The 57671-nt window shown below is 74.1% G+C and carries 46 protein-coding genes and 1 pseudogene (2 of these 47 running past the window's edge); 13 read left to right on the plus strand and 34 right to left on the minus strand.

The genetic code is table 11. The features are described 5' to 3' along the window. Both KPL59_RS02035 and KPL59_RS02040 read right to left on the minus strand, forming a co-directional pair. Nucleotides 1–6071: the 5' portion of a type I polyketide synthase gene (locus tag KPL59_RS02035; RefSeq protein WP_226359728.1), read on the minus strand. It extends 451 nt beyond the left edge of the window; only the first 6071 of its 6522 coding nucleotides appear in the window; the start codon lies at nt 6069–6071; its stop codon lies off the left edge, out of view. After that, nucleotides 6068–10237: a non-ribosomal peptide synthetase gene (locus KPL59_RS02040; RefSeq protein ID WP_226359729.1), complete on the minus strand. Its 4170-nt coding sequence runs from the start codon at nt 10235–10237 to the stop codon at nt 6068–6070. The genes KPL59_RS02035 and KPL59_RS02040 overlap by 4 nt, the downstream gene beginning before the upstream one ends. Nucleotides 10238–10368: 131 nt before the next feature. Here KPL59_RS02040 and KPL59_RS02045 point away from each other — a divergent pair, with 131 nt between their 5' ends. Both KPL59_RS02045 and KPL59_RS02050 read left to right on the plus strand, forming a co-directional pair. Then, nucleotides 10369–12333 carry a phosphopantetheine-binding protein gene (locus tag KPL59_RS02045; protein ID WP_226359730.1) on the plus strand — a complete coding sequence of 655 codons (1965 nt, stop codon included), beginning with the start codon at nt 10369–10371 and terminating at the stop codon, nt 12331–12333. Next, a complete protein-coding gene (locus KPL59_RS02050; RefSeq protein ID WP_226359731.1) occupies nt 12333–13361 on the plus strand; it encodes a saccharopine dehydrogenase NADP-binding domain-containing protein in 1029 nt (342 codons plus the stop codon). Before KPL59_RS02045 ends, KPL59_RS02050 begins: the two co-directional genes overlap by 1 nt. Nucleotides 13362–13401: 40 nt before the next feature. Here KPL59_RS02050 and KPL59_RS02055 read toward each other — a convergent pair whose 3' ends face one another. From KPL59_RS02055 to KPL59_RS36665, 3 genes are read right to left on the minus strand one after another with little or no spacing between them, the layout of a single operon-like run. Then, on the minus strand, nt 13402–14340 hold the full coding sequence (locus KPL59_RS02055) for an NAD(P)/FAD-dependent oxidoreductase (RefSeq protein ID WP_226359732.1): 939 nt from the start codon (nt 14338–14340) through the stop codon (nt 13402–13404). Continuing rightward, nucleotides 14337–15353, minus strand: a complete 1017-nt coding sequence (locus KPL59_RS02060; RefSeq protein WP_226359733.1) for an LLM class flavin-dependent oxidoreductase — start codon at nt 15351–15353, stop codon at nt 14337–14339. The genes KPL59_RS02055 and KPL59_RS02060 overlap by 4 nt, the downstream gene beginning before the upstream one ends. 29 nt (nt 15354–15382) lie before the next feature. Then, nucleotides 15383–16561: a LuxR family transcriptional regulator gene (locus KPL59_RS36665; RefSeq protein ID WP_226359734.1), complete on the minus strand. Its 1179-nt coding sequence runs from the start codon at nt 16559–16561 to the stop codon at nt 15383–15385. A gap of 231 nt (nt 16562–16792) precedes the next feature. Here KPL59_RS36665 and KPL59_RS02070 point away from each other — a divergent pair, with 231 nt between their 5' ends. After that, nucleotides 16793–17557 (plus strand): transposase, encoded by a 765-nt coding sequence (locus tag KPL59_RS02070; protein WP_226359735.1) that lies wholly within the window; start codon nt 16793–16795, stop codon nt 17555–17557. Nucleotides 17558–18595: 1038 nt separating this feature from the next. Here KPL59_RS02070 and KPL59_RS02075 read toward each other — a convergent pair. From KPL59_RS02075 to benA, 5 genes and pseudogenes are all read right to left on the minus strand, one after another. After that, nucleotides 18596–18979 (minus strand): annotated as a pseudogene (locus KPL59_RS02075) (ATP-binding protein); the annotation flags it as partial. A gap of 25 nt (nt 18980–19004) precedes the next feature. Next, nucleotides 19005–19121 carry an SDR family oxidoreductase gene (locus tag KPL59_RS35385; RefSeq protein WP_255676128.1) on the minus strand — a complete coding sequence of 39 codons (117 nt, stop codon included), beginning with the start codon at nt 19119–19121 and terminating at the stop codon, nt 19005–19007. Beyond that, nucleotides 19121–21802 (minus strand): benzoate 1,2-dioxygenase electron transfer component BenC, encoded by a 2682-nt coding sequence (gene benC, locus KPL59_RS02085; protein ID WP_255676129.1) that lies wholly within the window; start codon nt 21800–21802, stop codon nt 19121–19123. Before benC ends, KPL59_RS35385 begins: the two co-directional genes overlap by 1 nt. A 14-nt stretch (nt 21803–21816) precedes the next feature. Then, nucleotides 21817–22359, minus strand: coding sequence for a benzoate 1,2-dioxygenase small subunit (benB, locus tag KPL59_RS02090; RefSeq protein WP_226359736.1), 543 nt, complete (start codon nt 22357–22359; stop codon nt 21817–21819). Next, nucleotides 22356–23804 (minus strand): benzoate 1,2-dioxygenase large subunit, encoded by a 1449-nt coding sequence (benA, locus tag KPL59_RS02095; protein ID WP_226359737.1) that lies wholly within the window; start codon nt 23802–23804, stop codon nt 22356–22358. The genes benB and benA overlap by 4 nt, the downstream gene beginning before the upstream one ends. Before the next feature lie 225 nt (nt 23805–24029). On the opposite strand from benA, the gene KPL59_RS02100 reads away from it, so the two are divergent. After that, entirely contained in the window at nt 24030–25184 is a 1155-nt protein-coding gene (locus tag KPL59_RS02100; protein WP_020623487.1) for an acyl-CoA dehydrogenase family protein, read from the plus strand. A 12-nt stretch (nt 25185–25196) separates the two neighbouring features. On the opposite strand, the gene KPL59_RS02105 is transcribed toward KPL59_RS02100, so the two are convergent. After that, complete coding sequence (locus KPL59_RS02105) at nt 25197–26108, minus strand: LysR family transcriptional regulator (RefSeq protein ID WP_020623488.1); 912 nt, start codon at nt 26106–26108, stop codon at nt 25197–25199. A gap of 261 nt (nt 26109–26369) precedes the next feature. Here KPL59_RS02105 and KPL59_RS02110 point away from each other — a divergent pair, with 261 nt between their 5' ends. Continuing rightward, nucleotides 26370–27461, plus strand: coding sequence for a PrpF domain-containing protein (locus KPL59_RS02110; protein ID WP_226359738.1), 1092 nt, complete (start codon nt 26370–26372; stop codon nt 27459–27461). A 73-nt stretch (nt 27462–27534) separates the two neighbouring features. Next, the gene (locus tag KPL59_RS02115; RefSeq protein ID WP_226359739.1) at nt 27535–28830 is read left to right on the plus strand and encodes an SLC13 family permease; all 1296 of its coding nucleotides are present in this window, start codon (nt 27535–27537) and stop codon (nt 28828–28830) included. Nucleotides 28831–29010: 180 nt separating this feature from the next. On the opposite strand, the gene KPL59_RS02120 is transcribed toward KPL59_RS02115, so the two are convergent. The 8 genes from KPL59_RS02120 to KPL59_RS02155 all read right to left on the minus strand — a co-directional run bounded on the left by KPL59_RS02120 (nt 29011) and on the right by KPL59_RS02155 (nt 35906). Continuing rightward, complete coding sequence (locus KPL59_RS02120; RefSeq protein WP_226359740.1) at nt 29011–29754, minus strand: nitrile hydratase subunit alpha; 744 nt, start codon at nt 29752–29754, stop codon at nt 29011–29013. Next, complete coding sequence (locus tag KPL59_RS02125) at nt 29754–30605, minus strand: hypothetical protein (protein ID WP_226359741.1); 852 nt, start codon at nt 30603–30605, stop codon at nt 29754–29756. The genes KPL59_RS02120 and KPL59_RS02125 overlap by 1 nt, the downstream gene beginning before the upstream one ends. A gap of 53 nt (nt 30606–30658) precedes the next feature. Continuing rightward, nucleotides 30659–31069, minus strand: coding sequence for a nitrile hydratase accessory protein (locus KPL59_RS02130; RefSeq protein ID WP_020625487.1), 411 nt, complete (start codon nt 31067–31069; stop codon nt 30659–30661). Further along, on the minus strand, nt 31066–31698 hold the full coding sequence (nthA, locus tag KPL59_RS02135) for a nitrile hydratase subunit alpha (protein ID WP_020625488.1): 633 nt from the start codon (nt 31696–31698) through the stop codon (nt 31066–31068). The genes KPL59_RS02130 and nthA overlap by 4 nt, the downstream gene beginning before the upstream one ends. A gap of 3 nt (nt 31699–31701) precedes the next feature. After that, on the minus strand, nt 31702–32406 hold the full coding sequence (gene nthB / locus KPL59_RS02140; RefSeq protein WP_020625489.1) for a nitrile hydratase subunit beta: 705 nt from the start codon (nt 32404–32406) through the stop codon (nt 31702–31704). Next, nucleotides 32403–33947, minus strand: coding sequence for an amidase (locus KPL59_RS02145; RefSeq protein ID WP_226359742.1), 1545 nt, complete (start codon nt 33945–33947; stop codon nt 32403–32405). Before KPL59_RS02145 ends, nthB begins: the two co-directional genes overlap by 4 nt. Nucleotides 33948–34072: 125 nt before the next feature. Further along, nucleotides 34073–35503, minus strand: coding sequence for a substrate-binding protein (locus tag KPL59_RS02150; RefSeq protein ID WP_226351678.1), 1431 nt, complete (start codon nt 35501–35503; stop codon nt 34073–34075). Between the two features lie 28 nt (nt 35504–35531). Beyond that, on the minus strand, nt 35532–35906 hold the full coding sequence (locus KPL59_RS02155; RefSeq protein WP_060712640.1) for a helix-turn-helix transcriptional regulator: 375 nt from the start codon (nt 35904–35906) through the stop codon (nt 35532–35534). A gap of 52 nt (nt 35907–35958) precedes the next feature. Here KPL59_RS02155 and KPL59_RS02160 point away from each other — a divergent pair, with 52 nt between their 5' ends. Both KPL59_RS02160 and KPL59_RS02165 read left to right on the plus strand, forming a co-directional pair. Beyond that, nucleotides 35959–36177, plus strand: coding sequence for a hypothetical protein (locus KPL59_RS02160; RefSeq protein ID WP_226359743.1), 219 nt, complete (start codon nt 35959–35961; stop codon nt 36175–36177). A gap of 140 nt (nt 36178–36317) precedes the next feature. Next, nucleotides 36318–37925 carry a cytosine permease gene (locus tag KPL59_RS02165; RefSeq protein ID WP_226359744.1) on the plus strand — a complete coding sequence of 536 codons (1608 nt, stop codon included), beginning with the start codon at nt 36318–36320 and terminating at the stop codon, nt 37923–37925. A gap of 91 nt (nt 37926–38016) precedes the next feature. On the opposite strand, the gene KPL59_RS02170 is transcribed toward KPL59_RS02165, so the two are convergent. From KPL59_RS02170 to KPL59_RS02205, 8 genes are all read right to left on the minus strand, one after another. Continuing rightward, on the minus strand, nt 38017–39663 hold the full coding sequence (locus KPL59_RS02170; RefSeq protein ID WP_226359745.1) for a CdaR family transcriptional regulator: 1647 nt from the start codon (nt 39661–39663) through the stop codon (nt 38017–38019). An 18-nt stretch (nt 39664–39681) separates the two neighbouring features. Beyond that, nucleotides 39682–40941, minus strand: coding sequence for a M20 family metallopeptidase (locus KPL59_RS02175; RefSeq protein ID WP_226359746.1), 1260 nt, complete (start codon nt 40939–40941; stop codon nt 39682–39684). Continuing rightward, a complete protein-coding gene (locus tag KPL59_RS02180; protein ID WP_226359747.1) occupies nt 40938–41852 on the minus strand; it encodes a DUF1028 domain-containing protein in 915 nt (304 codons plus the stop codon). Before KPL59_RS02180 ends, KPL59_RS02175 begins: the two co-directional genes overlap by 4 nt. Continuing rightward, complete coding sequence (locus KPL59_RS02185) at nt 41849–42169, minus strand: alpha/beta fold hydrolase (RefSeq protein ID WP_374111586.1); 321 nt, start codon at nt 42167–42169, stop codon at nt 41849–41851. Before KPL59_RS02185 ends, KPL59_RS02180 begins: the two co-directional genes overlap by 4 nt. Further along, entirely contained in the window at nt 42081–42698 is a 618-nt protein-coding gene (locus KPL59_RS02190; protein WP_226359749.1) for an alpha/beta fold hydrolase, read from the minus strand. Before KPL59_RS02190 ends, KPL59_RS02185 begins: the two co-directional genes overlap by 89 nt. A 41-nt stretch (nt 42699–42739) precedes the next feature. Further along, the gene (locus KPL59_RS02195; RefSeq protein WP_226351686.1) at nt 42740–43216 is read right to left on the minus strand and encodes a nuclear transport factor 2 family protein; all 477 of its coding nucleotides are present in this window, start codon (nt 43214–43216) and stop codon (nt 42740–42742) included. A gap of 62 nt (nt 43217–43278) precedes the next feature. Next, complete coding sequence (fgd, locus tag KPL59_RS02200) at nt 43279–44283, minus strand: glucose-6-phosphate dehydrogenase (coenzyme-F420) (protein WP_226359750.1); 1005 nt, start codon at nt 44281–44283, stop codon at nt 43279–43281. 6 nt (nt 44284–44289) lie between these two features. Then, the gene (locus KPL59_RS02205; protein WP_226351688.1) at nt 44290–45279 is read right to left on the minus strand and encodes an LLM class flavin-dependent oxidoreductase; all 990 of its coding nucleotides are present in this window, start codon (nt 45277–45279) and stop codon (nt 44290–44292) included. Between the two features lie 223 nt (nt 45280–45502). Here KPL59_RS02205 and KPL59_RS02210 point away from each other — a divergent pair, with 223 nt between their 5' ends. The 3 genes from KPL59_RS02210 to KPL59_RS02220 all read left to right on the plus strand — a co-directional run bounded on the left by KPL59_RS02210 (nt 45503) and on the right by KPL59_RS02220 (nt 49343). Next, nucleotides 45503–47887 (plus strand): xanthine dehydrogenase family protein molybdopterin-binding subunit, encoded by a 2385-nt coding sequence (locus KPL59_RS02210; RefSeq protein WP_226359751.1) that lies wholly within the window; start codon nt 45503–45505, stop codon nt 47885–47887. Continuing rightward, nucleotides 47884–48765 carry a xanthine dehydrogenase family protein subunit M gene (locus KPL59_RS02215; protein ID WP_226359752.1) on the plus strand — a complete coding sequence of 294 codons (882 nt, stop codon included), beginning with the start codon at nt 47884–47886 and terminating at the stop codon, nt 48763–48765. Before KPL59_RS02210 ends, KPL59_RS02215 begins: the two co-directional genes overlap by 4 nt. An 89-nt stretch (nt 48766–48854) precedes the next feature. Then, complete coding sequence (locus tag KPL59_RS02220; protein ID WP_226351762.1) at nt 48855–49343, plus strand: (2Fe-2S)-binding protein; 489 nt, start codon at nt 48855–48857, stop codon at nt 49341–49343. Between the two features lie 19 nt (nt 49344–49362). Here KPL59_RS02220 and KPL59_RS02225 read toward each other — a convergent pair whose 3' ends face one another. Both KPL59_RS02225 and KPL59_RS02230 read right to left on the minus strand, forming a co-directional pair. Then, nucleotides 49363–50334, minus strand: a complete 972-nt coding sequence (locus KPL59_RS02225; RefSeq protein ID WP_226351691.1) for a DUF3048 domain-containing protein — start codon at nt 50332–50334, stop codon at nt 49363–49365. A gap of 31 nt (nt 50335–50365) precedes the next feature. Continuing rightward, on the minus strand, nt 50366–51178 hold the full coding sequence (locus KPL59_RS02230) for an IclR family transcriptional regulator (protein ID WP_226359753.1): 813 nt from the start codon (nt 51176–51178) through the stop codon (nt 50366–50368). Nucleotides 51179–51229: 51 nt separating this feature from the next. On the opposite strand from KPL59_RS02230, the gene KPL59_RS02235 reads away from it, so the two are divergent. Both KPL59_RS02235 and KPL59_RS02240 read left to right on the plus strand, forming a co-directional pair. Continuing rightward, nucleotides 51230–51673, plus strand: a complete 444-nt coding sequence (locus KPL59_RS02235) for a nuclear transport factor 2 family protein (RefSeq protein ID WP_226351693.1) — start codon at nt 51230–51232, stop codon at nt 51671–51673. Nucleotides 51674–52360: 687 nt separating this feature from the next. Then, nucleotides 52361–53125 carry a transposase gene (locus tag KPL59_RS02240; protein WP_226359754.1) on the plus strand — a complete coding sequence of 255 codons (765 nt, stop codon included), beginning with the start codon at nt 52361–52363 and terminating at the stop codon, nt 53123–53125. Here KPL59_RS02240 and KPL59_RS02245 read toward each other — a convergent pair. The 5 genes from KPL59_RS02245 to KPL59_RS02265 form a co-directional block, all read right to left on the minus strand. Beyond that, nucleotides 53118–53309, minus strand: a complete 192-nt coding sequence (locus KPL59_RS02245) for a hypothetical protein (RefSeq protein WP_226359755.1) — start codon at nt 53307–53309, stop codon at nt 53118–53120. The genes KPL59_RS02240 and KPL59_RS02245 overlap by 8 nt on opposite strands. Before the next feature lie 166 nt (nt 53310–53475). Further along, complete coding sequence (locus tag KPL59_RS02250) at nt 53476–54447, minus strand: isocyanide synthase family protein (protein ID WP_226359756.1); 972 nt, start codon at nt 54445–54447, stop codon at nt 53476–53478. Between the two features lie 58 nt (nt 54448–54505). Beyond that, a complete protein-coding gene (locus KPL59_RS02255) occupies nt 54506–55753 on the minus strand; it encodes a cytochrome P450 (protein ID WP_226359757.1) in 1248 nt (415 codons plus the stop codon). Nucleotides 55754–55763: 10 nt separating this feature from the next. Further along, the gene (gene asnB, locus KPL59_RS02260) at nt 55764–57605 is read right to left on the minus strand and encodes an asparagine synthase (glutamine-hydrolyzing) (protein WP_226351496.1); all 1842 of its coding nucleotides are present in this window, start codon (nt 57603–57605) and stop codon (nt 55764–55766) included. Then, nucleotides 57605–57671, minus strand: the 3' portion of a protein-coding gene (locus KPL59_RS02265) for an MFS transporter (protein WP_226351497.1). Its footprint extends 1307 nt past the window's final position; only the last 67 of its 1374 coding nucleotides appear in the window; the start codon falls outside the window, past its right edge; its stop codon occupies nt 57605–57607. Before KPL59_RS02265 ends, asnB begins: the two co-directional genes overlap by 1 nt.

Consider the following 57671-nt stretch of genomic DNA (forward strand, 5'->3'; position numbering starts at 1 on the left):
GCTCCGAGGTATGCCTCCAGCGCCCGCAGGTGCCGGACGGCGACGGCCCGGTCGAGCTCCGCCCCGGTGCCGGGGACCGGCCGGATGTGCGCCGGGTCGTTGGAGTCGACCATGACCAGGAGTGGGACGGACTCCCCCGCCGCCGTCAGCTGGACGGCCATCTCCTGGGCGAGCGTGCCGCCCATCGACCAGCCGCCCAGCAGCCACGGCCCGCGCCGCCCGGCCGCACGCAGCGCCGCCAGGTGGGCGGCCGCGAGGGCGGGCACCGTCTCCGGGGCGCCGTGGTGCGGCGCCGGGAGCGACAGGTGGGGGTCGGCGACGGCGAGCACGTCGAACCGGCGGTCGATCATCCGGGAGAGCTCGACGTAGCAGAGCACGTCCCCACCCGAGGGGTGGACCAGCACGAGCGCGGGCCGGTCCGGGTCGTCCCCGCCACGCAGCGGGATCACCGCGTCGGCTGCGGCCACGGACACCGCCGCCCGCGGGGCCGGGGCCGGGGCCGGGGTCGCCAGGGGGTCCTGGGCGGGGCCGGGCGGCGCCGGGGCCGGGGCCGGGGTCGGGGTCGGGTTCTGCGTCGGGACAGGTCCCCAGGCCGCCGGGTCGGTGGCCAACCGGCGGACCCGCTCGGCGTGCCGGGCGGTGACGGCGTCCAGCTCGTCGTCGGGCAGCACGCCCTCCGGGCCGTCCCACTGCAGCCGCAGCTCACCCGCGACCTCGACGACCTGGTGGTCCAGCCACACCTGCGGGGTGGAGGACAGTGCCGCGACCTGCTCGCCGAGCCACTCCAGGGACCGGCCGTCGTCGAGGCCGAGGGCGCTGGTGAACACCACGGGCACGCGGTGCACCGCACCGGTGCGGGCGGACCGTTCGGCCAGCACGTCGAGCGCGGAGGCCGCACGGTGGTCGAGCTCGTCGAACAGCCGGGCCTGGGTGGCCGCGGCACGCTCGGCGAACTCCGGCCGTGGTGTCTCCGGCGTGCTGTGCAGGACCAGCGAGGTGAAGTCCCCGACGACGCCCTCGGTGCCCGGCGGGCGGTCGAGCAGCGTGAGCAGCACACCGAACCCGTCCGCCCCCGCCCACTCGGCCAGCACGTCGGTGAACGCGGTGAGCAGCACGGCGGTCGGGGTGACGCGGTGGCGGGCGGCGTGGGCGCACAGCGCCGCGTGGTCCTCCGGGGTGATCCGGTGGACCCGGCGGCGGAACCGCGGCGGCCGTCCCTGAGCCGACGCCGGCGCGCGGACCGGGAGCGCGGGCGGGCCGGGGACGGGGCGTTCGCGCCACCACTCGGCGGCGGCGCGGCCCTCCGGCCCGGCGGCGCGTGCGGCCAGCGCCGCGGTGCAGGCCGCCGGGTGGGTGCGCGGCGGCGGGGGCAGCGACGGCGTCGCCTGGGGGTCGGCGGCGTCGGCGTAGGCGGCCTGCCACTCGTTCTCGACGATCCACCAGGACGCGGCGTCGCACACCAGCACGTCGACGCCGATCAGGACCCGTACCCGGCCCGCGGGGAGCTGGGCCGCCTGGATCGTCACCAGCGGCCAGCGGTCCGGCGGCCCGGGCCGGGTGGAGATCCGCTCGCGCAGCGACGCGAGCCGCGACTCGCGTCGCTCCGGGTCGGCGCCGGCGAGGTCGTGCACCCGGATCCGGTAGTGCGGGACGTCGTCGAGGACGCGGAACCGGCCATCGGCGGTGGCGACGGCGCGCAGCATCGGGTGCCGGGCGACGACGACGTTCCAGGCCGTCTCCAGCCGGGGCAGGTCGAGGTCGTCGGCGTCGTACTCCAGGTAGAAGTAGCAGGGCACGCCGCCGTCGTCGTAGCCGCCGTCGCGGCCGACCAGGTAGGCGTGCTGGACCCGGGTCATCGGGAACGTCCCGTCGGCGGCGACGCCGTCGTGTGCCGTCGCGACCGGGCCCGGCACCGCCGGGCCGGCCGCTCCCCCGCCCAGCAGGGCGGCCAGCCCGGCGACGGTCGGTGCGGCGAGCAGGTCGCGCAGGGCGAGCGCGACGCCGTGGCGCTCGCGCAGGACCGCGAGCATCCGTGTCGCGAGCAGCGAGTGCCCGCCGAGCGCGAAGAAGTCGGCCTGCGGGTCGGTGACCGGGGTGCCGAACAGCTCGCCCCACAGTGCCGCGATCTCGCCCTCGACACCGTCGAGGGCGGTGCCCGCGGCCGCGGTGGCGGTGCGCGGGCGCCCGGCCGCAGTGCCGATGCGCGGACGCCCGGCCGCGGCGATCCGCGGGGCCAGGGCTGAGGCGGTCACCGCGAGCTCGTCGACGACGGGCAGGGCGAGCAGCCGGTCGAACGCGTCGCCACCGGTGGCCGCGTCGAGCGCGGCCGACGCGGTCGCGCCCGTCCCGACGCTCCAGCCGTCCCAGTGCACGGCCTGCCATCCCGGCCCGGTGACGGCCGCGAGCGCGGCGTTGGCCGCGGCGTAGGCGCCGGTGCCGACACCGCCGAGCAGCGTCGCGACCGAGGACATCAGCAGCACCCGGGCCGGGCGCCGGTCGGCGGGGAGCTCCGCGACGGCCCGGCGCAGGGCCAGGGCCCCGCCGAGCTTGGCGTCGAGGTGGGCACGGACCCGGTTCGCGTCGAGCTCGCGGAGCGGGTCCAGCTCGGCACCGGCGAGCACCCCGGCCGCGTGGACGACGACCGACAGCGGCCCGTCGGCGGCGAGCTCGGTGAGCAGGGCGGTCGTCGCGGCCGGGTCGGTGGCGTCGACGGCGCGGGTGCCGTCCCGTCCGGTGCGGGAGGTGACGACCACCCGGTGTCCGGCTGCGGCGAGGCGCCGGGCGAGAACCTGCCCGACCGCGCCCGCGCCGCCGACGACGACCGCCGTCCCCGGTGCGGGGGCGGCCGCGGTGTCCGGTTCGGCGTCCCAGCCGCGCAGCGCCTGCCGCCAGCGGGTGCCGCCGCGCCAGGCGGTCGCCGCACCGGTGCCCCCGGCGGCGAGGGCGGCGGCCTCGGCCAGGACCAGCTCGGCCTCGCGGCCGGCCCCCGGGCCCGCCGCGGGGTCGCTGCCGGGATCGGCGCCGGGTTCGGCAACGGGGTCGGCACCGAGGTCGGTGGTGGCCCAGGCCAGGCCGGGGCGTTCCTGCCCGAGGACCCGGGGCAGCGCGCGCAGCGCGGCCGAGGCGGGGTCCGCCGGACCGTCGGCGGCGATCCGGGCGCCACTGCGGGTCACCAGCAGCAGCCGCGGTGCGTCGTCATCGGGCAGGTCGGCGGTGTGTGCCCCGAAGTCGAGGACGGCCGTCGCGGGCTCCGCGCCCGGGGCCGGGCCGACGACGATGACGTCCGGTCCGGGATCGACTCGCTCCCGCAGGGCGTCGGCGAGCGGGCCGTCGCCGAGCACGGTCCATCCGCCGTCCGGGCGTCCGGTCACCGGGGCGACCGGCTCCCAGGTGAGGATCTGCACCGGCTCGTCGGCGGCGGTGCCGGTGGCCGGCTCGGGCGGGTCGATCCAGTGCCGGGCACGGGTGAAGGCGTAGCCGGGCAGGACGACGCGCCGTCGCCCCGGTCCGGCCGGGGCGCCCGGGTCGACCGGGACGCCGTGGGCCCACAGCCGTCCCAGCGCGGCGCGGGCCGCGGCGGTGTCGTCGCTCCCGGAGCCGCCGGTCCCGGTGTCCTCGGTCCCGGTGTCGTCCGTCCCGGAGTCGCCGGCCCCGGTGTCACGAGGCACGGCGTCGAGCAGCGGCACGGTCGCGACGACCCCGGCCGCCCCGGCGGCGAGCCGGGACAGCGCGGTCCCCGGCCCCACCTCGACGACGACGGCGGGCCCCTCCCCGACGGCGGCCGCCAGGGCATCGGCGAACCGCACCGGGCGGCGCAGCTGCCCGGCCCAGTGCGCCGCGGTGCCCAGCTCGGCGCCGGCGAGCCGGCCGGTGACGGTGCTGGCGACCGGGATCTGCGGGGCGCCACCGGTCAGTCCGGCGAGCGCCACCTCCAGTCCGGCCTGCTCGGCGTCCATCGCCCGGGAGTGCATGGCGGCCGACACCGCGAGCGGGGCGTGGCCGACGCCGTCGGCGGCGAGGGCAGCGGCGAACGCGGCCACGTCGGCGGCGGGACCGGACACCACGCAGGCCGATGGCCCGTTGACCACGGCGAGGTCCAGCGCGCGGGGCAGCCGGGCCGTGAGCTCGTCCTCGGACAGGCCGACGGCGAGCATCGCTCCGCCCCCCGCGGCGCGGGACGCGGCGAGGCAGCGGGCCGCGACGAGTCGTGCGGCGTCGGGCAGTGCGAACGCACCGCCCACCGTGGCGGCGACGCACTCGCCGAGACTGTGCCCGACCAGCGCGTCCGGGTGGGCGCCCCAGCTCTGCAGCAGGCGGGCGGCGCCGACCGCGACAGCGAAGAGCGCGGGCAGCCCGAACGCGGGGTCGGCGACCCGGGCGGCGGGCCCGTCGGGGTCCAGCGCCTCGGTGACGTCGGCGCCCAGGTGCGGGGTGAGCACCGCGGCGACCTCGTCGAAAGCGGCGGCGAAGACCGGCTCGTCGCGGTGCAGCCCGGCCGCCATCCCCGGCCGTGGGCTGCCGGCACCGGGGAAGGCGAACACGAGGCGGGGGGTGCCGGCGTGGACCGGTGCGGCCGCGGCCAGTGCGGCGGGCCCGACGCCGGTGACCCGGTGGGGCAGCGCGACCCGCCCCCGGGCGAGGGTGTGCGCGGCGTCGGCGGCACCCGTCCCGGGCGATCCGCCGGTCAGGGCGGTGGCGACCCGCGCGGCGGTCGCCCGGGCGGCCTCGGCGGTCGCGGCGGACACGCACAGCAGCTGCGGCCGGGGGTCGTCGACGGCCTGCGCCCGGTGCGGGGCCGGGCCGAGGACGACGTGGGCGTTGGTGCCGCCGATGCCGAACGAGCTGACCCCGGCGTGCCCGGGGCCGGTCCACGGTGCGGAGACCGCGGGGAGCCGGAACCGGGACCCGTCCAGGCGCAGCGCGGGGTTCGCCGGTTCCGCGTGCAGCGTGGCGGGGACCGTCCGGTGTGCCACCGCCAGCACGGCCTTGATCAGCGACGCGACGCCCGCCGCGGAGTTGGTGTGGCCGATGTTGCCCTTCACCGAGCCGAGCAGGCACGGCTCACCGGCGTCGCCGAGCACCCGGCGCAGCGCGGTGACCTCGACCGGGTCCCCGAGCGGCGTCGCGGTGCCGGGCGCCTCGACCAGGCCGATGTCCGCGGGTTCGAGTCCGGCGACGTCGAGCGCCTCGGCGACGACCCGGGCCTGGCCGCGTACCGACGGTGCGGTGAACCCGGCCTTGTCGGCGCCGTCGTTGTTGACCGCGGTGCCGTGCACGACGGCGTGGACCACGTCGCCGGAGGCGAGCGCGTCGGACAGCCTGCGCAGCACCACGACTCCGACGCCCTGGGTGTAGACGATCCCGCTGCCCGCGGCGCCGAAGGGACGCACGTGCCCGTCGGCGGAGAAGATCCCGCCGGGCACGTGCACGTAGCCGCGGCCCTGCGGCACGATCAGCGACACCCCACCGGCGAGCGCGGTGTCGGTCTCCCCGCTCAGCAGCGACTGCACGGCCAGGTGCACCGCGACCAGCGAGGTCGAGCAGCTCGTGGACACCGCCACGGCCGGCCCCGACAGACCCAGCCGGAAGGCCGTCTGCAACGGCAGGTAGTCCGGCTGGGTCGCCATGGCGGTGGCGAGGCTCCCGAGCGGGTCCGGGCCCGCGCCGGTGGGGTCCCACCGGTCGGCGAGGTTGGAGGCCAGGTAGCTCGACTGCATCGACCCGGCGAACACCCCGACCGCACCGGCGTCCCGGGTGCCGCCGTGACCGGCGTGGTCCAGGGCGTGCCAGGCGGTCTGGAGGAACAGGCGCTGCTGGGGGTCGAGCAGGTCAGCCTCGGCCCCGGTCAGCCCGAACGGGGCCGGGTCGAAGCGGTCCTGGTCGGTGAGGAGTCCGGCGACGGGGACGTAGCCGGGCCGCTCGCGCAGGGCGCGCGGCACGCCGGCCGGGTCGACCCGGGTGAGGCCCTCACGGCCGTCGGCGAGCAGCTGCCAGAAGGCGTCGAGGTCGTCGGCGCCGGGGAACCGGCACGCCATGCCGACCACGGCGACGGGCTCGTGCGTGCCGCTCATCCGGCCACCGCCACGGCCCGGGCGCGGGCGGCGCGGCGTGCGGCGGCGCGGCCGTCACCGGGCGGCGGGGCCGGTGGGTCCGCCACCGGTGGGGGCCCGGCGACCTCGGCCGGCGCGGGCGCCGTCGGCGCCGTCGCGGTCAGGTGCCGGGCGAGGTCGCGGACGGTGGGGTGGGCGAACAGGTCGACGACGGTGAGCTGCGGGTCCAGCTCGACGAGCCGCCGGTGGGCCAGGACCAGGGTCAGCGAGGACGCACCGAGCTGGAAGAACGGGGTGGTCACCTCGACCGGTCCGCCGAGCAGGTCGCTGAACACCCGCGCGACGGTCCGCTCGACGAGCGGGTCCGGGGGTCCGGCCGCCGGGGGCGCGAGGACCGCTGCCTGGGTCGCCGGGGCCTGGGTCGCCGGGACCGGGGTCACCGCGGCCGGACCCTGGGTCGCCGGCCCCTCGGTCGCCGGGGCCTGGGTCGCCGGTCCCTCCGTCGCCGGGACCGGGGCGGCGGGCGATGTGGGCGACGTCGTCACGACGAGCTCGACGAGCCCCTCGGCGGATGTCCGCTCGGCGACGGTCGCGCCCCGGGTGCGCAGCTCCGCGCGCAGCCGCTGCACCCACGGGGCGGCGACGGCGAGCGCGTCGACGGGACCGATGCCGTCGCAGCCGACGGTGAGCCGCAGCTCGATCCCCTGCGGCGGCACCGTGGCCCATCCGGCGGCGGCGGGTTCCCGCCCACCGACCGCGACGGTCACGTCCGCCCCTGTCCCGGCCGACTCGATTCCGGTCGACGACGCTGCCGCCGACGACGCTGCGGGCGACGTAGCCGCGGCCGACGTAGCCGCGGGCGACAAGGCTGCGGAGGCGGGGGCGGGCACCGGAGCCGTGGGGGCCGCGACCGAGGCCCCGACGGGAGCCGCGGCCGAGGCGGCCGGGGCCGCCGTGGACCCCGGACCGGACGTCCTGGACCGGTTCGCGAACGGGTTCGGCAGGGCGCCGTGGTCGACCTTGCCGTTGGCGGTGATCGGCAGCTCCGCCAGCACGACGAAGCGGTTCGGCACCATGTAGGGCGGCAGCGCCGCGCGCAGCGCGGCCGCGAGTTCGCCGTCGCCGGGCGGGGTCGCCGGGTCGGCGGGCACCACGAACGCGACGAGCCGGGGCCGGTTGTCCGGGCCGCGGACCGCCTGGGCGACGGCGTGGCGGACCGCGGGCAGCCGGTCCAGGGTCGCCTCCAGCTCCCCCAGCTCGATCCGGTGACCACGGATCTTCACCTGCCGGTCGGTGCGGCCCAGGAACTCGATGGTGCCGTCCGGGCGCCACCGCCCGAGGTCACCGGTCCGGTAGAGGCGGGTCCCGGTGGTCGGGTGCACCGCGAAGCGGGCGGCGGTCTGGTCGGGGTCGCCGACATAGCCCTCGGCGAGCCCGTCGCCGCCGATGAACAGCTCCCCGGGCCGGCCCACGGGGCAGGGCCGGCCGTCGTCAGGGTCGAGGACGTGGAAGCTCTGGCCGCCCAGCGCACGGCCGTAGGGGATGCTCGGCCAGGCCGGGTCGACCTCGTCGACCAGGTAGGAGATCGACCAGATCGACGCCTCGGTGGCGCCGCCGAGACCGACCACCCGTGCCTGCGGTGCGAGCGCGCGCAGCCGGTCGGGCAGGGTCACCGGGATCCAGTCGGCGGACAGGAACACCTGGCGCAGCGACGCCAGCGCGCGCCGCGTCGCCGCCGGCTCGATCTCGGCGTACTCGACGAGCATCTCCAGCAGTGCGGGCGCGGCGTTCCACACGGTCACGCGGTGGGCCGCCATCAGCTCCAGCCAGTGACCGGGGTCGCGCTGCCGGTCGGCGTCGGGCAGCACCACCCCGCCGCCGACACCGAGCACCGAGAAGACGTCGTAGACCGACAGGTCGAAGCTGAACGCCGACAGGGCCAGCACCCGGTCGTCCGCGCGCAGCGGGTAGCGGAACTCCAGGTCGTCGAGGGTGGTGCGGGCGGCGCGATGGGCGATCCCGACGCCCTTCGGGGTGCCGGTCGACCCGGAGGTGAAGATCGCGTAGGCGAGGTCCCCGGGGTCGGCGCGACGCGGGGTCGCGGCGTCGCCGACGAGGACGCCGTCGGCGTCGAGGACGTGCGTCCGCACCCCGTCGGGCCAGGTGGTCTCGTCCCCGGGGGCGACGAGTGCGTGCCGCAGGCCGGACCGGGCGCAGACCGAGGCGATCCGTGCGGTGGGCCACGACGGTTCGACCGGGACGTAGCCCGCACCGCTCGCGAGGACCCCGAGCAGGGCGGTGACCTGCGCGATCCCCTTGTCCACACAGACCGCGACCAGGTCGCCCGGCCCGGCCCCCAGACCGGCGAGCGCGGCGCCGGTGCGGTCCGCGCGGGCGGCGAGCACGTCGGCGGCCACGCAGCCACGGGCGTCGAGCAGCGCGGGGCGGCCCGGCCGTACGGCGGCGCGCCAGGGGTCGTCGAGGAGCGGGCCGCACTCGGCGAACGGGTTCGGCCCGACCGGCTCGGCCGGAGCCGTCGACGGGTCGTGCCCCAGGGTGGGGTCGGTCCACGCCCCCGGCTCGTCGGCCAGCCGGCACAGCAGCCTGTGGTGGGCGTCGCGCAGCCCGGGCACGAACCCGGCGGGCAGGGTGTCCGCGCGCAGGTCCCAGTGCACCCGGAGCACGCCGCCCGCGTCGTGGACGATGTGGTCGAGCAGCACCTGCGGGGTCTGCGAGATCCCGAAGACCTCCTCCCCCAACCAGTCCGTGGCCGCGGGGCCGTCCCCGGTGAGCCCCAGTCCGCTGGTGAACACCACCGGGTGCGCGGGGGCGGGCAGGCCGGTGCGCGGGTCGCGCGGCCCGGCGGTGCCCGCGGTGACCTCGACGCCGGGCACCGAGCGGTGCTCCAGGTCGGCCCAGAACCGCCGGTTGACGCGCCCGGCGAAGGCGGCGAAGTCGTCGCGGCCACGCAGGTCGGGCGGTTCGACGGCGACCAGGACGGTGCTGGTGAAGTCGCCGACCACCCGGTCCAGCCCCGGGGTGTCGTCGCCGGCGGCGACGTCGTCACGGTCGAACAGGGTGGTGTTGAGGGCGAAGGGCTCCTCGGCGCCGAAGCGGTGGAGCACGAACGCGAACGCGGCGAGCAGCGCGCCGGTCGGGCTGAGCCCGTGCCGGGCCGCGGCGGCACGCAGCCTGCCCCACGTGTCGGCGTCGAGGACGGCGGTGTGCCGGGTCATCCGGGGGGCCGGGTCACCGGGCGGGTCGGTCCACGGCAGTCCCGTCCACGGCAGGGTGGGTCCGGCGGGCAGCGGTGCGCGGTCCGCCCAGTAGGCGCGGTCGCGGTCGCGGCGCTCCCGCTCGGCGGGGTCGGTGCTCGTCCGCGCGGTGAGGGCGGCGAAGGTCGTCGGGAGCGGCGGCAGCGCGACGCCCGGGTCGGCGACGACCTCGCCCCACTCCCGCATCAGCACCATCCAGCTCGTGAGGTCGAGGGCGAGCACGTCGATGCCGATGTGCAGGCGGGTGCGCCCGTCCGGGAGCAGTGCGGCCCGCAGGTCGTGCAGCGGCCACGTCCCCGGCGGCCGCACCTGGTGCGAGCACTCCTCGCGCAGGGCGCCCAGCCGGGCGTCGGGGTCGGGGTCGGCGCGCAGGTCGGTCGTGGCGATCCGCGTCGCGGGCACCTCGGGGAGCACGCGCTGACGGCCGTCGTCCCCGACGACCATCCGCAGCATCGGGTGCCGGCGCACGAGCACGTCCCAGGCGGCCGCGAGCCGGTCGAGGTCGGCGAGCGGGTCGCCGTCGGGCACCCGGTCGAACTCCTGGTACCAGAACGTCGCGACCCCGCCGAGCGGGAACGCCGGGTCCCGGCCGACCAGGTAGGCGCTCTGCACGGCGGTCAGCGGGAACGGGGTGCCGTCCGGCAGCGACGTCGGTGCGGCCGCGGTCGGTGGGCCCGCCGCCGGCACCGGCTCCCCCGCGGGGGTCTCGGCCACCGTGCGTGCGGTCGCACCGCCGAGGAAGTCCGGCAGCGGCAGGCTCAGCCCGGTCTCCTCGCGCAGCCGCCGGCGCAGCCGGACGGCGGTGAAGGAGTCGAGCCCGAGCTCGGTCAGCGGCACGTCCGGTGGAAGTCGGTCGGACCGGTCCAGCACCTCCCCGAGGCAGGCGAGGACGTCGTCGAGCCGGACCGTCATGCGGTTGTCCCTTCCGGGTGTGCGGGAGTTCGGGCGGGTGGCGCGCATGACCCGAGTGGGTGACGAGCTCGGCGCCGCAGCGACTCTCGCTTTATTGAGTCTGATTGTCAATATCGTCTACCGTCATCCGCATGACTGCCCCACCGACCGCCGACCCCCTCGCCGAGATCACGACCGAGATCACGACCGTCTGGTCCGAGCTGCTCGACCTCCCGCCCGCCGAGATCCCCCACGACGTGGGGTTCCTCGTGCTGGGCGGTGACTCGGTGCTGGCGGTGCGCATGTCGGCGCTGATCCGGGCGCGCCTCGGTGTCGCGCTCGGCCTGGCCGAGGTCCGGGTCGACACCACCCTCGGCGAGATCGCCGCACTCGTCGCCGATCGGGTGAGTGATCCGTCGTCCGGGTCACTGCCGTCGATCACCCACCGTCGCGCCGACCCGCACGCCCCGTTCCCGCTGCTGCCGCTGCAGCAGGGCTACTTCGTCGGCCAGCAGGACGGCTGGGAGCTGTCCTACGCCTCGGCGCACTACTACGTCGACTACCCCCTCGACGGCATCGACGGCGACGAGGCGGCGGAGGCACTCGCCGACGCCCTGGAGCGGCTGGCCCGGCGCCAGCCCGGCCTGCGCGCCCGGGTCGACGCCGACGGCCGCCAGTACGTGCTGCCCGTCGAGGCACCCGGGGCGGTGCCGACCCCGACCGTGCTGGACCTGCGCGACGCCGCACCGGAGGAGATCGAGACCCGGCTCGCCGCACTGCGGGACCTGATGAACGTCAGCGGGCCCGACCCGACCTGCGGCCCCGGCCTGGACGTCCGGCTGACGCTGCTGCCCGGCGACGCCGGTCTGCTGCACGGCGCGTTCAGCCTGCTGCTGTTCGACGGCTGGTCGGCCGGGGTCCTCACCCGCGAGCTGCTGGCGCTGGCCCAGGACTGGAACGCGGTGCTCGCCCCCCTGGAGATCGACCCCGGCGACTACGTCGAGGCGGTCGGGGCACTGCGCGGAACCCGCGGCCGCAACGCCGACCGCGACTGGTGGTGGGAGCGGATCGACGCGCTGCCGGCCCCGCCCGCGCTGCCGCTGGCCGTGGACCCGCAGGAGATCACCCCCACGGTGATGCAGCACCGCGAGTTCCGGCTCGACCCGGCCCGCTGGGCGGCGCTGCGCGCGGCCTGCCGCGACCAGCAGGTCACCCCGGCGACGGCGCTGCTCACGGCGTTCTCCGTCGTGCTGGCCCGCTGGGCGGGACACCGGCGGATGCTGCTCAACTCGCTGCAGACCGGACGCCTGCCGCTGCACCCCGACGTGCACCGCATGATCGGCGGCTTCGCCACCACCATGCTGCTGCCGGTGGTCCCGGAGACGGGGACGTCGTTCGCCGAGCTGGCCCGGACCGTGCAGCGGACCTTCGCCGAGCACGCCGCGCACATGCTCGTCCCGGGCGTCGAGGTGGCCCGGGAGGTCGGGCGCCGACGCGGCACCCACCGCCCGGTGGCACCGGTGGTGTTCCAGTCCACGATCGGGATGGACGCCGCCATGGGCAGCCCGCTGCCGACCGAGGCCGGTCCACTGGGCCGGGTGCGCGCCGGGGACTACACCCACCACCTGCGCACCCCGCAGGTGGCGCTGGAGACCCGCTGCTTCGAGATCGACGAGCAGCTCGTCCTGGTGTTCTCCCTGGTCGCGGAGCTGTTCGCCGACGACGAGGTGACGGCCGCGTTCGCCGAGCTGGTCGAGCTCGCGACGGCGCTGGCCGACGGACCCGGCTGGGACGCCGTGCCGGAGCTGCCCGAGGCGCTCGACCCGGTCCCCGGGGAAGGGCTGCGCATCGGCGCGCTGCCCGGAACCGGTCGCACGCACGCCCCCGGACCGCCCGCGGACGGCGCGGAGCAGGTGGTGGCCGAGGTGTTCGAGGACTTCCTGGAGGTCCCGGTCCTGGATCGCACCGTGCACTTCTTCACCGCGGGCGGCGACTCTCTGCTCGCGATCCGGGTGCTGGCCCGGCTCGCCACCGAGCTCGACAACCCGGTGCCGGTGCGGGACTTCCTCGCCGACCCGACGGTCGCCGGGGTCGCGGCGGCCGGGCGGGGGGCCTGATGGCCGAGGACCCCCGTCCGCTGGTCGCCGTGCTGGGCGCCTCCGGTGCGACCGGGCGGACCGCGGCGCAGCGACTGGCCGCGACGGGCCGGGTGCGGCTGCGGCTCGGGGCCCGCGACGCCGGCGCGCTCGCCGCACCGGCGGCCGCGCTCGGGGCCGAGGCGGTCGGCGTCGACGCGGGCGAGGCCGGGGCCCTGGCCGGGTTCTGCGCCGGCGCGGCCGTCGTCGTGCAGTGCGCGGGACCGTCGCTGCGGATGACCCCGGACGTGGTCCGGGCCGCGCTCGCCGCGGGCGCCCACGTCGTCGACCCGGCCGGTGACCTGGACCCGTTCCCGACCGGTGACCGCTCGGTCGTACTGGGTGCGGGTGTGGTGCCCGGGCTGTCGGGACTGCTCCCGCGCCTGCTCCCGCCGGGGGCCCGGCGGCTGGACCTGTACGCCGGTGGCGCCGACCGGCTGACCCCGGCCGCGGCGGCGGACGTGCTGTTGTCGGTCCCGCCCCGCTACGGCCTGCCCCGGGCGCTGTGGCGCGACGGCGGCCCCGTCGAGGCCGCGCTGACGGTCCAGCCCGCCGTGACGCTGCCGGGCTTCGACGGCCCGGTGCACGCCGTGCCGCTGCTCACCGCCGAGGCGCAGCGGCTGGCCACCGACACCGGTGCGGCGCAGCTGCGGTCCTACTCGGTGTTCCCGGGGCCGGGGCTGCCGGACACCCTCGCCCTGGCCTGGGCGTCGGGGGACCCGCTGGCGCACGTCGACGCCGTCATCGCCGCCGCCGACGCCGACGTCGCCGCGCACGGCGTGGCCATCACGCTGCTCGCCTCGGCGCGCTACGCCGACGGCGCCCGTCGGACGCTGCTGCGGTCCACCGACTCGCTCGCCCTGACCGGCGCGTTCACCGCGCTCGCCGTCACCGACGTGCTGGCGGGCCGGGTCGCGCCCGGGGTCGGCCGGGCCGCCGAGGTGCTCGACCCGGCGACGACGGCCGCCCGGCTGTCCACCGACCCGTCGGTGGACGAGCTGCGGTACTGACCCGGGTGCCCCGGGCACGCGCCCGGGGCACCCGGTGGGCTCACCCCTGACCGGGGGCGACCGGCAGACCGGTCCGGAACAGCTCCTGCTCCAACCACACCGCAGCGGCGACGCCGTTCCCGGCACCCACGCTCACCAGCGTCACGCCGTCGGGCAGCCCGGCCTGCCGGGCCGCGTCGCCGGCGGCGGAGACCCCCGGGACCGAGGTCCGGCCGCACTCGTCGACGGCGATCGCGCCGTCGTCGAGCACCCTGGCCCCGAGGCTCGCGGCCAGCACGTTGCCGGGGCGGGTCGGGGCGCGGTGGTAGATGCCGTCGCGGGCGAGGGTGGTGCCGTCGGCGAAGCGCAGCTGGAGTGCGCCCAGGTCTCCGTCGATCGCCGTGATCGGGGACTCCACGACCCGCACCCCGCGCGCCTCCAGGTTGCCAGCGACCCAGCCGGGCAGCTCGGCGGGTCCGTGGGTGGCGAGTACGACGTCGTCGCTGAAGCGGTCCCGCACGTACGCGGCCAGCATCCCGGCCAGGCCGTTGCCGATCACCACGAGCGCCATGCCGGTGGTCTCGTAGCCGTGGCAGAACGGGCAGTGGAACACCGAGCTGCCCCACCGCTGCGCCAGCCCTGGCACGTCGAGCGGCTCGTCGACCTGGCCGCCGGCCAGCAGCAGCCGCCGCGCCCGCACCTCGGTGCCGTCGTCGAGGTCGAGGGTGAAGTCGTCGAGGGCGCCGCGCGCGCCGGTGACCCGGCCCGCCCGGCGGGTCACCGTCGGGTAGGCGTCGACCTCGGCGCGGCCGTCGGCGAGCAGCTGCGCGGGGTTCGCACCGTCGCGACCGAGGTACATGTGCATCTCGGCAGCCGGGGCGTTGCGCGGCTCGCCGGCGTCGACGAGCAGGACTCGACGCCGCTGACGGCCGAGCACCAGGGTCGCCGACAGGCCCGCGGGCCCACCGCCGACGACCACCACGTCGTAGGTGTCGTTCACGGGTTCTCCAGTTCCTTCCGGACGGCGGGCAGGATCTCGGTCGCGAGGCGTTCGATGTTGGCGAGCACCGCGTCGCGCTCGCCGGAGGACTCCACGTGCAGCAGCACCCGCCCGGCCCCGCTCCCCCGGACCAGGTCGACGAGCCGGCGGACGCACAGCTCGGGCGGCCCGATCGGCTGGCGCTCGAGGATGGTCGCGGCCAGCTCGTCGGGGGTGGGCCGCGGGCCGCGGTACTCCTCGACCATCACGTACTCGGCGTAGCCGGAGGCGAACACCGGCGCCAGCCGCTCGTGGACGATCCGCTCGGCCTCGGCGGCCGAGTCGGTGACGTGGGCCAGGGCGGCGGTGCCGTGCACCGGCCGCGCCGTGGTCCGCTGCTCGTAGTCGGCGACCAGCCGGGCCTGCTCCTGCGCGGTCTGGGAGAAGAAGAACAGCATCGGCAGGCCGTGCCGGGCGGCGAGCTCCACCCCGGTGGCCGAGGTCGCGGCCACGTGCACCGGCGGGTGCGGACGCGTGTACGGCTCCGGTCCGGGCGTGACCTCGCGGAACCGGTAGTGCTCGGAGTCCGCGGACACCCGCCCGGTGAAGGAGTCGAGGACCAGCCCGAGCGCCTCGGGCAGCCCGCTGCGCCACCGCTCGATCCCGGTGCCGAGCACCTCGTGGTCCACCACCGGCCCGGCCCGGCCGATGCCGAGGTCGAACCGGCCGCCGGAGAGCTGGTCGAGCAGAGCCGCCTGTTCGGCGACGTGCACCGGCGCGTGCGTCGGCAGGATCGTCACGGCCGTCCCGACCCGTACCCGCCGGGTGCGGCCGAGCAGGAACGCGGCCAGCGTCGCCGCCGAGGGGTTGATCCCGTAGCCGGTCAGGAAGTGGTGCTCGGTGGTCCACACCGACGCGAACCCGTGCGCCTCGGCCGCCTGCGCGAGGTCCGAGGCCAGCGTGAACACCTCGGTCGGACTCTGCCCGGGGAAGCGGTGGGTGAACAGCATGACGCCGAAGGAGGGAGCAGCCACGCCTTGACCGTACCGGATGTCGTTGTCGATTAGAGCGGGCCGTGCGCGGGGTCGGGCCGGGCGAGCCGGTCGTCGTTCCGTCGGGCGATGAGCTCGGTGCGCGAGCGCACGCCGAACTTCGCGTAGATCCGCGTCAGGTGGTACTGCACGGTCTTCGGCGACACGTGCAGCTCCGCGGCGACGTCGCGGGTCGACATCCCCCGTGCGACCAGGGCCTCGACGGCCGTCTCCTGGGGCGTCAGGTCGACCGGTGCCCGCTCGTCGCGACCGGCGCCGACCCCGCCCGCCCGGAGCTCGCGGTCGCAGCGGTGGACGTGGACGGTCGCTCCGAGCGCGTCGAAGTGCTCGCGCGCGATCAGCAGGGACGTGTCGGCGTCGCGTCGCTTGCCCGCCCGCCGCAGGGTCTGGCCGTAGGCGAGATGGATCCGGGCCAGGTCGTAGCGCAGCGCCATGCCGTCGATCGCCCGCACCGCTGTCTCGAAGGCCTCCGTGGCCGCGTCGACGTCCCCGTGCGCGCCGTGCCACCGGCCCCGGGCGGCGCCGAGCCGGGCCAGGGTCGACCGGTGTCCGCGCCGCGCCGCGAGGGCCTCGTGCCGGTGGAGGACGGTGTCCGCCTCCTCGAGCCGACCGGTCAGCACGAGGGCGTTCGCGTAGACGTCGGCCCACGGCCACCAGCCGGGCTCCCGCAGACACCCGTCGGAGCCGGACCTGTCCAACGGCGCGAGCACCCGGACGACCCGCTCGTAGTCGGCGGCGGACTCCGCGATGTGGGCCCGGGCGAGGACCGCGGGCACCCGCATGATCTCGTAGGCGGCCCCGCCCGCCTCGCTGCGCCGCGCGGCGCGGTCGGCCGCCGCGGTGTCGCCCCGCAGCGAGTGGACCTGGGCCGCCGTCCACTCGATCAGCGGCATCGTGAGCAGGATCCCGGTGCGCTCGCCGAGGGCCCGGCCGCGGTCGGCCGCCGCGAGCGCCCCGTCCCAGTCCCCACCCAGGAACCGGGCACGGGCCAGCCAGCCCCATGCCCACAGCGAGATGCGCGACGATCCGCCCAGCAGGGTGGTGGGCGTCGCTCCCTCGAGCTCCAGCCGCGCCTCGTCCAGGTCGTCGGTCACGACCGCCAGCCAGCCACGGCCCATCGTGACCCGTTGGTGCTGCGCGCCGTGCCGGATCTGCTCGGCGGCCCGGTCGTAGGACCGTGCGGCCCCCACGGGATCACCCGACGCCGCCTGCCCGAGCCCCCGGATGGCCGCCGCCTCCACCGCGGCCGGGGACCCCGGCTCGGCGTGCTCTCCGACGCGGTCGGCCCACTCGACGATCTCGGAGGCTTATTCAGGCCCCGTGAAATAACGATCTAGCCCGGCGTGTCGGGTTGGGCGACAGCCCGTCCATCGCGAATATTGGTTTGCCGAATCAATCCGAGATGAACGGGCTGCCGCAGTATGTACTATACCACTGGTTTCCGGCGTGATGAAATTCAGGATCTTGTCGCTATAGTGTATGAGCAGGATCAGCGGGACGCGACGGAGGCACGTTTGTCTTGGCCGCCGGTTCTGGGGTTGTTCTGGTCGGTGGTGATCACGTTGGCGTATCTGCGCGGGAATCGTGTGCAGTGGGAGTTGGCGGAAACCTATGGGGTGTCGCAGTCGACGGTTAGTCGAGCGATCACGGGGGTGACACCGTTGCTGGCACAGGCGCTGCGGAGTGTCGTTCCGACGGCAGAGGAGCTTTGTGCCGATCGGCAGTACATCATCGATGGAACCTTGCTGCCCTGCTGGTCATGGGCCGCGGTGCCGGGTCTGTGGTCGGGCAAGCATCGCACCACCGGCGTCGTCGTCCAGGTCGCAGCCACCCTGGAAGGGCAGCTGTCGTGGATCTCCGACCCGACCCCAGGCTCCCGACACGACCTATATTGCCTCGACCAATCCGGCGCCCTCGACCACCTCGCCACATACCCCCCGATCGGCGATAAAGGATACATCGGGCGCGGCATGCTCACCCCGTTCAAAAAACCACCCGGCCGGGAACTTCTCGACTGGCAAAAAACATTCAACAAGAGCCTCAACCACACACGCGCCACCATCGAACGAGTCATCGCCCATATCAAAACGTGGAAAGTTCTCCACACAGACTACCGGCGGCCCTACGCCACATTTAAAACGACAATCTCGGCAGTCATCGGACTCATCTTCTACACACTTACCTGACGGAGCCTGAATAAGCCTCTCGGCTCCGCGGCAGTGCGCGAGGGCGTGGAGGACGTGGCGCTGAGCCACCAGGGCCGCGGTCGCCGGGTCGGAGCGCGGATCGACCAGCTCCCACGCCCGCCCGAGCCGGACCCCCGCCTCGGCGGCCTTGCCCTGCACGATGGCGAGATAGCCGAGCACGGCGTTGCGCAACGGTGTGTCCCGCTGGCCCTCGACGGCCGGGATCAGCGCCTGCGCGTCGAGGACCTGCCCGGCGCCGACCATCGCGTCGACCGACCGGGTGAGGTGGTCCTCGCGGTCGGCGCGCGCGTCGGCGAGACGGCTCGCGTCCAGCAGGAGACCGGCGACCGAGCTCCACCGGCCCTGGGCCGCCGCGTCCGCGGACAGTGCGTCGAGCCGGTCGGCCAGCTCGGGGTCGCGCCCGGTGGTCGCCGCGGCGAGGAGCCGGAGACGGCGTTCCGGGGAGTCGACGAGGTCGGCGGCGGCACGCCGGAGCGCGGCCGCGCGCGCCGGCCCCACCGAGTCCAGGACCGCGGCCCGCACCATCGGGTCGGGTGGGCTCACCCGCGGGCCGAGCTGCCCCCCGGCGCGGACGACGAGACGGGCGTCGGAGGCCTCGCCCAGCGGTTCCAGGACCTCGTCCAGACCTGCGACCCGGGCGGCCTCGTGCAGTTCCACCCGCTCACCGAGGACCGCGACGGCCTCGACGAGCGCGCGGGCGCCCTCGCCGATCCCGGCCAACCTCGCACGCACGGCCGTCGACGTCGCCGCCGGCGGCGGGAGCCGGAGGAACGGGTCGGCCCAGTCCTCGGCGTCCACCTCGGTGAGCAGGGCGACGACGTGCCGGGGCGTGCCCCGGGTGTGGCGCCGCAGCCGTTCGGCGGCCGGCGCCGTGAGCGGGCGGCCGAGATCGGACGCGATGGCGCCGATGCTCCGCGCGTCGAGCGGGTCCAGGCGCATGGTGTGCTCGACCCGGGCCAGGAGGTCGTGCTGCTCGGCTCCCGCCCGCAGGGGGTCCACGGCCAGCACCACCAGATTCGCCGTGCGCGCATGGTGGGCGACCAGCGTGCTCAGGGCCTGGAGGGACGCCACGTCGGCCGCGTGGGCGTCGTCGACGACGACCAGGCCGCCGTCGCGGCCGATCCGGTCCGCGAGCTGCCCGGCGATCTCGAACGGTGTGGCCCGCGCGTCGATCCCCTCCACCAGCTGGGAGACGACCCCGCCCGCCCGGGACCGTTCCCAGGGCGCCGCGCGTGCCCGCAGGACCACACCGTCGGTCGCGCGGACCAGCGCGTCGAGGACGGTGGTCTTCCCGTAGCCCGAGGGCCCGGTGAGGACGACCGTGCACGCCGGGCCGGTGGCGGTCGGGCGGTACGCCGACAGCCGGTCGACGACGGCGTCGCGGCCGGAGGGGGACGTCATGACCCCATCCTGGCGAAGGACGAGGTCACCCGAGGTCGCCTCCTGCCACCGGCAGGACCGTCCCGGTGATGTAGGAGGCCTCGTCCGAGGCCAGGAACGTCAGCGCGGCGGCCTGCTCGTCGAGCGTGCCGTAGCGCTTCATCAGCGACGACTCGGTCGTCTGCTCGACGATCGTGGCGTACCAGCGGCGTTCCTGCTCGCCCTGCGGCGCCGGACCGCGGGGGTCCGGCGCGGCGGCGCGTCGGTGCCCCCCGGTGCGGTGGCGACGACCCGGATCCCGTGCGGTGCCAGCTCGAGCGCGAGAGCCGAGGTGATCGCGTTGACCCCGCCCTTCGCGGCCGCGTACGGCACCCGGTTGAGCCCGCGGGTGGCGACCGAGGAGACGTTCACGATCGTCCCGCTCCCTCGCTCGACCATGTGCGGGGCGACCGCACGACAGGACCACAGGGTCGGCCACAGCGACCGGTCGATCTCGGCCCTGATCTGCTCGGGCGGGTAGTGCTCGAACGGCTTGGCCCAGATGGTCCCGCCGACGGTGTGGATCGCGACGTCGACGCGGCCGAACCTGCCGATCGCGGCCTCGACGACGGCGGACGCACCGCCCCAGGTCTCGAGGTCGGCGGTGACGGCGATCGACGTCGACTCCGCGTCCCCGTCGGCGGCCAGCTCCTCGGCCAGCTCGTGGACGTGCTCGGCGCGGTCGGCCAGCACGAGGCTGCCGCCCTCGGCCGCGATCCGGCGGGCCGTGCACTCGCCGATCCCCTGTGCGGCGCCGGTGACCACCACGACCTTGCCGGCGAACCGGCCCGGCGTGACGAACCGGGGCCGTCGCCGCTCGTCGGTGTCCCGCATCGCGCGCCGCATCGTCGCCTTGGAGTTCCGCGCGTGGTCGACGATCAGGGACCGCGCGGCGTCACGGTCGCCGGCCTCGAACGCGTCGACGATGTCGAGGTGGTCCTGCGCGCAGTCGGGGTGGCACCACACCGCCGAGCGCAGCGTCTCCGCCATCGCGCCCTTGACCCCGAGCGCCTGGTAGGCGCGCAGCAGGTGCTCGTTCCCGGTCAGGGTGAACAGGTGGTCGTGGAACGCGGCGTTGGTCTCGGTGTAGGCGTGGGCGTCGGTGAAGCGTTCGCCGTCCCGGTCGACGTAGGGCACGGTCGCCTGGGCAAGGAGCCGGTACCCGGCGATCTGCCGGGTGTCGAGCCGCCCGATGACGAGCTCCAGCGCCCCGAGCTCGAGCCCCTGCCGGGCGTCGAAGATCGCGTCGGACTTCCGGATCGACGGATGCTCCTCGCCGATCTCGTAGCCGTCGGCGGCGACCACGCCCGCTCCGGACCGAGCGGCCGCGACGGGCCGCTCGACCAGTGGGCGGAGGTCGTCGGACCGTCCGAGCTCCTGGGACTGCACCGTCCGCGCGTCGGGGCTGACGACGAGTCCGGCGTCGTCGTCCAGGCCGGTGGGTTCGCCGCCTGCCACAAACGGGGTGCCGATCCGCTGGCCGGCGATGCGCCACACCGCGTCGGTCGAGCCGACGGACTCCGGTCGACCGCCGCCGTGACGCGGTTCCGGTTCCCCGAACGTCGTGACGGTCCGGCCCTGGATCCCCCTCCCCTCCCGGCCACCGAGGGTCGGGAGCACACCGTCGCACCCGGGCGGGACCACCGGAGCGGCCCCGGGCTCCGCCGGAGCGTCGGCCCCCGCCCCGCCCCCGTCGTGCCCGGGGGCGACGGCCACGGGTTCGGCGGACACCGTCTCCCCCACCTGCTCGACCGGGGAGGCGGCGAGCGCGAACTTCTCGTAGTAGAAGCCCGCCGGCTCGTGGCCCTGCTCGGCGAAGAAGGAACGGACGGCCTCGACCATCGGCGGCGGCCCGCACAGGTAGACCGCGGCGTCGCCGCCGTGCAGGTGCTCCGGCCGGACGAGCGTCGTGACGTAGCCCCGGTTCGGCGCGGTCGTCTCCTCGGCCGCGACGCAGTACTCCCAGGTCAGGCCGGTCCGGTCGGCGAGGGCGCGCAGGGTGTCGAGCTCGACGACGTCGGCGTCGGTCGACGCGCCGTAGACCAGGTGCACCGGCCGGTCGCTGCCGGTCGCGTCCAGGGTGCGCAGGATGGACAGGATCGGGGCGAGTCCGGTGCCGCCCGCGAGCAGCAGCAGGGGGGCATCGGACTCACGCAGGAAGAAGCTGCCGTGCGGCCCGGTCAGCTCGATCTCGTCGCCCACCCGGGCACGCCGGTCCAGGTACTCCGACATCCGCCCACCGGGCGGGCGCTTGACGAGGAACCCGAGCTCGGCCTCGTCGGGCCCGTTGGAGAACGAGTAGGACCGGGTGACGTCGGTGCCGGGGACGGCGATGTTGACGTACTGCCCGGGCAGGAACGCGAGCTCGTCGCGCTGCTCGATCCGGATCCGCAGGTCGACGGTGGTCTCCGAGAGCCGGTTCACCGCGGTCACCGTGCCCGTGTGGGTCGCCGCGGCGGTCTTCGCGACGTCCGAGGTCGTCGCGATCTGCAGGACGAGGTCCGACCGGGGCCTGGCCTGGCAGGCGAGCAGGTATCCCCGCTCGGCCTCGTCGTCGGACAGGGCGTCCTCGAGATAGGAGCCGGCGTCGTAGCTGCCGGACTCGCAGAAGGCCTTGCACGTGCCGCAGGCGCCGTCGGAGCAGTCGAGCGGGATGTTGATCCGGGACCGGTAGGACGCGTCGGCGACGCTCTGGTCCTCCCGGCACCGGATGAACCGGGTGACACCGTCCTCGAACGAGAGCGCGACCTGGTGGGACCCCGGAGCGGCGCTCGTGGAGGACGGTGCGTCAGCGGTGGCGGTCATCGCCGTCCTCCCTGCTAGAAGTGGTAGATGTCGACGACGTGGTGGATGTAGTCGTTCTTCAGCACCACGGTCTTGCGGCGGATCAGCGGGGCGTCCCCGGAGAAGTCGATCGTGTAGAACGACGTGCCGTAGTACGGGTCGACCGTCTTGTACCGGAAGTACATGGTGTGCCAGTTGAACCGGACGTCGACCAGGTCACCGCGACGCTCGATCACCTCGACGTTGGAGATGTTGTGGCTGGTCCGGGGCTCGGGGATCGAGGTCGCCGACGACCGCTCGGTGCGGATGCGGAAGACCCGGTCCTCCAGGCCGCCCTTGTTGCCGTAGTAGATCAGCGAGATCTCGCGCTGCGGGTCGGTGGTGAGCAGGTCGTGGTCGTCCCAGGACGGCATCCAGTAGACGACGTCGTCGGCGTAGCACTCGAGCCACTTCTCGAACTCGCGGTCGTCGAGGTAGCGCGCCTCGCGGTACAGGAACTGCTCGATCGCGTTCTGCGTGATCGGCGTGGGCGCCGCGGACGGGGCCGCGGGACCGGTGCCCTTCTCGGTGGTGGTCATCGTGCCTCGGCCCTTCCCGCGCCGGCCTGCGCGTTGGCGGCGCGCCGGTCCTCGGCGGTCAGGGAGCCGTGTCCGTGCGCGCCGTGCCCGTCACCGGAGGCCTCCTTCGCCGCGGCGGCTCGCATGATCCGCTGCCAGTAGCCGTGCTGGACCGGGAACAGTCCCTCGTCCTCGTTCTTCATCCCGGCGGAGATGACGCCGGGCATGCCCAGGGCGGTCGCGACCTCGTCGGGGCCGCTCAGCCAGTGCTCGGCACCGCGCGACATGTCGTTCCACGGGGCGGTGGTCGCGTGGAAGGTGAGCTGGCAGGAGCGGAACTCCTCCAGGTCGTCGGGGGTGGCCATGCCCGAGGCGTTGAAGAAGTCCTCGTACTGGCGGATCCGGTGCGCGCGGGCGGCGTCGCTCTCCCCCTTCGGCGCGATGCAGTAGATCGTCACCTCGGTCCGGTCCGGAGCGAGGGGGCGGAACATCCGGATCTGGGTGGAGAACTGGTCCATGATGAAGACGTTGGGGTAGAGGCACAGGTTGCGGCTGCCCTTCACCATGAACTCGCCCTTGGCCTCGCCGAACCGCTCCTTGAGCGCGTCCAGCTCACTCCACAGCGGACGGTCCTGCGGGTTCGCGGCCCAGGTCCACAGGCACAGGTGGCCGTTCGGGTAGGACCAGTAGCCACCGCCGGACTTGCCCCAGCCACCGGCGTCGAGGGCCTTCGTGTCGTTCGCCGACTCGCCCGAGCTGCGCCGGGAGGTGGTGGCGGCGTAGTTCCAGTGCACCGACGAGACGTGGTAGCCGTCGGCCCCGTTCTCGGCCTGCACCTTCCAGTTGCCGTCGAAGGTGTAGGTGGAGCTGCCGCGCAGCACCTCCAGGCCGTCCGGGGACTGGTCGACGAGCATGTCGATGACCGTGGTGGTGTCACCCAGGTGCTCGGACAACGGCAGCACGTCCGGGTTGAGCGACCCGAACAGGAACCCCCGGTAGGACTCGAAGCGGGCGACCTTCGTGAGGTCGTACGAGCCGTCGGTCGCGAAGCTCTCCGGGTAGCCGGCGCCGTCGGGCTCCTTGACCTTGAGCAGCGTCCCGTCGTTGCGGAAGGTCCAGCCGTGGAACGGGCAGGTGAGCGTCAGCCGGTTGTCGGTCTTGCGGCGGCACAGCATGGCCCCGCGGTGCGCGCAGGCGTTGATGAGACAGTGCAGCTCACCGTGCCGGTCCCGGGTGATGAGGATCGGCTGCCGGCCGATGTGGCCGGTGAGGTAGTCCCCGTTCTCCGGGAGCTGGCTCTCGTGGGCGAGGTAGATCCAATTGCCCTCGAAGATGTGCTTCATCTCGAGGTCGAAGATCTCCTCGTCGGTGAAGATCCGACGGTTCGCGCGGTAGATCCCGGCGTCGCGGTCCTCGACGACGGCGGTGTCGAGCACCGCCCCGAGACGGTCGATGTCCACACTCATGACGTCCTCCGTGGTGGTCACTCCGGTGTGCGCGGAGAGGGCAGCGTCCCCAGGAAGTTCGCACGGCGCGGGCGGGGGCACACTGGGTGGATTCCCAGTCCTGACCCAGGGGTCCGGACCGGTTCCGCGGTCCCTGACGCACGGCGTCTCGACCGCGACGTGCGGCGTCGCGATCCGGCGTGACGCGGTCGCCAGGGACCGGGTCGGCAGGAGAGGATCACCGGCATGACCGTCTGGGACACCCCCGAGCGCCGCGCCCTGCGCGACACCGTCACCCGCTTCACCGAGCGGGAGATCGTGCCGCACCTGCCCCGCTGGGAGGACGAGGGCCGTCTGCCCCGCGAGCTGCACGCGGCCGCGGCGAAGGCCGGCATCCTCGGCGTCGGGTTCGACGAGGCGCTCGGTGGCGAGGGCGGCGACCGGCTCGACGTCGCCGTGACGACCGAGGCGCTGATCGGGGCGGGCGGCAGCTCCGGGGTCGTCGCCTCGCTGTTCACCCACGGCATCGCGCTGCCGCACATCGTCGCGGCCGGGACGCCCGACCTGGTCGACCGCTTCGTCCGTCCGACGCTGGCCGGGGAGACGATCGGCTCGCTCGCCGTCACCGAGCCCGGCGGCGGCAGCGACGTGGCCGGGCTGACCACCCGCGCGGTGCGCGACGGGGACCACTGGGTCGTCGACGGCGCCAAGACCTTCATCACCTCGGGCACCCGCGCCGACTTCGTGACGACGCTCGTGCGCACCGGCGGCGAGGGTCACGGCGGGCTCAGCCTGCTCGTGGTCGAGACGGGCACGCCCGGGTTCACCGTGAGTGCCCCGCTGCGCAAGATGGGCTGGCACTGCTCGGACACCGCCGAGCTGAGCTTCGACGGCGTCCGGGTGCCCGCGGCGAACCTGGTCGGCCCCGAGAACGGCGGCTTCGCCCTGGTCATGCAGCAGTTCGTCGGTGAGCGCCTCGGCCTGGCCGTGCAGGCCCACGCGACCGCCCAGCGCGCCCTGGACCTCGCGGTGCGCCACGCCCGCGACCGCGTCACGTTCGGCGAACCGCTGGTGAAGCGGCAGGTCGTGCAGCACACGCTGGTGGAGATGCACCGGCGCACCGACGCCGCGCGCACCGTGACGCGCGCCGCCCTGGAGCGCTCGGCGACGACGTCGCCGACCGACCCAGCGATGGTGCTCGCCGCGCTGATGGCCAAGAACACCGCGGTCGAGGCCGTCGAGTGGGTGGTGGACTCCGCGGTGCAGCTGCACGGCGGGATGGGCTACATGCGCGAGTCGGAGATCGAACGCCACTACCGCGACGCACGCATCCTCGGCATCGGCGGCGGGGCCACCGAGGTGCTGACCGACCTGGCGGCCCGGCTGCTCGGCTACCGGTAGGACGGGCGGCGCTCAGGCCCGGGTCTGGTACTCCCGGGCCACGTCGACGAGCATCTGGTGCATGGCCAGCTCGGCCGGCGCCCGCAGGCGGTCCGGCCGGTGGGCCAGCAGCACCCGTCGCGACGGCGCCTCCCGGCCGAGCCCGAGCACCCGGACGTCGGGTCGCGGCGTGGTGACGGCGGTGCGCGGGGCCAGCGCCACGCCCAGCCCGACGCTGACCATCGCCTGGGCCTCCTGGTAGTCGTTCGCCTGGAACGCGATCCGCGGCGAGAACCCGGCCGCCCGGCAGCTGCGCTCCAGCACCTCCGCGACCGGGTGGTCGTGCGCCCGCACCACCCAGTCCTCGTCGGCGAGCTCGGTCATCGACGTGGTGCGACGGCGGGCGAGCCGGTGATCCTCGGACACGACGAGCACGGTCGGGTCGTCGAGCAACGGGGTCAGCGAGAACTGGGCGGCGTCCACCCGCTGCCAGGCGTAGTCCCACAGCAGCGAGATCCCGACCCGCCCGCTCTCCAGCATCGCGATCAGCTCGTCGTAACGGGCGCTGCGCACGTCGAGCCGGATGTCGGGGTACTGGCGCCGGAACCGGCTGACGACCTGCGGCATCAGGGCGCTCGCGATCGTCGGGAAGGTGCCGATCGCCAGCGTGCCGCGGCGCAGGCCCGCGAGCTCCGCCAGGTCGGCCTCGGCGGCCTCCAGCCGGCGCAGCACGTGCCGGGCGTGTCCGGCGAGCACGGCACCGGCCTCGGTCGGCAGCACCCCGCGGGCGAGGCGTTGCACGAGCGGCTGGCCGGCCTCGGCCTCGAGCCGGCGCAGCTGCTGCGACACCGCCGACGGTGAGTAGCCGAGCTGCTCGGCCGCGGCCGTCATCGAACCGGCGTCGAGGACGGCGGCCAGCAGCGCGAGCCGTCGGACGTCGAGCACGGGGCCTCCCGGGCGAGGAACTCGGGCCCGGTGGATCGCAGAGCTCATCCAGGGCCTGCATGTCTGCTTCACCCTAGCCGAGTCCGCGAGCTGCGGAGACGTCGGATCGCGGCCCGAATCCGCTCTCCGGGCCCGTACGAGCGTGAAGCACGGCTTCACAGGTATCGACGAAGACGCGCTGGTGCTGCAGCCGAGTCGGGCGCACTGTCGCCTCATCACACCGGCCCGCGGTGCCCGCCACCGCCGACGAGGGAGCGACTCGTGCGCGACATCTCCGCCACCTGGATGCGCGGCGGCACCAGCAAGTGCTGGGTCTTCGACCGCGACGACCTGGACGTCGACGGTCACACGGTCGACGAGGTCCTGCTGCGCCTGTACGGCAGCCCCGACCCGCGCCAGATCGACGGCGTCGGCGGTGCCACCTCGACCACCAGCAAAGCCGTCGTGCTCTCCCCCGCCCGCGGCGAGGACGCCGACGTCGACTACACCTTCGCCCAGGTCGGCATCACCGACGGCGCGGTCGACTGGACCAGCAACTGCGGCAACTGCTCCGCCGTCGTCGGGCCCTACGCGCTGCGCCGCGGCTGGGTGAGCCCGACCGGCGACGTCACCGCCGTCCGGGTCCGCAACACCAACACCGACCAGCTGATCGTGCTGGACGTCCCGACCCCCGGCGGCCGGGTCGTCGAAGAGGGCGACGAGTACATCCCCGGCGTCCCCCGGCCCGGCCTGGGCATCCGGATGTGGTTCGTCGACCCCGCAGGCCGCACCACCGGTGCGCTGCTGCCCACCGGGAACGCGACCGACGTCGTGCACGGGGTGGCGGTCACCCTCGTCGACGCCGGGGCACCGGTCGTCGTCGTCCCCGCGGCGGCCGTGGGGATCACCGGGCACGAGTCGCCCGCCGAGATCGACGCGGTGCCGGGGCTGCTGGACCGGCTCGACGTGATCCGCCGGGAGGCCGCGGTCCGCATGGGCCTGGCCCGCACCCCGCGCGAGGCCGCCCGGGCCGTGCCGAAGCTGGCGCTGGTCGCCGAGGGTGCGCCCGGCCGGTCCGACGTGGCCGTCCGCATGCTGTCGATGGGGCGTACGCACCCGGCGCTGGCCGTGACCGGCTCGATCGCACTCACCCTGGCGGCCCGCACTCCCGGTACCGTGCTGCACGACCTCGTCGCGACGGAGCGGGAGGACCTGCTGATCGACACCCCGGCCGGCGTCATCGCCACCGTGCACGGCAGCCGGGACGGCCTGCCCGCGGTCGCGGTGCGGCGCACCGCGCGCCGGATCGCGGACGCCCTCCTGGCCCTGCCGGAGGCCGCGACCGCGGCCGCCGCGGCGGCGCACGCCGCCTGAGCCCCCTCCGGGAGCGGCACGCCGACCGGCTCCCACCCATCACCGGACCGCTCCGCTCACCCGAAGGACAATGATGTCGCCCCAACTCCTCTCCATCCTGGTCCTGGCCGGCATGTTCGTCGTCGCGACGATGCTGCCGATCAACATCGGGATCCTGGCCTTCGTCGCCTCGTTCGTGGTCGGGACCTTCGCTCTCGGTCTCGACGAGAAGGAGATCTTCGAAGGCTTCCCGGTCTCGTTGTTCATCACCGTCGTCGGCGTCACCTACCTGTTCTCGGTGGCGAAGCTCAACGGAACGATCGACCTGCTGGTCGACCAGGGGATCCGCCTGGTCCGGGGCCGCGCGATCCTGGTGCCCTGGGTGCTGTTCGCCGTCGCCGCGGTGCTCACCGCGCTGGGCACCTTCACCCCGGCCGCCGTCGCGCTGCTGGTGCCGATCGGCATGAACTTCGCCTTCAAGTACCGGATCAGCCCGCTGATGATCGGCATGATGGTCATCTGCGGTGCGCACGCCGGCGCGTTCTCCCCGATGGCCGTCTCCGGTGCCCTGGTCTTCGGGATCGTGGCCGACTCCGGCCTCGCGGTCTCCCAGGCCGTGCTCTTCTTCGCCAGCCTCGCGTTCAACGCCCTGCTGGGCGGCATCACCTACCTGCTGCTGCGCAACCGGGGCGAGGAGAGCTTCGTCGAACGGCCCGAGACCACCGACACCGACGACGACCTGCCCACCGGGGGCGGCGGTGTCGCGACACTGGTCCGTACCCGGCCGCAGGTCATCACCTGGCAGCAGCGCGCCACCCTGGTCGCGCTGGTCGGCCTCGTCGTCGGCGCGCTGGCCTTCCACCTGCAGATCGGCTTCCTCGCACTGGCCGCCGGCGCCGTCCTGGCCCTGCTCGACCGCGAGAACCTGGGCAAGGCGATCGACGGCATCAGCTGGCCGACGATCCTGCTGGTCGCCGGCATGGTGACCTACGTCGGGGTGCTGGAGCACGCCGGGACGATCGAGTGGGTCTCCGAGGGCGCGGTCCACCTGGGCGCGCCGCTGCTGGTCGCGCTGGTCCTCTGCCTGGTCGTCGGCATCACCTCGGCGTTCGCCTCCTCGACCGCGATCCTGACCGCGGTGATCCCGATGGCGATCCCGCTGCTGCTCACCGGCTCGCTGCCCGCCGCGGGTGTCATCGCGGCCATGGCCATCTCGACCACGATCGTCGACGTCTCGCCGTTCTCCACCAACGGCGCGCTGGTGCTGGCCAACGCCCGGGGCGTCGACCGGACCCGCTTCTACCGCCAGGTCATCACCTACACCTGCGGCATCGTGGCCCTCGGGCCGCTCGCCGCGTGGGCGGTCCTGGTCCTGCCCGGGGCGTTCTGAGGTCCCCCCGACGTCGGTCCGGGTCCCTCCACGCGACCTGGGGCCCGGGCCGACCCGCACCGTGTGCCGGTACCTGCTCGCAGCGGGTACCGGCACACGGCCGTGCGGGGCCGGTCGTGCGTCGTCGCGGGCCGTCGTCCTGGTCGGGCGGCGGTCGGGCGGCGGTCGGCGCTGCCCCGCTCAGGCGGTGAGCCGGACGGCCTCGGCGGCGGCGCGCACCCAGCCCGCACCGACGTCGTCGACCGGGGCGGTCACCGCGGCCCCGACGAGGGCGGACCGCAGGCCCGGTCGGTCGGTGCCGATCGCCAGGACCAGGGCGAGGGCGCGGAGCTCCCAGGGGTGGTCGAGGAGCCGTTCGTCGAGCACGTAGCCCGGTAGCGCCCTCGCCCACTCCGGGTCCCCGGGCGTTGCCGGGCCGTCGGACGCGACGGGCACGCCGCGCAGGGCAGCCCGTCCGACCTGCGACTCGAGGGCGGCCGGGCCACGGGTCTCCCCCGCCGGCACCCGAGGGACCACGAGGTGGTGGGTGCGGGGCGAGTCGGTCCAGATCGCCGTGCGCACCGCGGGGTCGTCCGGCGTCACGGTCTCGAACAGGTACTCCGAACGCGGCCGGTACCAGCTCGGCGGCACCCCGAGCACCGGCCAGCCGCTGCAGCCGGGGGCGGCGGGCAGCACGACGTTGCGCACGGTGTCGGTGTCGTGGTGGGCCCGCCAGATCCGGCCGCAGGCGCACCGGCCCAGGTCGTCGCCCAGCGCGCCGGCGCCACCGTCGCGCGCGGCGCCCGACCAGACCCGGGCCACCGCCCGGGCCCCGGTCCGGGGCCCCACCTCGTCGGCGTGGTGGTCGTACCAGCGGTCGACGGCCTCGGTGGTGGTGAGCCCACGTCGCAGCGCCGCGCGACCGACCAGATCGACCATCAGCATCACGGTGTGCTCCCCGGTGGGTTCGGCGGCGGGTTCGGCAGCGGGTTCGGCGGGGTCGGCCGCGGGTCCGGCGCCGCGCGGGCGCGGAACGAGCGGGCGGCGTCGGCCAGGTCGGACTCGACCGCGGCGGCGGGGCGTACCGGGCAGGCACCGCAGTACCGCCCGGCGGCGGAGGTGGTCCGGAAGGCGAGGCAGCACGCCCGGCGACGCACCGACATCCAGTCGGTGCCGTCGACGCGCACCGCACCGACGACGACCAGACCGCCCAGCCCGGCGTCGTGCAGCAGCGCCCGGGTCGGCCCGACGAATGCGTCGGGACGCGGGCGCCGCCAGGACAGGTGCAGCATGCTCAGCGCCACCGCGTGCGCAACCGCGGCCCGCAGCGTGCGACGCCCGGCCCGGGTCCGTACCGCGAGGTCGTCGGCGAGCGGCAGCAGCGCCCCGTCGAGCAGCGACGCCCGCAGCGCTGCCCGGTCCCCCCGGGCGGGGCGCCCGGGAGCGGCGAGGGCGAGCCAGCCCGGGGTGTGGGGGTCCGGGCCGAGGGAGACCACCTCCGGCCGGGCGTCGAGCAGGACGTCGAGCTCGTGGAACGCGGCCAGGACCGGGGCGGTGAGGCGCAGGGCGTAGCGGTCGAGCAGCAGGACCGCCGCGACGGCACGGCGGTCGGTCCCGCGCTCGTCGGCGACGCGGTCGAGGGTGTCGTCCAGCTCCGGCCCGAGGACCCGGTGGGCCGGGGACCAGCCCCGCGGACGACCGGACCGGGCGACGAAGCGGGGCCCGAGCGGCACGCGGGAAACCAGCACCGTGCCGGGTCCGCCGTCGGCGGGCGCGGATGCGGGGAGCGGCGTCATGACGACGGCACCGGCCCGGTCCGTGGGGAGACGGACCGGGCCGGCGACCGGGTTCAGCGCGTCGCCGGCGAGATCGCGACCGGCTCGCGCCGCGCCTCGTGGTGGTTGGCGTTGCGCGGGGTGGACAGGACCTGGCGGGTCCGCTCGTCGAGGGCGAGGGAGTCCGACAGGGCGCCGCTGGAGGCCAGGGTGGTCTCCAGCGCCTCCAGCCAGTGCAGGTAGTAGCTCCACGGCTCGCCGCCGTCGCCCTTCTCCCACGAGCGGATGGAGTCGATCAGCGAGAGCTGGAACTCGCTCCACTCGTAGTGGCCCTCGTGGTATGCGGCGACGGCCATCGCGAAGGCCCGCACCTCCCACGGCTCGGAGAACGGCTTGTCGGCGCCGGGCATGTCGCACACCAGCTTCTCGATCCGCCGGCGGGCGTCGCCCAGCTCGGTGGCGTCGGTGCGCACCCCCTCGCTCATGCCCCGGCCGCCTCGGTGACCACGGGCTTCGGCGCTCCGACCCCGATCATCGAGTCCCGGGTGACGAGCGCGGCGAGCTGCTCCTCCGACAGGTGCTCGCTGCCGGCCGGGCGCTGCGGGAGCACCCAGTAGCGCAGCTCGGAGCTGGAGTCCCAGACGCGGATCTCGACCGAGTCCGGCAGGGGGTAGCCGAAGTCCTCGGCGAGGACCTTGCGGGGCTCGCGGACGATGCGCGCCCGGAACGGCGGCGCCTTGTACCAGTTCGGCGGCAGGCCCAGGACCGGCCACGGGTAGCAGGAGCACAGGGTGCAGACGATGACGTGCTGGACGGTGTCGGTGTTCTCGACGACGACCATCTCCTCGCCCTGCAGGCCGCCGATGCCCAGCTCGCGGCAGGCCGCGGAGGCGTCGGCGAGCAGACGCGCCTTGAACTCCGGATCGGTCCAGGCCTTCGCGACGACCTTCGCGCCGAGCTGCGGACCGACCTCGTTCTCGTAGACCTCGACGAGGCGGTCGACCGCCTTCGTGGTCACGACACCCTTCTCGATGAGGACCGACTCCAGGGCCTTGACCCGTGCGGCGATCTCCTCCTGGGTGCGGAGCGGGGTGTCGGTGGGGTTCGCGGTCATGGGTCAGGCTCCCTGGGTGGCGGGGACGGGGGTGAGGTAGGGCTCCCACACGTCGAAGTAGTTGACGCCGTTGGGGTCCGCGGCCTCGGGACCCCACAGCTCGGCGGCCGTGAACTTGACGGTGTAGAGGTGCTCGGGGCAGTCACCGAGGCCGTTGCCGGCGGTGTCGGGGTAGAGGAAGGTGCCGTGCGCCGCGGTGATCACGCCTCGGTGCCCGCGGATGTAGCGAGCGCGGCGGGTGTGTCCGTACGGGCTCTCGTTCCCGATGACGACCTCGTCGCCGACGGAGAACCGGGCCTCCTTGTCGGACTCGCGGTTGGCGGGGAACCCGTTCGTGACCGCCCAGTCGACGAACTCGACGATCTCGGGGTCGGTCTCGCGCTCGGGCAGCGGCGCGTCCGGGTTCTCCAGGTAGTACTGGGTGCGCTTCTCGAGATCGGCCGGGTCGAGGATGCCCGCGACCTCGGCGTAGTGCTCGATCGTGTGCATCCAGTGCTCGTAGTAGTTCGAGAGCAGGTACTCCGCCGGGTCCATCTTCTCGATGCCGTGGCGGAACTGGTCCACGTTGAAGAGTCCGGCACGCGCGCTCTGGGCGAACATGGGGAAGACCCGCTTCTCCCACTCGGCGCGGAACACGGGCTCGCTCATGTGGTCGTTCTCGACCGGTCCGAGACCGTCGGTCCCGCCGAGGTCGAAGACTCCGTTCACTGCTGTCCTCCTACTGTGGCGAGGGCCGGTGGGGCGGGGAAGCCGCCGACGGCCTGCTCGAAGGTGTGCGCGACCCGAAGGACGGTCGCGTCGTCGAAACGCCGGCCGACGATCATCAGACCGACCGGGAGCCCGTCGACCAGCCCGGCCGGCACCGAGACGGCGGGGTGACCGGACACGTCGAACGGGGCACAGTTGCCGACCATCCCCAACGCGGTCGGCAGGTAGGTGTCCAACCCGGCATCGAGCCCGATCAGCTCCGGCGCGGTGTAGGGCAGGGTCGGCATGACCAGCACGTCACAACCACTCAACGCCTGGTCGTAGGCCGCACGCAGCTCGAACGCGAGGTTGCGGGCCATGCCGTAGTAGACGCCGCCGCCGTGGCCGAAGGTGTAGCCGCCCGAGAGCCCGACCAGCTTGACCGTCTTGGACAACTCCGCCCCCCGGGCGAGGCGCTGACGGTGGTAGTGCGCGATCAGCTCCGGATCGTAGAGACCCGGATAGTTCATGCCGTAGGCGTTACCGTCGACCATCTGGTAGGCCGCACCCTCGGTCGCGATGACGTTCCACACCGCCATCCCGTCCAGATGCCACGGGATCGACACCTCCTCCGCCACCAACCCGGCCCCGGCCAGAGCGCCGACCGCGGCACGCACGGCCTCGTCGACGGCCGGGTCGCTCTCCGGGCGACCGAAACCCTCGACCACGATCCCGACCCGCAGGCCGGCGGCCGACTGCTCCAGTGCGGCGAGGTAGTCGACCGGGTCCAGGACAGTGGGCTGACGGGCATCGAACCCGTCGACACCCGCCAGGACCGTCAGCATCAGCGCGGCGTCGGACACCGTGCGGGTGATCGGCCCGAGGTGATCGATCGTGGCCTCGATCGGGAACGCCCCGGTGTAGGGGACCAGCCCGTGAGTGGGCTTGTGCCCCACCGTCCCGCAGAACGCACTCGGGATCCGGATCGAACCACCCTGATCCCCACCCACGGCCAGATCCACCGCACCCGAGGCCACCAGTGCCGCGCTCCCACTCGACGAACCACCGGCATTACGGCCGGTGTCCCACGGATTGCGCACCGGCCACGGCCGCGAGGTGAAACTCGCACCCGAGAAACACAGGTCCTCACACACCGACTTCCCGGTGATCGTCGCCCCCGCCGCCAGCAGCCGGGTCGCCACCGTCGCATCCCGCGACGGGACGAAACCCTCGACCGTCGCCGACCCATTGGTCATCGGCACCCCGGCCAGACAGATGTTGTCCTTCAGCGCCACCGTGCGCCCAGCCAACAGACCCTCAGCAGCACCCGGCACCGACGTCGTCACATACCAACCACCGAGAGGGTTGTCCGCAGGCTCCGACCACACCCGCTCCGGGGCGGCCGGCGCACTCGCGGTGTACAGCTCCTCGACACGATCGGACGCAGCCAGCGTCGCCGCGACCGCCGGACCGAACTCGGCCAGCTCGGCCTCGGACAGGCCGAACGCGTAATGCTCGTTCAACGCCGCCAGCCGGGCGGCATCGGGAGGGGGTATCGCCATCGGGGTGGTGCTCCTCACGTCGGGGGATGCGAGAAACCTAGGACCGACCCCTCATCGTGTCAACGCTTGCAGACACATTGACAAGATCCGGAAACACGGCGACCCACGCCGGCAACACGGCGTGGTCAGGGGTGCGCGGGGCCGTCGTCCATCGAGCCGAAGGTCGTGCCGCGGGCCTCCGCCAGGTACAGCGGCTGGTCGACGTGGTGCTCGCCGTGCAGGTCCAGGGTCCCGCGGGGCAGGTCGTAGCGGCCGCGCCGGATCTCGTCGGCGACGGCCACCGGGTCGGTCGAGCGGACCTGCCGGGCCGCCGCGGCCCACACGTGGATCGCCTCGAACATCGACTCCGACAGCGACGACAACGGCGGCGCCCACCGACCGAACCGCTGCCGGTACCGCTCCAGGAGCGTCCCGTTGCGCTCGGTCTGCAGGTGCTGGAAGTAGCCGGACACCCCGTGGATCCCCTCGGCCGCGGCCGGCCCGATCCGTTCGAGGGTCGCCTCGTCCATGGCGGGGCCCAGGCTCACCGTGCGGTCCCGCAGCCCCAACGCGTGGCACCGGCGCTCGAAGGCCGCGGCGTCGGCGCCGACGAAGGTGCTCAGCACGACGTCGGCACCGGACGCGGCGATCCGCTCGACGAGCGGGGTGACGTCCCCGCCGCCGAGGGGTGCGTACCCCTCGCCGACCAGCACCGCCCCCTGGCCGGGGAGGATCTCGCGGGCGACGGCGTTGACCGAGCGTGGCCACACGTAGTCGTTGCCCGCGAGGAACCAGCGCCGGCCGCCGGCCGCGCGCATGACCGGACGGGCCGCCGTCGCGAGCTGGGTGGCCGGCCGCTCCCCCAGCCGGATCCGCAGACGGGACTCCCCGCCGCCCTCGTTCATGTTGGTGTGCACGACCAGCACGTCCTGCCCGGACAGGGCGGCCGAGACGGCGTGGTAGGTCGCCGAGGTCGTCATCAGGAAGATCGTGCGGCAGCCGGCCCGGACCAGCCGCATCGCCTCCAGGGCCCCGGTGCCGGGGTCGGTGGCGTCGTCGGCCTCCAGCAGCTCCAGCGGTCGCCCCCCGATCCCGCCCGAGGCGTCGATCTCCTCGACGGCGAGCGCGGCCACGTTCCCCACGGCCGAGGCGAACAGGCTGCCCGACCCGGAACGGCTGGTGATCACCCCGATCCGCGGTCCGTCGGCGGGGCCGTCGGGCAGCGGATGGCCGCGGCGGCGCATCAGCCACTCCAGCCCACGGCGGTCGATCTCGGCGTCGAGCCGGACGCGGGTCCCACCGGGCGCGTCGTCGAACCGCAGCCGGATGCGGCCCCGCCAGGGCTGGTCGTGGGTGATGGTGATGGCCCGGGAGACACGCAGGTCGCTGATCCGGCCCAGCACGTCCACCGGGGGCCCGCCGGCGATCGGTGCGCGCAGCGCGACCGGGGCACCGACGGCGACCCGGTCGCAGACCGCGTCGAACAGCCAGCCGGCGCCCTCGGTGCCGAACCGGTCGAAGACCACCGTCGGGGCCGCGGCGGCGAACCTCTCGACCGCGAGCGCGATCGACCCCACGGTCAGCGCCGATGTGACGACACGCCGGTCATCCGGTCGCGTCGGCCCGATACGTCATGCCCTGATCCTCCACCGCCGCCCCCACCTCGTCGAGGGTCGACTGGAACAAGGCCCGCAGCAGGGCGATCACGTCGGCCGCCGCGCCGTGCGGATCGATCGCGTAGTAGCGGAACCGGCCCGAGCGGCGCTCGGTGACCAGCCCCGCGACGCGCAGCACCCGCAGGTGGGTGGACACCGCGGTGCGCCCGACGGAGGTGATGCGCTCGGCGAGGTCTCCGGCGCTGCACTCCTCCTGCTCGGCGAGCACCGTGAGGATCTCCCGGCGGACGGGATCGGCGAGCGCGTCGAAGGCGAGGCCCGCTTCCTTGCCGCCGCCGCCCGAAGCGTCATGATCTGATGACACGTCAGGATAGTAGCGTGAACCGCTCCGCGACGCGTGCCCGTGTCGCGGTGCTGTGCCCACGGCCACCGAGACCGCGTGCAGGTGGCTCAGCGACCGCCGCATCGCCGGTGCCGACGCACAGGCCTGCCTGTGGGGGGTCGACATCCGCCCCCGAGACAGCGGCATCGAGCCGATCACCATGACCGGGATGGACATCATCGAGGTCCGCGGCGGGCAGCTGTCGCGGGACGAGGCGTTCATGGACCGCCTGCCCGTGCAGGTGTTCGCCTGACCGACCCGCACCTGGTCGTACCGCACAGCCGAGGACCGCCAGCTTCTCCGCACCGTGCATGCCGGACCGCCGTTCCCGCCGCCACTGTTGCCTGCGTCGTCGCACCGACCCTCCGACGACCCGACACCCGCGGAGAACCGATGTCACAGGCAAGGAACCGCCCCGTCCCCGAGCTGGAACTCTCCTCGACCGACGACCCGGTGGTCGTCGCCGCGGCGGCCACCGAGGACTACACCCTGCACGCGACGCCGCTGTCGTGGCGGATGAGCCGCTGGTCGCTGGCGAGCGTCTGGTGGGCACTCGCCAGCGCGATGTTCTGGCTGATCCTCGGAGCCCTGGTCGCGCTGACCGTGGGCACGGTGGACGCCATCATCGGCATGGTGCTCGCGGCGCTGGTCTACTCCGCGATCTCCTGGCTGTTCGTCGGGTACGCGGCGCGGACCGGGCTCACCGCGAACCTGTTCTCCCGCGCCCTGTTCGGCTCGCGCGGCTCGGTGATCACCCCGTTGCTGGTGGCCGTGACGGCCGTCTACTTCGCGTGCTTCGGGGGCTCGGTCATCGCGGTGGCCCTGCAGGCGTACTTCGGCGGTCCGGTCGTGCTCTGGTACGCCGTCGTCGTCCTCTACAGCGTCCCGTTGATCCTCGGTGCCGCGCGTGTGTTCCTCGACCGGTTCAACGGGTGGCTGTTCCCGCTCTACCTGGTGGGGCTCGTCGTCGCCGTCGTGTGGGCCGGCCTGGAGTTCGGGTTCGACGGGTCCTGGGCGGACTCGGGGCCCCGCGAACTGGCCGTGAGCGGCCCCGGCTGGTGGTGGGCGTTCACCACCTACCTGGCCGACTTCGTGCTGCTCCTCGCGGCCTGGGACTTCGCCCGGTTCGCCAGGGTCGGGGACGGCGACGTGCGGTTCCACCGCGTGGTGACGTTCGGTCCGATGTTCTACTTCTTCACGATCCTGGTCAACGGCGTCGTCGGGGTGTTCGTAGCCCTGACCATCCCGACCGACGGCGCGCTCAGCGAGACCTCCGGGGTGCTCGGCATCGTCGGGCTGATGGGGTTCGTAGGCCTGCTGTTCGTGTGGGTGAGCCAGACCCGGATCAACACGATGAACTTCTACCTCGCCGTCACCAACCTCGAGGGGTTCGTGGCGCGGCTGTCGCGCGTCCGACTCCCTCGGGCCGGGTGGGGCGTCCTGGTCGGGGTGATCGTCTTCGCGGTCATGCTCAGCAACGTCTTCGACTTCATCCTGGTCGCGCTGCGCTACCAGGCCGTGCTCACCGTCACCTGGACGGCCTGCGCGCTGGCCTTCCTGCTCGCCGGTCGGCTCGGTGACGACGCCGACCCCGAGTGGCGGCCCGGACGGGTCGCCCGGTTCGACCCGGTCGGTGTCGGTGCCTGGTCGGCGGGCAGCGTCGTCGGCTTCGCGCTCCTCACCTTCCTGCCCGCGTCGTCGTGGGCAGGCACGTGGGCGCTGCCGCTGGCCTTCGGTGTCTCGCTGCTCGTGCAGGTCGCCGGCATGTGGCTGCGCGGATCCCGTCAGGCGCTGCTGCGGCGCCCGCACGATCCCCGCGACGAGGTCGTCGACGCCTGGTCGGTCCACGTGCGCTGTCACGTCTGCGAGCGGTTCTACGTCGCGGTCGAGATGGACCGGGACCCGTCGGCCGGGCACCGGCCGATCTGTGCCGAGCACGCCCAGGACAGCGCGGCCTACGCCGACGCCGTCCTGGAGGAGGCCAGGGCCACCGGGGCCTGAGCACGGACGGGTCGTCGGCGCCGCGCACTCCCGCGGCGCCGACGGCCCCGGCCTCGGTGCAGGGCTCGGTGCAGGGCTCGGTGCCGGCCGGTCAGTCCGGCACCGAGGCCACCGCGGGCAGCGCGGCCCGCAGCTCGGGGCGCTGCGCGAAGACCGAGGTCTGGAGCTCGGCGACCAGCCGCTGCGCCGGGTCGTCGACGTCGACACCGAACGCGTCGCGGATGCGGGTCAGCCGGTACTTGAGGGTGTTGCGGTGCACGAACAGGGTCTTGGCGGCGGCGGTCAGGTCACCGCAGGCGTCGAAGTAGGCGCGCAGGCTGGGCAGGAACTCCGTCCCGCGGTCGCGGTCGCTGACGACCATCGCGGCGACCCCGCCCTGCAGCAGGCGCGGACGCTGCAGCATCACCTCGGTGAGCTCCGACAGCACGGCGTGGGCGACCGAGTCGTCGAACGACACCACCCGCCGGGAGTCGTCGAGCAGCGGGGTGTTGAGCAGCCGCTCCACCTCGCACCGGGTCTCCCCCAGCTCGTCGAGCCGCGGGAACTCACCGCTCACGGCGGCGCGGACGTCGAGGTGCAGCTGCCGGCCCGCCTGGCCGACGATCTGCTCGGCGAGCGCGGCGACGTCGCTGTCGGGCCCGTCGTCGGAGGGGAGGACGGCGTAGACCCGGCCCTGCCGCGACGTCGCCACGCCCCGGCGGCGGGACGCCTCGACCCGCAGGGCCACCAGGTCCTCCAGCGGGCGCAGCTCGGCCAGCCCACCGGCCGCCCGGCCGCCCTGGGCGTCCGTGGCGAAGGCGAGCAGCCGGAACCGGCTGGTCCCGATCCCCAACCGGGACTCCAGCACCGCGGTGTCGCCCCGTCCGTCGAGGGCGCTGCGCAGCAGGTCGCCGCGGACCCGACGGTCGAGGTCCTCGCTGATGCGCGAACGCAGCATCTGCACCGCGGCCAGCCGGGCGATCTCGGCGAGCAGGTCCTCGGAGTGCTGGTCGAGCTCGCGCTTGGACTCCGCGACCCACACGTAGCCGAGGATGTCGCTGCCCGCCCGGATCGCCGTCACCAGCCGGACCGCACCGTCGGGCGGGACCACCCGGACCGGTCGCAGGCTCTGCCGGACGCGGGGCAGCGTGCCCGTGCTCTCGCACCAGTCGAGGAACTCCCGGGGCGGACGGCGCTGCAGGATGGACTGCTGCCGGATCTCGTCGATCGGGTCGCCCAGGCTGGAGAACGCGACGACCTCCATCCGCTCGTCGTCGACGATCACCGGGCCCTCCAGCGCGGCGGCCGCGGAGTTCGCGAGGGCGAACAGGTCCCCGAACGGCACGCCGCGCTGGTCCGGGACCGTCGCGACCGCGGCGGACACCGCGGTCCGGGCCAGCGCGTGCAGCTGGTTCCACGACATCTCCGGCGACACCGCGAGCACGGTCGCGCCGTGTCGCTCGGCGAGCGCCCGCAGCGCGGCCCGTTCGGCGTCGCTGTCCACCTTGTAGGCGAACACGATCCCCGGGTCGGCACCGTCGATCGCCGCCTCGGCCTCGGGCGACGCCGGATGGACCCCGATGCCCAGCACGAGGTCGCCGCGCTCGATGCGCTCGACGATCACGGTGTCGGCGATGACGATCGCGCTGACCGGGATGGTGACACCCAGCGGGGCGTGCACGACCTCGACGAAATCGCCGCCGAGCACCCCGAGCAGGTTCTCCAGCCCCAGTGCGGGACCGCCTCCGGAGACCGCCATCGATGCCCTCCGCTCAGCTCACCGGATCGTTCCCCCCACGTCAGTGTGGTGGCGCCGGTCGAGCCCAGTGTCACGCAGCCGTTTCGTGCCCGTAAAGCTGCTGTAGACCAGCGCGTACACGCCGACCGCCTCGACCAGGGCGTCCACCTCGACGTACTCGTCGACGGTGTGGGCGACGGCGAGCTCGCCCGGCCCCAGCACGACCGACGGGATCCCGAGCTGGTTGCGCATGAACCGGGCGTCGGTGGTGAACGGCAGCCCGGTCCGCTCGGCCGGTCGCCCGGTCATCGCGCTCGTCGCCTCGGCGACCTCGGAGACGAACGGATGGTCCCCGTCGATCTCCGAGGCCTCGCAGAACGTCTCGACCTCGATCTCGTAGTCGGCCCCCCGGGTGAGCCCCAGTGACGAGATGCGGTCGACGATCCCGGCGAGCGCGCCGTCGACGGTGTCGCCGGGCAGCATCCGCCGGTCGATGCGCAGCTCGCACTCCTCGGGCACCACGTTCGGACCCGATCCGCCGCGGATGGCACCGACGTTGCACGTCGTGGTCCCCAGCAGCGGGTGCGGGGTCTGGGGGTAGACGTTGTCGTGCAGCACCTGCGCGATCCCGGCGGCGGAGATGACCGCGCTCCGGCCACGGGAGGGTTCGCTGCCGTGCGCCGGGACGCCGCGGGTGAGGATCCGGGCGAACAGCAGACCGCGCTCGGCCAGGCACAGCCGCATGCCGGTCGGCTCGGGGTCCAGGCAGGCGTCCGCCCGGACCAGACCACGCTCCACCAGCGCCGCGGTCCCGAGCCGGCCGCCCAGCTCCTCGTCGGCGACCAGGTGGAAGACCACCTCGCACGGTAGCTCGATGCCGAGCTCGCGGCAGGTGCGCAGGGCGACGACCGCGGCGGCGACACCGCCCTTCATGTCGGCCGATCCGCGGCCGTAGAGCCTGCCGTGGTGCACGGCCCCGCCGAACGGGTCGTGCCGCCACGCCTCCGGCCGGACGGAGACGGTGTCCAGGTGACCGTTGACCAGCAGCACCGGTTTGCCGGAGCGTTCGGCGTCGCCGGTGCCCACCACCAGGCTCTGCCGGCCCGGGGCGGGCTCGACGACCTCGCCCCGCATGCCGAGGCCGTCGAAGACCTGCTGCAGGTGGGACACCACCTCGGTCTCACCGCCGGGCGGGTTCTCCGAGCGGATCCGGACGAGATCGCGGGTGAGCCCGACGACGTCGTCGACGTCGACCGCGGCCCGGATCCGCCGCGTCGTCGGTGTGGGGACCGTCGTCACAGCAGCTCCTCGATCTCGCCGTGGTCCAGGAAGCCGGCCTCGGCCATCCGGCCGAGGAACCCGCGCAGGCGTGGGTTCTGCCGCAGCGGCCCGGCCAGCCGCTCGCGGGCCGCGGCCCGGTCACCGGACCGGGCCAGCAGGACCGCCGCCCAGAAGTCGGCCTCCGGGTTGCCGACCATCACCCGCGCGGCGGCGGCGAGCCGGGCGAGCGCCCGGTCGCGGTCGCCCGGGGACGGCTCGTGGTACGGGCCGACCATCAGGCCGGGGGCGAACATGGTGGAGGACACCGCGTCGAACGCGCGGCGCTGCCCGAGCAGCCGGCGCAGCTCGCCGACCGGGTCGGGGTGGTCGTCGACGCGCAGGTCGACGGGCCGGTGGTTCCAGGGGTCGGAGACCGGTTCGCCGTCGACGACGACCAGCGAGGCGCCCTGGCTGCCCCGCACGTCGCCGCCGGCCGCCTCGGCCGCCTCCATCGCGACCATCAGGCGCTCGGCGAGATCACCGGGGGCCGACCGGTAGGCCGCGAGCATCTCGGGGAGGACCCGGTCGGAGGCGAGCATGTTGCCCTGGACCGCGACCGGCCCCTCGACGATCCCGCCGCAGAACCCGATGCACGATCCGCCGGTCCGGCTCGCCGCGTCCCCGGACCGTCCGACCAGGGCGACCTGCCGGACCTGCGGGTGCGGGTCGGCCGCCACGAGCTCGTCGAGCACCTCGGCCGCGGGGCGTCCCTCGGCGAGCGCGGCCATCCCGGCGCCGGCGTAGCGCCCGTCGACGAAGGCCTGGGTGGCGATGGCACCGACACCGGGGTCCGCCCGGGTGACCCCGGCACCGGGCGCGAAGAAGTGCGACTCGCACCCGACCCCGAGCTGTCCGGTGGCCGGGTCGCGGGCCACGATCGAGTAGGTCACCGCAGCTCCTCCTGGAAGCGGCGGACCGACTCGGCGACTCCCCGGGGGTCCTCCAGCATCGGCAGGTGCCCGATGTCGGGGACGGTCTCGACGTCGACCCCGCCCCGGTCGCCGCCGAGCGCGGCGGCGAGCTCCCGGGCCATCTCCGGCGGGCAGGTCGGGTCGTGGGTCCCGACGACGACCCGCGCCGGGGGACGGTCGGTGAGACCGGCCGCGGTGGCCCGGGCGTCAGCGGCGCCGAAGGTGGTGCGCAGCACCGTCACCACGGTGTCGAGGTTCCGGTCGCCGTCGCGACCACCTGCGGCCAGGCCGGTCAGCTCGGCCGCGGCGTCCGCCCGGGCGGCCGGGCGGCCGGGCGGCCGGGCCGAGGATCTCCGCACCGTGCGCGTCGAACCACCCGCGGACGCCGAGCGCCCGCAGGTCCTTCTCGGTGTCGTCGAGCACGTCGTCGGACCAGCCCAGGTGCAGCGTGGCACCGAACGCGACGATGCTCGCGACCCGGCCGGGGACGGCCGCGGCCAGCTCGACCGCGACCGCTCCGCCGATCGACCCGCAGACCACGTGCACGCGGTCGAGGCCCTCGGCATCGATCGCCGCGAGCGCGTCACGGGCGTAGTCGGCGGGCAGGTAGGACCCGCCCTCCTCCGACCGCCCGTGCGCCCGGTAGTCGACCGCGACCCGCACCGGCCCGACCTCGGAGACGTCGACCGTGGCCCGCCACACCGCGGCCGCGGTGTTCACGGGATGCAGGTAGAGGACGGCCGTCCGGGTCCTGTCCCCCGCCCAGAGGAGGTAGGAGACCTCCCCCACCGGCCCCCGGGTGTACCGGCGTTCTCCGTACGGCATCGTGCGGTTCTCCTCGACGTGGTCGTCGGTGTGGGGGTGGGTCAGGCGTCCTGCGGGAACCGCGGGCTGGTCGGGTCCGCGACCGGCGACGCGTGGAAGTGCCAGATCCTCCACTCGGGCTTGCCCGTGCCGTCGTCGCGCCGGTAGACCTCGGTCACGCGGAACACCAGCGGCTCGGGGTCGGGCTCCATCAGCCCGGTGCCCTTCTCCTTCTCCCCGGTGACGATCGTGCTCCAGTACGTCGTGAGGTACCCCAGGTTCCCCTCGACGTGGATCTTGGGCTCCTCGACGATCGTCATGTCGGAGAGGTTGAAGCCGATCTGGTGCAGGCCCTCCCAGAGCTTCCACTTCTCGTCCGGCCCGTTGTACTCGTGGCCGTTGAGGTTGAACTGGAGGTACCCGGGGTTGGCGAAGTTCGGGTACATCTTCTCCGGGACCAGCCCGTTGTTGGACTCCAGCCAGGACTGGTGCACCGCGCGGATCGCCGCGACGTCGTCGGGGTTGTTGACCTCGGTCATGGGTCTCTCCTTCTCGTGGGGTGTCAGCGCTCATCGGGGAGCGGCTCGTCGGGGAGCGGGGGTCAGGACAGCTCGCGCAGCCGCGGCAACAGGTCGGCGGCGAACTGGGCGAGGAAGCGCTCCTGGTCGTGGCCGGGGCCGTGGAACACCAGGTGGGTCATCCCGGCGTCGACGTAGGGCCGGATGCCGGCGAGTGCCTCGTCCGGGTCGGAGGCGACGATCCAGCGGCGCGCGACCTGGTCGATCGGGAGCGCGTCGGCGAGGCGTTCCATCTCCTCGGCGGAGGTGACGCTGTGCTTCTGTTCCGCCGAGAGCGACAGCGGTGCCCAGAACCGGCAGTTGTCGCGGGCGGCGGCCGGGTCGCGGTCGTAGGACAGCTTGATCTCGATCATGCGGTCCATACCGGACGGATCGCGGCCGGCGCCGGTGGCACCCTCCTCGACCGCCGGGAGGAGCTTGTCGGTGTAGAGCTCCATGCCCTTGCCCGAGGTGCAGATCATCCCGTCGGCCTGGCGTCCGGCGTAGCGGGCCACCATCGGGCCGCCGGCGGCGATGTAGACGGGCACGGGTGTCGCCGGCCGGTCGTAGATCTTGGCGCCCGCCAGCCGGTAGTACTCGCCCTCGAAGTCGACCGAGCGCTCCGTCCAGAGGGCGCGCATCAGTCGTACCGACTCGCGCAGGCGACCGAACCGCTCCTTGAACTCGGGCCACTCCATGCCGGAGACCGCGACCTCGTTCAGCGCCTCCCCGGTGCCGGCGCCGAGGACGACCCGTCCCCCGGTCAGCAGTGCCATCGAGGCGAAGCTCTGGGCCATCACGGCGGGGTTGTAGCGGAAGGTCGGGGTGGTCACCGAGGTGCCGATGACGACCCGCTCGGTCCGCTCCCCCACCGCCGCCATCCAGGTCAGTGCCGACGGGGCGTGCCCCCCGGTGTCGCGCCAGGGGAGGAAGTGGTCCGAGACCCAGACGCTGTCGAGGCCGACCCGCTCGGCGAGCACGGCGTTCTCGACGAGGTCACGCGGGCCGAACTGCTCCGCCGAGGCCTTGTAGCCGATCCTGAGTGTCATCGCCGGTCAGACGAACCGGGGCAGGACGGTGGAGGCGACCAGCTCCAGCTCCTCCGCGGCGGTCTCGGCGACCACCGGGGAGAGCACCACGCTGGTGGCGCCGGCGGCACGGAGCTCGGTGATCCGGCGGGCGACGTCGTCGGGGTCGCCGGCGACCGCGAGGGTGTCGATCCACTCGTCGGGAAGCTCCTCGGCGAGGGTGTCCGGATGGGCGGTGAGCAGCTCGGCGATGGTGTCGTTGTAGCCGAAGGCGCCGGTCAGCGGGTTGTGCGGGCCGACGGCGGTGATGTAGGCGGCCAGGGCCGGACGGACCGCGGCCCTGGCCTTCTCCCGGTCGGTGCCGACGCTGGTCAGCGCGAAGGTCGGGACCAGGTGCGTCGTGCGGCCCGACCGCGCCATCCCGGCCTTGATGTGCTCCAGCGCCGACTCCAGGTAGGCGGTGCCGGCGAGCACGCTCATCACGGTGCCGTCGGCGATCCGGCCGGACAGCGCGAGCGACTTCGGGCCGAGCACCCCGGTCAGGATCGGGACGTCGCCGTCGACCGGATGTGCCGCGGTGACCTGGCGGAACGTGAACTGCTTGCCCTCCCGGTCGACGGTCCGCCCGGCCAGGAGGTCGCGCACACCCTCGACGCACTCGGTCAGCGCGGCGAGCGGGGACCGGGCGGTGACGCCCATCTGGTCGGTCCAGAACGGCACGCCGTGGCCGATGCCGGGGAGGAACCGTCCGGGGAAGGCGCGGGCCAGCGTGGCGGTCTCCATCGCCAGGACCGCCGGATGGCGGGCGACCGAGGCGACGATGCCGACGCCCACCCGGATCCGCTCGGTGGCGGTGAGTGCGAGCGCGGCACCGGTGAAGCCGCCGTAGCAGAAGTAGTCCTCCGCGACCCAGAGCTCTCCGAAGCCGAGCCGCTCGGCCGCGGCGGCGATCGCGGGGATCTGCTCGGGCGGGGTCGAGGTGGCGACGAAGACGCCGATGGGCGCGGGGTCGGTCATGGGGTCCTCCGGTGCGGTCCTGCCGATCTCGACCGCGGACGTCGCGATGCGGTCCGCCGGTCTCGGCGCTGGTCGTCGACGAGTCTGTGGGTCGCGACTGACGGTCGACAATCGTCACAGCGACGAATCGGAGCCCCTCGTTCTGCCGATCTGTCAATGGACGCCGGAGGTGACCGGCACGACGCTGGCTCACAACCTGACGTCCCCCACCGAAGGACCCACCGTGACCCAGCAGCATCACCGACCCGGGCTGATCGGTTCCCGGGTGCGCCGCAAGGAGGATCCCCGCCTCCTGACCGGACGGTCCTGTTTCGTCGACGACGTCGTGCTCCCCGGCATGCTCGAGGCCGCCGTGGTGCGCAGCCCGCACCCGCACGCACGGATCGTCTCGATCGACGTCTCCGCCGCGCTGGAGCTGCCCGGCGTCTTCGCCGTGCTCACCGGTGAGGACGTCGCGGCCGCCTGCGCGACGCCGCAGCCCGTGGTCTGGCGGATGATCCCCGACCAGCTGATGACCAAGCAGTACGCCCTCGCCGTCGACAAGGTCCGCTACGTCGGCCAGCCGGTCGCGGCCGTGGCGGCCGTCGACCGGTACGTCGCCGAGGACGCGCTCGGCCTGATCGAGGTCGAGTACGAGGAGCTGCAGCCGGTGGTGACCCTCGACGAGGCACTCGCCGAGGGCGCGCCGAAGCTCTACGAACAGTGGCCGGACAACATCAGCTGCCGCCAGACGATCCCGAAGGGCGACGCGGCGACGGCCTTCGCCGAGGCCGACGTCGTCGTCTCCGAGACCCTCCACTACGGACGGCAGATGGGCACCCCGCTGGAGACCCGCGGGGCGGTGATGAGCTGGGACCCGTTCACCGGCCACCTCGAGGGCTGGATGTCCACCCAGTCCCCGAACCTGACCCGGGACCTGCTCGGCGAGGTCCTGGGGCTCGACGTCGACCACATCCGCGTCATCACCCCCGACGTCGGCGGCGGGTTCGGCAACAAGTTCGACTTCTACGGTGAGGAGGTCCTCGCGGCGCTGCTGTCGAAGCGGACGGGCCGGCCGGTGAAGATCATCGAGGACCGGCTCGAGAGCTTCGTCGCCAACGCCCACTCCCGCGAGCAGCGGATCGAGGTGTCGGTCGCGGCGAAGGCCGACGGCACCATCACCGGGATGCGCGGGACGGTGTACGCGGTGCTCGGCGGCTCGCTCGCCACCGTGGGCATCGGGCCCTGCTGGCTGTCCATGGCGCTGATGGCGGGCCCCTACGACATCCCCAACGTCGAGGGCACGGTCGTCGGGGTGGTCACGAACCGCTCGCCCTACGGCTCCTACCGGGGCTGGGGGCAGCCCAAGGCGAACTTCGCCCACGAGCGGATCATCGACAAGCTGGCGCACACCCTCGGCCTGCCCGCCAACGAGGTGCGGCGACGCAACCTGATCGCGCCCGAGTCGTTCCCCTACCCCAGCCCGGTCTTCTTCTACGACAGCGGCAACTACGCCGAGTGCCTCGACACCGCCGAACGTGCGGTCGCCGAACGCGGCTGGGCCGCCCGTCGCGAGCAGGCCGCCGAGGAGGGCCGCTCGCTCGGCATCGGGTACGCGTTCCACATCGAGATCAGCGCGCTGGGCCCGACCAAGATCATGAACCAGGCGGGGTTGCAGCACGGCTCCTTCGACGAGGAGGTCGTCCGGATGGACTCCGCGGGCGGGGTCACCGTCCGCACGGGGCTGTCCGCGATGGGGCAGGGCATCGAGACCGCTCTCGCCCAGGTCGCCGCCGACACCCTCGGCGTGCCCCTGTCCTCGGTGACGGTGCTGTCCGGGGACACCCGGACCAACCCCTTCACCGGCTACGGCACCGGCGCCAGCCGGGGCGCCGCGCTCGGCGGCGGCGCGCTGCTGCGGGCGAGCAGCAGGCTCCGGGACAAGATCCTGCGCATCGCCGCGCACATCCTGGAGGCCTCCCCCGACGACCTGGAGGTCGCCGACGGGCGGATCTCGGTGCGTGGCATCGCCGACGGCCGGTCGCTCACCATGCGCGAGATCGGCGACGCCGCCTACCGCCGCCTCGACGGCGCCCTGCCCGACGGCGAGGACCCCACCCTGGAGGAACGCGACGTCCTCGACCCGGAGAACGTCGCCTTCTCCTACGGGACCAGCGCCGTGCTGACCGAGGTCGACCGCGAGACCGGGCGGGTGACGCTGCTGGACTACCTGGTGGTCCACGACTGCGGCACGGTGATCAACCCGACGATCGTCGACGGCCAGATCCACGGCGGCGCGGCGCAGGGCATCGGCGGCGCGCTCTACGAGGAGATCGTGTACAGCCCCGAGGGCCAGCCGCTGACCACCACGTTCATCGACTACCTGCTGCCCACCGCCTCGGAGATCCCGCCCTTCGAGACGCTGCACATGACCACCACCGCCGACCACATCCCCGGCGGGTTCAAGGGGATGGGCGAGGCCGGGACGATCGGCGCCGCGTCGGCGATCGTCGCCGCCGTCGAACACGCCGTGGAGGACCTCGGCGTGCGCCTGACCCGGCTGCCGGTGACCCCGCCCCGGCTGCTGACGGCCATCGAGTCCGGCACCCCCACGGAGGAACTGTCGTGAAGCCCGCACCGTTCGACCACGTCCGGGCGCGCAGCGTCGAGCACGCCGTCGAGATCCTCGCCGCGGAGGACGGCGACGCGAAGATCCTCGCCGGGGGCCAGAGCCTGGTGCCGCTGCTCGCCATGCGGATGGCGCAGCCGACCGTCCTGGTGGACCTCGGCGGATGCGCCGACCTCGCCTACGTCCGCGACGGCGGCGACCACGTCGAGATCGGGGCGATGACCCGCACCCGCGACGTCGAGATCTCACCGCTCGTCCGGAGCACGGTGCCCCTGCTGCCGCTGGCCCTGTCCTACGTCGGGCACGTCACCATCCGCAACCGGGGCACCTTCGGCGGCACCGTCGCCCACGCCGACCCCGCCGCGGAGGTCCCCGCCGTGCTGCGGGCGCTCGACGCCACGGTCGTCGTCACCGGCCCGCGCGGCACGCGGACGGTCCCGGCTGCCGACTTCTTCCTCGGCTTCCTGCTCAGCGCGGTCGAGCCCGACGAGGTGCTCACCGCGGTCCGGGTCCCCACCCAGGCCCCGGGGACCGTCGTCGCCGTCGAGGAGTTCGCCCGCCGGCACGGCGACTTCGCGATGGCCTCGGTGCTCGGCGCGGCCCGGATCGGTGCCGACGGCACCGTCGCCGACGTCCGGCTGGTCCTCGGCGGGGTCGGCCCGACCCCGGTGCGGGCCGACGACGCCGAACGGCTGCTGGTCGGGCGGGCGCCGTCCGAGGAGCTCGTGCGCGCGGCCGCCGACGCCGCGGTCGAGGCGACCGACCCCACCGGCGACGTGCACGCCCCCGCCGACTACCGCCGCACCCTGGCCCGCGTCCTGACCCGGCGCTGCCTGTCCACCGTGCTCGCCGACACCACGAGGAGCCACGCCGCATGAGCGCATCGACCGACACCGACCGGGCCGCCGGGACGCACGACACCACCGACGGCGACACCGCTGACGGCGACACCACGCGTCCGGTGCGCATGACGGTGAACGGGCAGCCGGTCCGCCACCACGTCGAGCCGCGCCGCACCCTCTCCGACTTCCTGCGCCGCGACTGCGGCGCCACCGGGGTCCACCTGGGCTGCGAGCACGGGGTGTGCGGGGCGTGCACCGTCCTGCTCGACGGCCGCACGGCCCGCTCCTGCTGCACCCTCGCGGTCCAGGCCGACGGCGGCGCGGTCACCACCGTCGAAGGACTCGCACAGGGCGGTGAGCTGGATCCGTTGCAGGAGGCGTTCTGGCGTCACCACGGCCTGCAGTGCGGGTTCTGCACGCCCGGCATCCTGCTGACGGTCACCGAGTTCCTCGCGGAGAACCCCGATCCCAGCGACGAGGAGATCCGCGCGGCGATCTCGGGGAACATCTGCCGGTGCACGGGGTACCAGTTCATCGTCGACGCCGTCCGCAGCGCCGCGGCCGTGCTGCGCGGCGAGCCCGCACCACAGGCCCCGGTGGACAGGGAGGGGTGACGGCCGCCCGGCCGGCCGGTCACCGCGCGGCGAGCAGCACCCAGGTGTGCCCCGGACGCACGGGCATCTCACGGCCGTCGGGGGTCGTGAGACGGAGGGGGTCGGCGACGGCGGGACGGGACCACCGTGCGGGGAAGGAACGCCCCTCGCGCAGGACCTCGGCGTCGCCCGCCCCGACGGTGAGCGCGATCGGGGAGACCGAGCCTGCGCTGTCGCGGACCGACGACTCGGCGACGGCGACCCGTTGCACGACCACCGTGTCCGCCCGTACCGGCCTCCGGTCCGGACCGGAGACCGCGGTCCGGTCGCCGGTCGCGACCGTCCAGGTGTCGTCCTGCGCGCTCCAGGTGACGGTGACGGTGGTGGCCCCGACCCGGACGGAGCGCTGCGGGACGGGGGCTCCCCCGTCCGGCGCCGGGCCGAAGCGCAGGCCGATGTCCTGGACCGGCCCCGCCTGCGGCACCCGTCCGCGCAGTGCCGTCAGGTCCACGTAGACGTTCAGCGGCGCCGGCCGCCGGTCGTCACGCCGGAACGCCTCCGGCAGGTCGCGGGGCACGACCGGGACCACCGCGGCCGCGCGGAGCCGGTCCATGACCGGTGGCGCGGCGCCGGAGAAGACGAGGGCGGGCCGGCCGTAGGCGCCGAGGACGCCGATGTCGGTCTCCCGGGCGCTGCGCACCGGCCCCACCGAGCGCGGCAGCTGCGAGGCGAACACCGCGAGCAGTCGGGTGAGACCACCCTCGACCGGCTCGACGTAGACGACGTCGGCCGCCTCGACGCCGTCCCACGGGCGCGCCGCCGCGGTGTTGTCGATCTTCACGGCGAACACCCGTGCCCCCGGCTCGGAGGGCAACCCGGTGAGCGGTGACAGCAGCGGTGCCGGTGTCGCCGGAGCGGTAACCGGCCCCGGGACCGCGGGCGACGCCGCGCATCCGACGGCGCCCGTCAGCACCAGCCCGAGGAGGGCCGCGACCACCGGATGTGCACGCACCGGCGCACGGTACTCCCGCGCCGCCCGTGCGTCAGCGGTCGAGCGGCGGGTGCTCCGGCGGCAGGACGTCGAGTGCGTACCGGCGTCGGGTCGCGTCGGGGCCCAGCATCGCCGACAGCGGGCACGCGATGTCGTCGGCGGCGGCCCGCACCGTGCCCGCGAGCCTCCGGAGACCGTCCTCGTCGACGGCGGCCTGGGGCCCGGACAGCGACAGCGCACCCATCACCTCCGACACCGACGTCAGCGGAACCGAGATCCCACGCCGACCGGCGTGATTGGCGGCGGAGGAGAAGGCGAACCCGTCGTCGCGGATGCGGCGCAGCTCCGTGCGCAGTGCGCCGTCGTCCTCCCCCGCGCGGGCCCCCAGGACGACCTCGATCTCCGACTCGGGAAGGTGGGCGAGGATGGCCCGGCCGCTGCATCCCCGGGTCAGCGGTGACCGCTCGCCGATCCGAGTCCGCCACGACGGGTCGTGGTCGTGCGGAGGCACGGCGGCCAGCAGCAGGACCCGGTCGTAGCCGCTGCGCACGTGCAGCCGCGCGCTCAACGACGTACCACCCGCGAGCCGGACCAGGACCGGGTAGGTGAGCGCGCGGAGCTCGGGCCAGGGACCGAGCAGGGCACCCAGCCCGATCGCCCGGGTCCCGACCCGGTACCCCCGGCGGCCGACGTGGTCGACGAAACCTTCCTCCTGCAGGGCCCGCAGCACGCGGTAGGTCTGGCTGACCGGTGCGCCCAGCCGCTCCGCGACGGCGGGCAGCGCCGCCGGCTGCTCCATACCCGCCAGCGTCTCCAGGACCACGACCGAGCGTGCGAGGACCGACGTCGTCGGCGTAGTTGTCACGAGGTGCAACTTAGGTCGTCCGGCGCCGTCGCCCGACTCCAGACTGGATCCATGCACAACGACACGATCTCCGAAACGATCACCGACCGCACCGAGCTCTTCGCCCACCTCGCCGACCCCGCCACGGCCGCGACGTTCTTCGAGCGGGTGGCCGACGACGTGTCCTGGACGGTCGAGGGCACCCATCCCCTCGCCGGGCACTACGCGTCCAAGACCGCCTTCACCACCGCGACCTTCGACCGCCTCGGCCCGCTCATGCGGGACGGGGTCCGGCTCGAGGTGGTCGACCTGCACGTCGCGGGAGACGTCACGGTCGCCGAGTTGCACGCGACGTCGACGACCCTCGACGGAGCCCCCTTCGACAACGACTACTGCTGGGTCTGCCGGTTCGACTCCCCCGAGCCCGACGCCCGCATCGTCGAGGTCCGCGCCTACCTCGACAGCGCGATGGTCGCGTGGACGGTGAACCGCAACGAGGCGCTGAAGTCGGGCTGACCCGCACGGCGGCGTGTCCGCCCCGGTCGCGCATCACGGGACCAGCGGTGGTCGGGCCGTGCCGGTCGTCCTCCGCCCGATCGAACCCGCCGGGCAGGAGCCCGACGCGGGGCCGGGCCGCCCGCGGATGCGGTGCCGCCCGCCGCTGACCGATCGCCACCTCTGGGTCGTCGCCGACGAACGGTGGTCAAGCGTGTTCTGCAACCCACGTTCACACCCGGCCCGACCCGGCGGATCAGCCTCTTGCGGACCGAGGCGCTGCCTCCGCCGGCGCGAGGCGCAACACCACTCCGAGGAACGACGGAGAAGGGCTTGACCCGAGCGACGGCGATGGTTAACTTCGCACCCGCGAAACGTGAACGACCTGAACGCCAGAGGGACGGCGAAGGATCGAGACGAGCGGGAGGGTGATCATTAGAGAAGCCCCCGGACATCTGGATCAGTAGAAGTGTCTCTGTAGTTGCGGGGCCCGGCCATCAGGCCGGGCCCCGCACGGCGTCATGGGTCATCGACGGTTGCGGGCAGTGCCCACGTACTTTCCCAGCGCAAAGGCAAGCCCGATCACCACGAGGCTTATTCAGGCCCCGTGAAATAACGATCTAGCCCGGCGTGTCGGGTTGGGCGACAGCCCGTCCATCGCGAATATTGGTTTGCCGAATCAATCCGAGATGAACGGGCTGCCGCAGTATGTACTATACCACTGGTTTCCGGCGTGATGAAATTCAGGATCTTGTCGCTATAGTGTATGAGCAGGATCAGCGGGACGCGACGGAGGCATGTTTGTCTTGGCCGCCGGTTCTGGGGTTGTTCTGGTCGGTGGTGATCACGTTGGCGTATCTGCGCGGGAATCGTGTGCAGTGGGAGTTGGCGGAAACCTATGGGGTGTCGCAGTCGACGGTTAGTCGAGCGATCACGGGGGTGACACCGTTGCTGGCACAGGCGCTGCGGAGTGTCGTTCCGACGGCAGAGGAGCTTCGTGCCGATCGGCAGTACATCATCGATGGAACCTTGCTGCCCTGCTGGTCATGGGCCGCGGTGCCGGGTCTGTGGTCGGGCAAGCATCGCACCACCGGCGTCGTCGTCCAGGTCGCAGCCACCCTGGAAGGGCAGCTGTCGTGGATCTCCGACCCGACCCCAGGCTCCCGACACGACCTATATTGCCTCGACCAATCCGGCGCCCTCGACCACCTCGCCACATACCCCCCGATCGGCGATAAAGGATACATCGGGCGCGGCATGCTCACCCCGTTCAAAAAACCACCCGGCCGGGAACTTCTCGACTGGCAAAAAACATTCAACAAGAGCCTCAACCACACACGCGCCACCATCGAACGAGTCATCGCCCATATCAAAACGTGGAAAGTTCTCCACACAGACTACCGGCGGCCCTACGCCACATTTAAAACGACAATCTCGGCAGTCATCGGACTCATCTTCTACACACTTACCTGACGGAGCCTGAATAAGCCTCCACGAGTGCAACGACTCCCCCGATCACGGCACGCACAAGTGGGGAGTACTCACCGAAATAGCTCTGGACCACGGTGGCGACCAGCAGTACGGCAACCACTGCACCTGTGGCCGGGTAGATCTTCGGCACCTTCTTGCCCTTGTCCGAACCGGTGGACTCGTTCACCCACGTGCCCCCTCTCCCGTGACTTCCGTCCTTGTAGCGCAGACCTGACCGAAGTGCTAGTCGGGCACGGGTGCCACTCACGTGAACCGTCGGCTGCTCGTAGCACAGGCCTCGCCGCCGGTGTCCGGCGGTGGGACGGGCAATCGTCGAAGTACGGCTCGCGTGATCACGGCGACCATCCGGTACCGGGCCGACCGGAGGCGACGTGGTCCGGTCGCCCCGCGCGGCTGACCAGAGCACCCGAACGCCGGGCCCGGTCGGCCCGCTGGAGCGACCAGGTCCCGTCCCGCCCCCGCACCGCGCACGAGTGCCACGGGGTCATCCATGCGTCGTCGGCCGGGACCAGGCGCACACCCAGCTTCGACGAGCCGGCCGGATGCGGGTGGATGGACAGCCGCACGCCGTCGGGGAACCGATCGGCGACCAGCGCGCTCCAGGCGTTGCTGCGGGCCACGACCCGGTAGCCGCGCTCCCGGGAGCGGCGCTGCAGGGCGGCGCGGCTGCCCTCGTGGTCGCCGGCGTCCTCGACGAGGAAGCGCACGATCCCCAGGTAGAGCGCGCGTTCGGAGGGGTCGGCGCGGCAGCGCTCCCGCAACTGCTCGACCGACGGCGCCCACAGCCGGTCGAGCAGCGCACGGCGTTCGGAGTGGCTGCGATCGGGGTAGGCGACCGACAGGTCGAAGAACTCGAAGCCCGGCAGCCGCTCCGCCGCGGCGAGTTCGCGGAGTGCGGCGCCGTAGTCGTCGACGTGCCCGTCGGGCACTCCGATGAGGTCGGCGAAGACGTGCCCGTCGGAGCAGACGAGCACCCGCGCACCCGGTTCGTGCACGGCGGCGATCTCGGCCCGCACGCGGTCCAGGTGGTGCAGCGACAGCCGCTCCCCCGCGTCGGGCAGCCGGCCGAGCACCTTGGCCGGGTTCGGAGACTTGCAGGGGAACGCCGGTAGCACCAGCCGCAGTGGTGTACCGGCGGTGACGGCGGCCCGGATCTGGGCGCGCTGCGGGTCGAAGGCGGAGGGCTCGGGCGCCGGCTCGTCGCGCGGGGCGCGCCGGTGGCGCAGCAGGATGTCGAGGACGTCCTCGACGACGGCGTCGGTGCGGGTCCGGTCGGTGACCGGGTCCGGGGCACAGGCGATCAACGATGCTCCGATCGGCGGGTCGCCACGGGTGACGACGGCGTGGTGGGTGTCGGTCGGGTCAGCGGGCGTGCGACGACGCGTCGTGGGTCACGCGGAGTGCGCGGACACCGCGGCCCAGCACGGCCGGGGTCCAGTCGAGCGCGGCGGGATCGGTGGCGAACCGCATGCCGGGCAGCCGGGCGAGCAGGGTGCCCAACGCGATCTGCAGCTCGACGCGGGCCAGCGCGGCGCCAGGACAGAAGTGGATGCCGTGTCCGAACGCGAGGTGCGGGTTCGGGCTGCGGTCGAGCACCAGCTCGTCGGCTCGGTCGAAGCGGCGCGGGTCGCGGTTGGCCGCGCACAGCGACACGATCACCGAGTCCCCGGCGGGGACCTCGCGGCCGTGCAGCTCGTCGGTCTCGGCGAGGAACCGCCAGGTGGTGAGCTCGAACGCGCTGTCGTAGCGCAGCAGCTCCTCCACCGCACGCGGGAGCAGCTCCGGGTCGGCGGCGAGGCGGTCGAGCTCGTCGGGGCGGTGCAGCAGCGCGACCAGCGCGGTGGTGATCTGGTTCGTCACCGGCTCCTGCCCGGCCACGAGCAGCTGGAAGACCATGGAGTCGAGCTGCTCCGCGGTGAGCTCGTCGGCGTCGCGGGCGGCGACCAGACGGGTGAGCAGCCCGCCGCCGGGCAGGTCCCGCACGCCGTCGACGACCCGCGCGATGTAGTCCTGCAGCCCGTGCAGCAGCCCCTCGTAGTGAGCGCGGCGCGGGTCGGTGGGCCCGACCGGGGCGACGACGCCGCCCCACTCCCGCCGGAACGCCGACGCCAGCTCGTCGGGCAGCCCGATCGCCAGGGCCAGCGCGGCGAACGGGAAGTGGGCGGCGAACCCCGCGACCAGGTCCACCGGTCCGTCGGTGCACGTCAGGTCGTCCAGGAGCCGGTCGGCGATCTCCTGCAGCCGTGGGCGCAGCTCCTCGGCAGCCCGCGGGGTGAAGGACTCGGTCACCAGACGTCGCATCACGGTGTGGGTGGGCGGGTCCTGGTGCAGCAGGTGGACCTGCAGCTGGGAGTGCTGCGGTTCGGGCATGATCGACGCCCGCGCCCGCCAGCGGTCGTTGCCCAGGCGGTGGTCCTTGCCCAGGCGCCGGTCGTTCAGGGTGGTGTGGGCGGCGTCGTAGCCCGTGACCAGCCAGGCGTGCACACCGCTGGGGAACGCCACCCGGTGGATCGGGCAACGGCGGCGCAGCTCCCCGTAGAGCGGGTAGGGGTCGCGCTTGTAGTCCGGGCCGTAGAGCGGGACCGGCTCGGTCTCGTGGTGGGAGATCATCGGTGTCCTCTCAGATCCGCAGCGCGGGCCGCGCGACGTCGAGCCACAGGGCGAGGTCGACGACCCGCTCCAGGCGAAGCCGGGTGCCCCAGTCGAGCCCCTCGGCGGGCGCGTCGAGCAGCGGGTCGATGCGGGTGCGGTCGACGACGTCGGTGACGCCGTCGACGGTCAGGGCGTCGCGGGCCAGCTCCTGCAGCCCGGTGGCGTAGCCGGGGTCGTGGGTGGCCGGGTAGTGGTTCTTGGCCCGCCACAGCACCGAGTCGGGCAGGTGCTTCGCACCCGCTCTGCGCAGCAGCGACTTCTCCCGGCCGTCGCGGGTCTGCTCGCTCCACGGGACCGGGAACGCGTACTCGACGAGGCGGTGGTCGCAGTAGGGCACGCGGACCTCCAGGCCGTGCGCCATCGACAGCCGGTCCTTGCGGTGCAGGAGCTGACGCACCCAGCGGGTGAGCGAGAGGTGCTGCAGCTCGCGCGAGCGGTGCTGCTCGGGTGACTCGTCGTCGTGGTGCGGGACGGCGGCGAGCGCGTCGGCGTAGGTGTCGGCGCGGAACTCGGCGAGCCGCATGACGGCCGCGAGGTCGGGGTGCAGCGGGACCGCCGCGTCGTCGCCGGTGACCAGCAGCCACGGGAACGTCGCCGCGGCCCGCGGACGCTCGGCGTGGAACCAGGGGTAGCCGCCGAACACCTCGTCGGCGGCCTCCCCGGACAGCGCGACCGTCGAGTGCTCGCGGATCCGACCGAACAGCAGGTACAGCGAGGTGTCCATGTCGCCGACGCCGATCGGGGAGTCCCGGGCCGCGACGACGGCGCGCCGGTGCTCCAGGTCGAGCAGCGCCGCCGGGTCGAGCACGGTCACCGAGTGGTCGGTGCCGATGTGCGCCCCGGCCTCGGCCGCGTAGGGGGTGTCGTGCCCGGTGCGCAGGACGTCGCCGGTGAACTCGCGGGCCTGGTCGGTGTAGTCGACGGCGTAGGAGCGCAGCACCGCGTCGGGCCCGTGGCGGTCCCGGAGTTCTGCCGCGGCGAACGCGGTCACGACCGAGGAGTCGAGCCCGCCCGAGAGCAGGCTGCAGATCTCGACGTCGGCCTCCAGCCGGGACCGGGCGGCCCGCTCGACGAGCGCCGCGACGTGGTCGGCGGTCGCCTCGGGGCCGTCGGTGTGCTCACGCAGCTCCAGCTGCCAGTAGCGGCCGGTGCGCACGCCGTCGCCGTCGAACAGCAGCCACCCGCCGGGCTCGACCTCCGCGACACCGGCGTAGACGCCGGGCCAGGTGGAGAACAGCAGCGAGTAGCCGTCGCGCAAGCTCTCGACGTCGGCGACCGGGTCGATACCGGGGTGGGCGAACAGGGCCTTGGGCTCGGAGCCGAACGCGACGCCACCGGTCGGGGTGCGGGCCCAGTACAAAGGTTTGACGCCGAGCCGGTCGCGGCCCAGTACGAGCCGGCCGGTCGGCTGGTCCCACACCGCGAACGCGAACATGCCCTCCAGCCGGTCGAGCACGGCGAGCCCCCACTCCCGGTACCCGGCGAGCACGACCTCGGTGTCGCTGCGCGTGTCGAACCGGTGCCCGCGCGAGCGCAGCTCGGCGCGCAGCTCGTGGTGGTTGTAGACCTCACCGGAGTAGGACAGGACGGTGCGGGTGCCCTCGCTGCCGGCGAGCATCGGCTGCACGCCACCGTCGAGGTCGATCACCGCGAGGCGGCGGTGCCCGAGCGCGGCGCGTTCGTCGTGCCACACCCCACCGGCGTCGGGCCCGCGCAGAACCTGGGTCGCGGCCATGGCCTCGGCGACCGCGCGGAGCGCCGCCGGGTCGGCGACGGGAGCGGGCTCGGCCAGGCCGGCGATGCCACACATCAGGGGATCTCCTCGGTGGTGGGACGGTCGCGCTGCCCGATCAGCAGCAACGCGGCGACGACGGCC

The organism is Pseudonocardia sp. ICBG1142, from assembly GCF_020496255.1.
Classification (GTDB): domain Bacteria; phylum Actinomycetota; class Actinomycetes; order Mycobacteriales; family Pseudonocardiaceae; genus Pseudonocardia.

Bases quoted from the DNA above. Each gene is read 5' to 3' on its own strand.
- KPL59_RS02165 (WP_226359744.1), top strand. From the start codon at position 36,318: ATGTCACAGGCAAGGAACCGCCCCGTCCCCGAGCTGGAACTCTCCTCG.
- KPL59_RS02100 (WP_020623487.1), top strand. From the start codon at position 24,030: ATGACCGTCTGGGACACCCCCGAGCGCCGCGCCCTGCGCGACACCGTC.
- KPL59_RS02125 (WP_226359741.1), bottom strand. From the start codon at position 30,605: ATGACGCCGCTCCCCGCATCCGCGCCCGCCGACGGCGGACCCGGCACG.
- KPL59_RS02130 (WP_020625487.1), bottom strand. From the start codon at position 31,069: ATGAGCGAGGGGGTGCGCACCGACGCCACCGAGCTGGGCGACGCCCGC.
- KPL59_RS02235 (WP_226351693.1), top strand. From the start codon at position 51,230: ATGCACAACGACACGATCTCCGAAACGATCACCGACCGCACCGAGCTC.
- KPL59_RS02205 (WP_226351688.1), bottom strand. From the start codon at position 45,279: ATGACCGACCCCGCGCCCATCGGCGTCTTCGTCGCCACCTCGACCCCG.
- KPL59_RS02145 (WP_226359742.1), bottom strand. From the start codon at position 33,947: ATGGCGATACCCCCTCCCGATGCCGCCCGGCTGGCGGCGTTGAACGAG.
- asnB (WP_226351496.1), bottom strand. From the start codon at position 57,605: ATGTGTGGCATCGCCGGCCTGGCCGAGCCCGCTCCCGTCGCCGACCCG.
- KPL59_RS02120 (WP_226359740.1), bottom strand. From the start codon at position 29,754: ATGCTGATGGTCGATCTGGTCGGTCGCGCGGCGCTGCGACGTGGGCTC.
- nthA (WP_020625488.1), bottom strand. From the start codon at position 31,698: ATGACCGCGAACCCCACCGACACCCCGCTCCGCACCCAGGAGGAGATC.
- benA (WP_226359737.1), bottom strand. From the start codon at position 23,804: ATGAGTGTGGACATCGACCGTCTCGGGGCGGTGCTCGACACCGCCGTC.
- KPL59_RS02220 (WP_226351762.1), top strand. From the start codon at position 48,855: ATGACGGTGAACGGGCAGCCGGTCCGCCACCACGTCGAGCCGCGCCGC.
- KPL59_RS02045 (WP_226359730.1), top strand. From the start codon at position 10,369: ATGACTGCCCCACCGACCGCCGACCCCCTCGCCGAGATCACGACCGAG.
- KPL59_RS02240 (WP_226359754.1), top strand. From the start codon at position 52,361: ATGTACTATACCACTGGTTTCCGGCGTGATGAAATTCAGGATCTTGTC.
- fgd (WP_226359750.1), bottom strand. From the start codon at position 44,283: ATGACACTCAGGATCGGCTACAAGGCCTCGGCGGAGCAGTTCGGCCCG.
- KPL59_RS02040 (WP_226359729.1), bottom strand. From the start codon at position 10,237: ATGACGGTCCGGCTCGACGACGTCCTCGCCTGCCTCGGGGAGGTGCTG.
- KPL59_RS02170 (WP_226359745.1), bottom strand. From the start codon at position 39,663: ATGGCGGTCTCCGGAGGCGGTCCCGCACTGGGGCTGGAGAACCTGCTC.
- KPL59_RS02050 (WP_226359731.1), top strand. From the start codon at position 12,333: ATGGCCGAGGACCCCCGTCCGCTGGTCGCCGTGCTGGGCGCCTCCGGT.
- KPL59_RS02190 (WP_226359749.1), bottom strand. From the start codon at position 42,698: ATGCCGTACGGAGAACGCCGGTACACCCGGGGGCCGGTGGGGGAGGTC.
- KPL59_RS02195 (WP_226351686.1), bottom strand. From the start codon at position 43,216: ATGACCGAGGTCAACAACCCCGACGACGTCGCGGCGATCCGCGCGGTG.
- benC (WP_255676129.1), bottom strand. From the start codon at position 21,802: ATGACCGCCACCGCTGACGCACCGTCCTCCACGAGCGCCGCTCCGGGG.
- KPL59_RS02255 (WP_226359757.1), bottom strand. From the start codon at position 55,753: ATGATCTCCCACCACGAGACCGAGCCGGTCCCGCTCTACGGCCCGGAC.
- KPL59_RS02070 (WP_226359735.1), top strand. From the start codon at position 16,793: ATGTACTATACCACTGGTTTCCGGCGTGATGAAATTCAGGATCTTGTC.
- benB (WP_226359736.1), bottom strand. From the start codon at position 22,359: ATGACCACCACCGAGAAGGGCACCGGTCCCGCGGCCCCGTCCGCGGCG.
- KPL59_RS02115 (WP_226359739.1), top strand. From the start codon at position 27,535: ATGTCGCCCCAACTCCTCTCCATCCTGGTCCTGGCCGGCATGTTCGTC.
- KPL59_RS35385 (WP_255676128.1), bottom strand. From the start codon at position 19,121: ATGAAGCGCTACGGCACGCTCGACGAGCAGGCCGCCGCGCTGACGTTC.